Raw genomic sequence first — 51,240 nt, forward strand, 5'->3', positions numbered from 1 at the left:
TGCCCGCCGATGTCGGGCACGCGCGCGTGGGACACGCGAGGGGCACCCGCGTAGTCGAGGGCGGTGGTGGCGACGAGGGCGACGACCTTGTCCTCGTCGACGAGTTGGTGCACGCACTCGTTGTTGCCGACCCCGCTGCCCCCGTCGTCGCACAGCCGCACCTCGACCGGCCGCCCGCCGATGCCGCCGCGCGCGTTGAGCCGGTCGAAGTAGGCCTTCGCCCCGTCGCGCGGTCCGGTGAAGGCGGAGCCGCCGACGGGGCTGGTGGCGCTGGTGATGATGCCGACGCGGATCGGAGCGGCGCCTCCTTGCGGGGTGGGCGTGGACCGGTTCTCGAAGTCGCTCTCCGGGAGGCGGCTGCCGCAGGCCGCGCTCAGGAGGAGCAGCAGGCCCGCGGCGAGCGCCTCAGCAGCCCGGACCCGGCGACGCATTGCCGCTCAGTTGCACCAGCGCGCAGAGCGTCTTCACGGACACCTTCCAGGTGCCGTCCTGCTCGACCGCCGTTCCGGAGGCGCCCGGCAGCGCGGTCGCGCCCTCAAGGGTCAGCGAGTACGTCACGTTCGCATCGGTCGGCGAGGTGAACTCGACCTTCTCGACGACGGCCTCCACCTGCTGGCCGCGCTGATCGCCGCTGAAGCCCTCCAGGACCTCGGTCATCTGGTCGCCGTTCTCCAGAACGGCCGTCTTGTCCTTCTGGGCGACGGCCGGGTCGAAGAACTTCTCCCAGTTCTCCTCGACCTCCTGTTCGGCCGCCGCGGCATCGGACGGAGCCGTGGCGCTGGGCTCCGCGCTGGTGGGCTGAGTGGACTGCTCCACGGAGGGGGTGGGCGGGTTGGAGTCACCGCCGCCGCTCTCGTCGCTGCACGCCGTGAGGGCCGCGGCGAGGAACAGAACCGCCGCTGCCGCCACCCCCCGGCCGTTCCCCCGCCTGAGGTCGCTCCCGAGAACCATCTGGCTCACCACCGGGTGTCGGACCGGACCAGGTGCGCCCGGTGCTTTCAGGGTCAGCTTGCAGAAGGCATAGTGCAAGCCATCGGCTGACATGGACAGTCAACGGACCAAAACACACGACGTGTTGGAGCCCCGGATGCGGACAGCTCGACTGCGGACTGTGCACCCCGTCCTGTGGGCGGGGTGGGCCGCGCTCGCCGCGGGAGCGGTGTTGTGCGTGATCGGCTGGTACGGCATCTCGGGCGAGCGGTACGCGGAGCGGCAACTACCGTTTCTGGCGTCGTGCACGGTGCCCGGGGCCGCGCTGATCATCGCGGGCGCGGTGCTCCTCACCCATGGCAGGAACGCGTTGGCGGCAGCGCGCGTCGAGGAGCTGTACGGCCTCCTGGTCGCGGCGGAGCCCGCCGACGTGGACGAGCCCGGGCAGCCGGCCGTCGTGCCCGTCGCCACCAGCGGTGAGCTCCTGACGGTGCCGGGCGGCACGCTGTGGCACCGCGCCGACTGCCCGCTGGTCGCCGGGAAGGCAGAGGCCGTACCGGTGGACTCGCTGCTTCTGGCGAGCGGAGAACTGGGGCCGTGCCCAATCTGCGAACCGTCCGCCGCCGATCCGGACGACTGATGTCGTCGCTGACGTACGACCTCACCCTCGCCGGTCTCTCGGTCGGCAGCGCCGCCGCCCTGACCGGGATCGGGCTGATCGTCACGCACCGGGCGACCGGTGTCCTCAACTTCGCGCACGGCGCGATCGCGATGGTGTGCGCGTATCTGCTGCGCCAGTTCACGGTCGAATGGGGCTGGCCGCTTGGGCTCGCCTGGGCGGTGACGCTGCTGGTGGTGGCCCCGGCGATCGGCGTGGCCCTGGAACGTTTCGTGTTCCGCCCGCTGTCCGTCCTCGGCGGCGACCCGGCGCAGACGCTGGTCGCGTCCATCGGCGTCTTCGTGCTGCTCGTCGGTGGGGCGGCCCTGGTGTGGGGCACGGGGGCGCGCGCGGACGCGCCGACGCTGGTGTCGGCGGATCCGTGGGGGCAGTTGGCGGTGGCGGTCGCGCTGGCCGTGGGCGTCGGGGCCGTCACGCGCTGGACGCGTATCGGCACGGAGCTGCGCGCCGTCGTCGACGACCGCTCCCTCGCCGTGCTCGGCGGCATCGACGCGGACCGGGTGGCCGCGGCGGGCTGGGCGTTCGGCTCGTTCACGGCCGGCCTGACCGGCGTACTCCTCGCCCCGTACGTGCGCCTCGACCCGTACGGCATGCCCCTGCTCGTCATGGAGGTGCTCGCGGTCGCCGTGGTCGCCCGGATGCGCAGCCTTCCGGTGGCGGTCGTGGTGGCGCTGGGCATCGGCGTCGCGCAGAGCCAGCTGACCCGCCTGCACCCGTCCGGCTGGGGAGAACCCCTGCTCCAGGCGGTAGGCGCGAACCTGTTCGTGGTCGCGCTGCTGATAGCGGCCCTCGTCCTCCCGGGCATCGGCACCCGTGACGCGCTCCCGCGGACGGCGTCGGCCCGCGTGGCGACGCCGCCGGGGGCGTGGATAGTGGCGGTCGTCCTCTTCCTCCTGCCCCTGGGCTTCGCGGGTTCGGACCTCCATACGTCGGTACAGGTCCCCGCGCTGGGCGTGGTGCTGCTTTCCCTGGTCGTGGTGACGGGCCGGGGCGGCCAGATCTCGCTCGGGCAGGCGGCGTACGCGGGTCTCGGCGCCCTCTTCACGGCCCTGCTCGCGGCGGGCCGCTTCCCCGGCCTGCCCCAACTGCCGGAACTGGCCGCGCTGGCCGTCGCGGTGATCCTGGTCGCCCCCCTCGGCCTCCTCACCGGCTGGCCCGCCATCAGCCGCCACGGCCTGGCCCTCGCCCTGGCCACCTTCGCGGTGGGCGTCGGCGTCAGCCGCTTCGTGTTCAGCCAGCCGTACGCCACCTCGGGCCTGTCCCTCGACCGCCCGGCGGGCTTCGACGGCGACCGCGCCTACTACCTGCTCGAACTGGCCCTGCTGGGCTGCGCGTTGGCGGCGGCCGGCGCGCTGCGCCGCGGCCGCACAGGCCGGGCCCTGGCCGCGATGCGCGACCACGAGTCGGGCGCGTCGGCGGCGGGAGTCCGCGTCCCGGCCCTGAAACTCACCGCCTTCGTGGCGGGCGCCGCCCTGGCGGCCCTCGGCGGCGGCATGCTCGGAATGGGCCTGCGCGCCTTCGACGCGACGGCGTACGACCCCGTCCGCGGCCTGCTCTGGTTCGCGGCGGTCGTCGTCCTCGGCGCCGACAGCGTGCTCGGCGCCCTCGCCGCCGCGGCCCTGCTCGTCGGACTCGACGCGGGGGCGCGCGGCGGGGTGGCGGCGGCCCTGATCGGCGTACTGGCCGTCCTCGTCGGCCGCTTCCCCGGCGGCCCGTACGAGGCCCTGCACACCACCGCTTCCCGGCTGCACCTGCGCCGCCGGGCGACACTCACGCCGTTGGGAGCCCACGTACGACGGCAACTGCGGCCGGTGCGACCGAGGATGACCAGGGAGCCGGTACCGGCCGGGGCCACCGCGATGGCGGCCACGGGGCGGACTGCGCCGGACCGGCCCGGCCGACGGCTCCCGGCAGTACCCGAGGTGGACGAGCGCGGCAGCGACCCGGCCGACTCCGGCCGCCCCCTCGCCACCGGACCCGGACACACAGAGCAGCGACTCCCGGAAACCCCCGAACAACACGACAGGCGAAGGGCCCTACCGGAGCGCGGCCACCCGCCCGACACAACGCCGGTGCCCGCCACACCCCCTACGGGAACTACACCGCCCAGCACCACCGGACGATGTGGCACCGACGCGAAAGCACCAGACACCGACCACACGGGAGGCACGCCTCAGCCGCACCACCACGGCCCGCCCGACACAACGCCGAGGCATACCGCCACACCCCCTGCGCCGCCCGGCACCGCCGGACCGTCCTGCGTCAGCGCTACGACGCCGGACGACGAGCAGCCCGGGAGCACGGCCCACCCGCAGGGCGCCGCTTCTGCCTCCGAGCCGGGCGAACGCATGAGACGGGCGGCCTACGGCACACCATCGCGTGGACATGCCTCCGTCCAGGATCCAGGCAGGCCCACGAGCCGACCGGGCGACGCCGCGCAGACGGGAGGGGACGCCGCAACGCGGGCCGCCTCGGCGGGGAGGGCTCCGGAATCGCGGGGCGCAGCCCGCGACGCAGACCGAGCCGCGCCCCGCCGTTCGCGCCTCCCGCTGGAGCCCACGGCCCCCCAAGCCCTCCGCGCCCGCCGACTGCACGTCACATTCGGGGGCTTCACCGCCCTCGACGGAGTCGACCTCGATGTCCGGCCCGGCCGGGTCACCGCTGTCGTGGGACCCAACGGCGCGGGGAAGAGCACCCTCTTCCACTGTCTGGCCGGGACGCTGCGCCCCGCGGGCGGGCAGGTGCTGCTCGGGGAGCGTGACATCACCCGACGGGCCGCGCACGCCCGCACCCGGCTCGGGATCGCGCGGACCTTTCAACAGCTTTCGGTTTTCCCCTCGTTGACCGTGGCCGAAAACGTCCGGGTGGGCGCCGAACAGGGGCGGACCGTCGATCCGGGGTCCGTGGAGCGGGCGTTGCGGCTGTTCGGGCTCGACGGGCCGGTGCGGACGCTGCCCGCGGCGGGGCTGCCGACCGGCACCCTCAGGCGCGTCGAACTGGCGCGGGCGCTCGCGGGGAGCCCACGAGTGCTGCTCCTCGACGAGCCCGCCGCGGGGCTCGACAGCGGCGAAGTGGCCGCCCTCGCGCGCGTGTTGCGGGCCCTCGCAGCGGACGGCATGGCCCTGCTCGTCGTGGAGCACGACCTCGATCTGGTCGCCGACCTGGCTCATACGGTCCATGTCATGGCGGCGGGGCGGATCGTCACCTCCGGGCCTGCCGACCGGGTACTCGGAACGGGGACCGGCGGATGAGCATCGCCCTGCGCCACGCGCGCGTGCGCTACGGCCCCCTGGAGGCCCTGCACGGCCTGACCCTCGTCGCCCCCGCCCCCGGCCTCACCGTGCTGCTCGGCCGCAACGGATCCGGCCGCACGACCGCGCTGCGCGCCCTCGCGGGGGCCGTACCCCTGTCGGGCGGCACAGTCGTCTGGGACGGCGCGGACGTCACCCGGCTGCCCGCCTACGAACGCGCCCGCCGCGGGCTGTGCTTCGTCCCCGAGCGCCGGGCCGTCTTCGGCTCGCTCACCGTCCGCGAGAACCTCGAACTGGCCGCCCCCAAGGACGGTTTCGCCCCAGCCCTCGACGCCTACCCCCAACTCCTCCCTCTCCTCCCCCGCCGCGCCGGCACCCTCTCCGGCGGCGAACAGCGCATGCTCGCCCTCTCCCGCGCCCTGCTGGCACGCGCGCGCGTGGTGCTCGTCGACGAGCCCGCGCAGGGCATGTCACCGACGGTCGCGGCACGCACGTACGAACTCCTGGGCGGCCTCGACGCGTGCGTGGTGGTCGCGGAACAGCGGTTGCCGCCCGGCCTGCGCGACAGGCCCGGCCGGACGACGTACGTCCATGAACTGCGCCGTGGCGCGGTCGTGTTCAGCGGAGAGGCGGCCGAGGTGGGACGGGGGCCAGGGGGCCGAGCGGGGACAGGGGCGCCAGGGGCGGGCCGAACAGGGCTCGGTCCGAGGTCCGCGTCCGGGCGCCGCCGCCCGAACCCTTCGGGATGACGAGCAGCGTGCCTACGTTCAGCCGGTCCGGATAGAGACCGATCATCTGCTTGTTGGCCTTGTAGAGCGCCTGCCAGCCGCCCTTGACCTGATACTTGCGGGCGATCGACGAGAGCGTGTCGCCGCGCTTCACCACATGCATACGGCCCTGGAGTTCGTACCTCTTGGAACAGACGGGCCAGGCCTCCCACCCCTGGGCGGCCAACACCCCCTCGGCGACCTTGATCTGCTCCTCGCGTGTGGCCAGATCGGCGCGCGCGGCGTATTTCAGACCGCCGAACTCCTCCCAGGTCGGGTGCCAGAACTGCAGCCCTCCGTAGAAGCCGTTCCCGGTGTTCGCGTCCCAGCGGCCGCTGCTCTCGCACTCGGCGAGACAGCCCCAGGGCCACTGGTCCTCGGCGCAGTCGTAGGGCACCTGTGCCGCCTGAGGGCCGGGAAGCGGGGGCGGTGGCGCGGCGATCGCCCTGGAAGGGGCCAGTACGGCCAGCGCGGCGGCGATCACGACCGCGTAGCGAACGCACTTGCTCGGCATGGTCGATGAGAGCCACATGGGGTGCATCGGGCCACGCTAAGCAGCCCGGCACACCCGCCCGTCCAGCCGCGCCCGACCGGGTCGGGGCCCCACCCGGTCGGAGGACCGACCGGACAGGACCCCGCGCTCAAGAGCCGGCGCTCAGGACCCCACTCTCACTGGCTCGCGCTCAAGACCCCGCGCTCAGGAGAGAGCGTCGGGAGGGGGCTCAGAGGTCGAGCCGCTGCCCGGGCACGATCAGATCGGGATCGCCGCCGATGACGGCCTTGTTGGCGGCATAGATCTCCCGCCAGGTGGTCCCGTGCGACGCCGCGATGACGCTCAGCGTGTCGCCGCTGCGGACCGTGTAGTCGCCGCGGGACGAACTCCGGTTCGTGTGATCGCCCGACGGACGCTCAGGCGTCTTCGACGGGGCGGCCTTGGGTGCGGCCTTGGGTGCCGACTTCGTCGTGGCCGACCCTCCGGACGACCCGGCGCCCGAGGACGAGGGCGCGCTGCCGGACGCTCCGGCCCGCGCCGAACAGGTGGGCCACGCGCCCCACCCCTGTGCACGCTGGACCTTGGTCGCGACGGCTATCTGGGCGCTCTTGGACGCCTGGTCGGCGGTCGACGCGTAGGCGCCGCCGCCGTACGCGCTCCACGTACTGGCGGAGAACTGCAGCCCTCCGTAGTAGCCGTTGCCGGTGTTGATGTGCCAGTTTCCGCCGCTCTCGCACTGGGCGATGCGGTCCCACACTCCGCTGTCGGCCGCCGCGGCGTTGCCGCTCGTGGCGAGCAGTCCGAGCGGGGCGAGCAGGGCCGCCCCGGCGAGGACCGCCGTCGTACGCGTCGTACGAACCTTATGAGTGTTGTTCTCGGCACATGCGGACATCTATATCCCTCTCCACTGACCCGGGCTCCCCCAGAACAGGGCGCGGTTCCCGGCGCGTATGAGGCCGGTTGTCGCGCTCCGCCCCGTCCGCCGGAGGCTGTGCTGTGCAGCTGGCTGGTTCGGCCGGCGGACGTACCCGAGCGGTGCTCGTTGCACACGGCGGAGGAATCTATGGAGCCGGCCGACCGATATCAACCAACTCCTTGTCATTCGAGGCCAGTTCACCGTTACCAGGGGTAGCGGCGAGTTCCGGCCACCCACTTCATAGGGTGATTTCCTGATATATCGACCAGTCACCCTGGCCATCTGTGACCCAGTTCACCGGCTCAACTTCCCTAGTACCTCCAGAAGTTGGCTCGGAGTGACGGATTCCGCAGCCGACCTCACGCTGCGCTTCGGATGGTTCGATTCCGTTCGCTCCCGGGCGTGACTCCGGCCACAGATCGCCCGTTGTCATCTTCATGAGCCGGGGACCCCCGGATTCAGGTGCCGGGGGCCACCCGGCATCGCCACGCACCGCACCCGAGGAGCCAGCGTGCCGCGCATGCTCGACGTCAGCGACGACGTACGCGCCGAGATCGGCGACGAAGAAGCCGACCGGCTGCTCGCCGGAGAGAACGCCCCGGGCAGTTACGACTGCACGTCGTGCCGCACCCAGGGCGATTCGGACCAGGAGCGCACCAGCACCGTCCTGTTCATCGGCGACGAAACCGCCGTCCTGGCCTTCGCCCACGCGACCTGCCTGCCCTCGCAGGTCGTCCAGGTCACCGAGGAACAACTCCAGGGCGCCGTCCGCTCGATCACCGCCGAGGGCGGGCCCGTGGGCGCCGGGCCCGAGCAGGCCGTGCTCGGTGTCACCAGCGGACTCCTCCTGATCAACGGCGACTTGCACCCGGCGCTGGTCGTCGAACCGACCGGGCCCATCGTTCGCCCCGGCTCGACCGAGATCGGCGACGACTTCCTGCCCCTGCTCATCGAGCAGGGCTTCATGCCGGTGACCGAGCTGACCTCGGTGCCGCCCGTGCTGCACGGCTGGTCCGTGCTGCTCGCCGCCGGCCAGTTGCACGCCGTGCTCCAGCCAGGCACCGGCGGGGGCTCGCCCGTCGCCTGGTGGCAGGCGCACCAGGCGCTCCAGGTCGCCGACAGCTGGCGCGCGGCCGCCAACAAGCACCAGCAGGTGCTCCTGTTCGCGGCGCCGGTCGGCTCGATCGGCCGCCAGCCCCGCGAGGACCTGTTGCGCGACGCCCTGGACAAGGCCGCCGCCAACGGCAAGCTCGTCGCAAGCGCGCTGCCGCTCGCCGGTACCTGAGCGTTCACGCTCCGCCGACTCGGGCGGGGGACCGCGGTGCGCTGTTGACCGCGGTCCCCCGTGGCTTGTCGCGCCCGCGCGGCGGAGCCGCACGGGTCACGGCCTCGCGCCCCCCACAGTGCGTGCACGACTCGGTGACCTGCGAAAGCGACGCGTTGGCCGCATCCGTAGCGGGGCCGGGGTCGTTGGCACGTACGTGCACACCTACGACGTCCCCCTCCGCCAGCCCTTCCAGCCGGTCCCCGCCGCGCGACCGGCCCAGGACCCGCCGGGCAACCCATCGGCCACGCCGATCTACGACGCGCTCTACGCCGAGTGGGTCAGATCCTTCAGGGCCCTGCCCGGCGACCGCCACGGCGAGGAGGAGCTGGGCTTCGCGGCTTTCGGGAGCCTCCCGCAGAGCACGAACTCGTTCAGCTCGTTCAGTTCGTACGGCTCGTACAGCCCGCACAACTCCTACAGCTCGTACAGCGCGGGTGCGTACTCCGCGCGGCAGTACACGAACGGACGGCAGCAGCACAGCACCGGAATGCACCACGTACCTGCCGCACTGCCGCCCGCGCCGCGCAGAGGGCTCTGAGGACGGAACAACGGTGAAGGGGCGGCTCCTTGAGGAGCCGCCCCTTCACCGTTGTTCGTCTGTGACTACTTCTTCTTGGCGCCGCGCTTCTCGCGCACCCGCACCGAGATGTGGATCGGCGTCCCCTCGAAGCTGAACTCCTCGCGCAGCCGACGCTCGATGAAGCGACGGTAGCCGTGCTCGATGAAGCCCGAGGCGAAGAGCACGAACCGCGGGGGCTTGGTGCCCGCCTGCGTGCCGAAGAGGATGCGCGGCTGCTTGCCGCCGCGGACCGGGTGCGGGTGGGCGGCGACCAGCTCGCCGAGGAAGGCGTTCAGCCGGCCGGTCGGGACGCGGGTCTCCCAGCCGTCCAGGGCCGCCTCGATCGCCGGGACGAGCTTCTCCATGTGCCGCCCGGTGCGCGCCGAGACGTTCACCCGCGGCGCCCACGCGACCTGGGCGAGCTCGGTATCGATCTCGCGCTCCAGGTAGTAGCGGCGCTCCTCGTCGAGGGTGTCCCACTTGTTGAAGGCGAGGACGATCGCGCGCCCGGCCTCGACGGCCATCGTGACGATGCGCTGGTCCTGGATGGAGATGGTCTCTGACGCGTCGATCAGGATGACGGCGACTTCGGCCTTCTCCACCGCCGCGGCGGTTCGCAGTGAGGCGTAGTAGTCGGCGCCCTGCTGGAGGTGGACACGCTTGCGGATGCCCGCCGTGTCGACGAACTTCCAGGTGATGCCGCCGAGTTCGATGAGCTCGTCGACCGGGTCACGGGTGGTGCCCGCGACCTCGTTGACGACCACACGATCCTCGTTCGCCACCTTGTTCAGCAGCGAGGACTTGCCTACGTTCGGGCGGCCGATGAGAGCGATCCGGCGCGGGCCGCCGACCGCGATGCCGAAGGTCTGCGGCGGGGCTTCCGGCAGCGCCTCCAGGACGGCGTCCAGCATGTCGCCGGTGCCACGGCCGTGCAGGGCGGAGACGGGGTGCGGCTCGCCGAGGCCCAGCGCCCAGAGGTACGAGGCGTCGGCCTCGCCGCTCAGTCCGTCGACCTTGTTGGCGCACAGGACCACAGGCTTGCCGGCCTTGCGCAGGAGTCGTACGACCGCTTCGTCGGTGTCCGTGGCGCCGACCTTGGCGTCGACGACGAAGACGACCGCGTCGGCCGCGTCGATCGCGTACTCGGCCTGCGCGGCCACGGAGGCGTCGATGCCGAGGACGTCCTGCTCCCAGCCGCCGGTGTCGACGAGCTTGAAGCGGCGGCCCGCCCACTCGGCCTCGTAGGTGACGCGGTCGCGGGTGACGCCGGGCTTGTCCTCGACGACCGCCTCGCGGCGGCCGATGATCCGGTTCACCAGGGTCGACTTGCCGACATTGGGACGGCCGACGACGGCGAGCACGGGCAGCGGACCGTGGCCCGCCTCCCCGAGCGCGCCCTCGACGTCCTCGACGTCGAAGCCCTCTTCCGCGGCGAGCTCCATGAACTCCGCGTACTCGGCATCGCCAAGCGCCCCGTGCTCGTGCTCGGCAGAACCTGCCGAGCCGTCGGGCTGGATGTGGTCGTTCATGAAGTCCGTACCTCGTAGTTCATCGTGGTGATCGGTGGCCCCCCGCATATCGGGAGATCCACTACTCAAGTGTCGCCTAGTGCCCGATGGGGCGCCCGGCGTTTTCCCTGCGCCCGGTGAGGCGCCTGGCGTTCTCCAGGTGCGCGGTCAGCTGCTTCTGGATGCGCAGGGTCGCCTCGTCGAGGGCCTTGCGCGTACGCCGTCCGCTGCCGTCGCCCGCTTCGAAGGGGTCGCCGAAGACGACGTCGACCCGGCTCCGCAGCGGGGGCAGCCCCTTTGTCAACCGGCTGCTCTTCTCGGAACTTCCCAGTACCGCCACCGGGACGATGGGCGCCCCACCGCGTACGGCGAAGTACGCGAGCCCGGCCCGCAGCGAGGCGAAGTCGCCCTCGCCCCTGCTGCCCTCCGGGAAGATGCCGAGGACGCCGCCGTTGTCCAGGACACCGAGTGCCCTGGTGATCGCCGTGCGGTCGGCGACCGAGCGGTCCACCTTCAGCTGGCCGATGGCGAGCAGGAAGGGGTCGAGCGGCCCGATGAACGCTTCCTTCTTGATCAGGAAGTGCGTGGGCCGGGGCGCCACGCCCATGACCATCGGTCCGTCGATGTTGTGCGCGTGGTTCACGGCCAGGATCACCGGGCCGCTCGCGGGAACCTTCCAGGCGCCGAGAACCCGCGGCTTCCACAGGCCGTACATCAGTCCGACGCCGATACGGCGCCCGACCTCGGCACCCCGTACCGATGGTGCTTCGGTCACTTCGCGGCCCGCTTCTCCTCGACGAGGGTGACGACGCACTCGATGACCTGCTGGAGTGTGAGGTCGGAGGTGTCCACCTCGACCGCGTCGTCGGCCTTGGCGAGCGGGGACGTCTTACGGCTGGAGTCGGCCGCGTCCCGCTTGACCAGGGCCTCCCGGGTGGCGTTGATGTCGGCGCCCTTCAGCTCACCGCTGCGCCGGGCGGCACGCGCCTCCGGGGACGCGGTGAGGAAGATCTTCAGGTCGGCGTCGGGCAGCACGGTCGTCCCGATGTCACGCCCCTCGACGACGATCCCGGCCTCCGCGTCGGCGGCGATCGAACGCTGCAGCTCGGTGATCCGCGCGCGCACCTCGGGCACCGCGCTGACCGCGCTCACCTTGGAGGTGACCTCGTCCGTGCGGATCGGGCCCGCGACATCGGTCCCGTCGACGGTGATGGCCGGAGCGGCCGGGTCGGTACCGGAGATGATCTCCGGCTTGCCCGCGGCGGCGGCGATCGCGCTCGGGTCGGTGACGTCGATCCCGTTGCTCACCATCCACCAGGTGATCGCCCGGTACTGGGCGCCCGTGTCCAGGTAGCTCAGCCCGAGCTGCCCGGCCACCGCCTTCGAGGTGCTCGACTTGCCCGTGCCGGAGGGGCCGTCAATCGCGACAATCACAGCCGGTACGGTCCGGGCGGCGCCGTTTTCCACGGTGGGAACACCTTCCTGGTGCGGGGCGGAGGCTTGTGCGGGACGCGATCGCGCCCCGCACAAGGTTACTGGCTCCACGGACCCCGTATTACTGGCCCTTTTGCTGGCCCTTCCCGGGCCGTCGCAAGAGAGCCCGCGCACAGAGCGTCACGCAAAGCCCTCACAGCGAGCCCTACTGCCGCAGCGCCCAGCCCCGCTCCCGCAGCGCGGCACTCAGCACCGGCGCCGCCTTCGGCTCCACCATCAGCTGCACCAGACCGGCCTGCTGCCCGGTCGCGTGCTCGATGCGTACGTCCTCGATGTTGACCCCCACCATCCCGGCATCGGCGAAGATGCGGGCGAGCTGGCCGGGCTGGTCGTCGATGAGGACGGCCACGACCTCGTACGCGCGCGGCGCGGAGCCGTGCTTGCCGGGCACCCGGACCTGGCCGGCGTTCCCGCGCCGCAGGACGTCCTCGATCCCGCCGGCGCCCTCGCGCCGCTTCGCCTCGTCGGAGGACTGGAGGGCGCGCAGGGCCTGGACCGTCTCGTCGAGGTCGGCCGAGACGTCCGCGAGGAGGTCGGCGACCGGGCCCGGGTTCGCGGACAGGATGTCGATCCACATCCGGGGGTCGGAGGCGGCGATCCGGGTCACATCACGGATGCCCTGGCCACAGAGGCGTACGGCCGCCTCCTCGGCGTGCTCCAGGCGCGCGGCGACCATGCTGGAGACCAGATGCGGCATGTGCGAGACGAGCGCGACGGCCCGGTCGTGCGCGTCCGCGTCCATGACGACGGGTACGGCACGGCAGTACGAGACGAGTTCGAGGGCGAGGTTGAGCACCTCGGTGTCCGTGTCCCGGGTGGGTGTCAGGACCCACGGGCGCCCTTCGAAGAGGTCTCCGGTGGCGGCCAGCGGCCCCGACTTCTCCCGGCCCGACATGGGGTGCGAGCCGATGTACGACGACAGATCGAGGCCGAGCGCCTCCAGCTCCCGGCGCGGGCCCCCCTTGACGCTCGCCACGTCGAGGTAGGCGCGCGCGACCCCGCGTCGCATGGCGTCCGCGAGTGTCGCGGCAACGTGCGCGGGCGGCGCGGCCACGATAGCGAGGTCGACGCGTCCGTCCGGCGTCTCGTCCGTGCCGGCGCCGAGCGCGGCCGCCGTACGGGCCTGCTCCGGGTCGTGGTCGGCGAGGTGGACGACGACGCCGCGGGCCACGAGGGCCAGGGCTGCCGACGTACCGATCAGCCCGGTGCCGATGACGAGGGCGGTTCTCACTGGGCGATGTCCTTGCGGAGGGCGCCCGCGGCGCCGAGGTAGACGTGCGCGATGTCGGCGCGGGGCTTGTCGGACTCGATGTGCGCGAGGACCCGTACGACTCGGGGCATCGCGCCCTCGATCTCCAGCTCCTGCGCGCAGATCAGCGGCACGTCGACGATGCCGAGCTTGCGAGCGGCGGCCGCCGGGAAGTCGCTGTGCAGATCGGGCGTCGCGGTGAACCAGATGCTGATCAGGTCGTCGGTGGTGAGGCCGTTCCGCTCCAGGACGGCGGTGAGCAGCTCGCTGACCTGCTCGTCCATGTGGCCGGCCTCGTCCCGCTCCAGTTGGACGGCGCCCCGGACCGCTCGTACCGCCACGGTGATGCTCCTTGCTGATGTACGTACACGTCTTGTCACACCAGCGTAGTCAGCCCGCAACGCGCGGGTGCACGGCGCCCGACTGACGAGACGGGGACCGCGCACGCACCGCGAGGCCTCAGACCTGCTGCGCCTTGATGATGTCCTCCAGCGAGGCGGACGGCAGCGCGCCGTTCGGGGTCAGTTTGTTGTCATGCGAATTGCCCTGTTCCGCCACTTGTAGTGAGAACGCACCTGTGCGCCTCTGGACGCCGGGGCGTGGATCCGCTCTCATGGCCGGGAGACTCGCCTCGGGGGAGGCCCGTATGGCCCGTATGAAGCATCCAGGACCCGTTGTCACCCTTCTCGCGGGACTGGTGCTCGGCCTGTTCCTGCTGTCGCTCAACGCGACGACGGGGACGAAGAGCGCGTCGTCCTACCAGGAGGAGTCGCCCGCCGCGTCCACCTCGCCCAGCCCGAAGCCGAGCGCGACACCGAGCAGCCCGGCGCCCACGGAGTCCACCACGTCGCCGACTCCGTCGAAGAGCGCGCAGCCCAACGCCGACTACGCGGGCCGTACCGACGACGACTCCTCGGCGATCGCGGTCTCCCTGCGCGACGGCAAGGCGATCGCGTACTTCTGCGACGGCCACGACAAGGAGTCGTGGCTGAAGGGCGACGTCAAGGACGACGGCACCATGAAGCTGACCGGCAAACAGGGCGCCGAGCTGAACGGCACCCTCCAGGACGGCAAGCGGATCCGCGGCACCGTCGACCTGGGCGGGCAGCGCTACGGCTTCACCGCCGACAAGGCGGTCAAGCCGTCCGGGCTCTACCGGGCGACGGCCACCGTGCGCGGCGCCAAGGTCGACGGCGGCTGGATCGTGCTTCCCGGCGGCAATCAGGTCGGCATCCTCAACCGCGACGACAAGCCCTCTCCGGCGCCAGAGATCGACCCGGAGACCGGCGTCGTGACGATCGACGGCGAGCAACTCACCGCCCTGCCCGTCACCCCCTGAACCCCCTTTTCGTACACCTTCTCGCCCCCATCATCCGACCCCCGCTGTCGCAGGGAGCCGTTCATGACCGTGGATCCGAACGCCGCCACCCGGGGCTTCCCGACTCCCCCGCACGCCCGCAGCCGTCCGCACCCGGCCCGCTATCTCCTCCCGGCCCTGGTCGCCGCGGCGGTAGCGGTCGGCCTCGGGGCGTACGGCAAGGTCCACGACCCTGCGGGGACCGCCTTCAACCTCGCCGGCTTCAGCAGCACGGGCGCCGTGAAGTCCTGGCTGGCGACGGTGGCGTTCGCCTTCGCGCTCGTCCAGGTCGTCTCGGCGTTCATGGTGTACGGGAAGCTGCCGGGGCCGAGTTGGTCGGCGGCGCTGCACCGCTGGTCGGGGCGGATCGCGTTCCTGGTGGCGGTGCCGGTCGCGGTGCACTGCCTGTACGCGCTCGGCTACCAGACGTACGAATCACGCGTTTTGTGGCACTCTCTCCTGGGTTGCTTCTTCTTCGGTGCCTTCAGTGCCAAGATGCTGCTGCTCCGTTCGGAGCGACTGCCCGGCTGGCTGCTGCCGATCATCGGCGGATTGGTGTTCACCGTCCTCACCGTCATCTGGCTGACGTCCGCCCTCTGGTTCTTCCGCACCTTCGGAGTGACGACATGACCCAACGCCCGACGCGGCGCACGATTCTTCTCGCGAGCGGCGCGGCGGCTCTCGTCGCGGGCTGCAGCGAGTACGGCGGCAGCAACGACAGCAGCGACCCGTCGTCCGCCGGCGCCTCCGCGGGAACGGAACTGGCCAAGACGACCGACATCCCGGTCGGCGGAGGCAAGATCTTCAAGGACGAGCAGATCGTGGTGACCCAGCCAGAGAAGGACCAGTTCAAGGCCTTCACCAACATCTGCACCCATCAGCAGTGCCCGGTGGCCAGCGTCTCGGACGGCACCATCAACTGCAACTGCCACGGCAGCAAGTTCAGCATCAAGGACGGCTCGGTGGCCAACCCCCCGGCGACACAGCCGCTCGCCGAGAAGCAGATCAAGGTCGAGGGAAATTCGATCAGCCTGGCGTGAGATCGCACGTACGCTCCGGACATGCATTCCGAGGCCCTGGTGCGCGACCACACGATCTACTCCTGCGTGATGGGTTCGCGCGCCTTCGGCCTGGCCACGGACACGAGCGACACGGACCGCCGGGGCGTGTTCCTCGCCCCGACCCCGCTCTTCTGGCGCTTCGAGAAGCCCCCGACCCACATCGAGGGCCCGGCGGAGGAGCAGTTCAGCTGGGAGCTGGAGCGCTTCTGCGAGCTGGCCCTGCGCGCCAACCCGAACATCCTGGAGTGCCTGCACTCCCCTGTCGTGGAGTACGTCGACGACACGGGCCGCGAACTCCTCGCCCTGCGCGAGGCGTTCCTGTCCCGGCGGGCCCACGAGACGTTCACCCGCTACGCGCTCGGCCAGCGCAAGAAGCTGGAGGCCGACGTACGTCAGCACGGCGCCCCGCGCTGGAAGCACGCCATGCACCTCCTCCGCCTGCTGCTGAGCTCCCGTGACCTGCTGCGCACCGGCGAACTGACGATCGACGTCGGCGACCAGCGCGAGCCGCTGCTCGCGGTGAAGCGGGGCGAGGTCACCTGGCCGCGGTTCGAGACCTGGATGATCCGGTTGGCGACGGAGGCGGACGAGGCGGCCGACCGCAGCCCGCTCCCCGCCGAGCCGGACCAGCCACGCGTCGAGGACTTCCTCGTCCGCACCCGCCGCGCCTCAGCCTTCCCCGCGCCCCCGAATGCCCTCCAGCCGGACCCGCACGACGAACGCGTGCAGGGCGTCGTACACGGACGGAGCGTCCGGCAGCGCTGATACGCCCTGCGCCTCGTCCAGCAGGCCGTGCAGCCGCTCGACATCCCCCTCCACGCGCGCGCGTGGCGTACGTCCGCGGTCCCGTGCTCCTGCTCCGCCTTCGCGGCTATCAGGTCCGGCAGATAGGCAGGCGCCTCGGTCTCCCTCTCCCCGATGAGCGTGCGCAGATCGGCCTGTACCTCACCACTGCGCATCAGATGGATACCGGTGAGCAGCACCCGGAACGTGTAGAGCAGCGGCTTGAGTTCGCCGGTCTTCTCGAAGAGCCGCCACTGTGTGGTCGCACGTTGACATCAGCCGCTCCGCGGCGGGCCCGGTAGTGGTGGGCGTGATGGCTGGTGAGGACGCCGGGGGCGAGAGCGACGAGTTCCCGGTGGGCGTCGGTGGTGTGCACGACCAGCGGCGAGAGCAGCTGCTCCAGCACATAGCCGTTGCGGCGCAGCATCAGTCGTACGAACTTGCGGAGGTCATGGGTGACCAGGTCCATTTCGACCCCGTCCTGCTCCCACATACGGGACCGGGTCTCCTCCGGCTCGCGCAGCCCCACGAGTTCGGCCGTCGGCAGGAGGTGGACGCCCCGCAGATCGACGTCCGAGTCACGCGACGGGAAGCCGTAGAGGTGCGCTCCGGAGACGGTGGCGAACAGCACTGGATCGGGCTGTTCGGACACCACTGCCTTGAGGTCGATGTCGAGAGGATCGGTCATCCCTCAAGCGTCCCAGAGCGCTCCCAGCGACATGAGGTCACCCTGGTACTCGATGCGGTCGGCCCACGACGTCGGCCACGCGTCCGAGCCGTGGTAGGCCCCCGCGAAGGCGCCGGTCAGGCAGGCGATGGAGTCGGAGTCGCCGGAGGTGCAGGCGGCCCGGCGCAGGGCGGTGAGGGGTTCGTCGACGAACATCAGGAAGCACAACAGACCGGTGGCGAGCGCCTCTTCGGCGACCCAGCCCCCGCCGGTGGCGAGGCACGGGTCGGCCTCGGGCGAGACCGTGCGGACGGCGTGCCGGAGGTGGTCCAGGATCTCCAGGCACTCGTCCCAGCCGCGCCCGATGAAGTGCTCCGGCGTGGGGTCCTGGCCGCGGGTCCACAGGTCTCCGAGCCAGCGGGAGTGGTACTGGTGACGGTTCTCGTACGCGTACGACCGCAGCCGGCCGACCAGGCCCATCGGCTCGGTCCCCTTCGCGAGGAGCCAGATCGCGTGTGCGGTGAGGTCGGCGGCGGCGAGCGCCGTGGGGTGACCGTGGGTGAGCGCGGCCTGCAACTGTGCGGCGCCCGCGCGCTGTTCGTCGCTGAGTCCGCGTATGAGCCCTACAGGCGCCACGCGCATGTTGGCGCCGCAGCCCTTGGAGCCGATCTGGCTGGCCTCCTGCCAGGGACGCTTCTCGTTCCGCAGGAGGTCGCAGGCGACGAGGCAGGTGCGGCCGGGTGCGCGGTTGTTGTCGGGCGACCGGTACCAGTCCACGAACTCCTGGCGTACCGGCCGCTCCATCCGGAGCGGGTCGAGCAGGCCGCGGTCCATCGCCGTCCGCAGACCGCGCGCCAGTGCCAGCGTCATCTGGGTGTCGTCCGTGACGATCGCGGGCCTGGGCAGGTCCATCTCGCGCCAGGGACCGCACTTGGCGAGAATCGCCGGCACGGAGTTGAACTCGGTCGGGAACCCCATCGCGTCGCCGAGGGCGAGACCGAGCAGGGATCCGGTGGCGGCACGTTTCGCGAGCGTCGTGGTGGTCATGTGGGTCGTCCTTCCTGGGTGGGACGCAACAGGGGCGGGTGCAGGGTGGTGGCGCCGCCCGCGCGGTAGAGCGCGGCGGGTTTGCCGCGGCCTCCGGTGAGGCGCGCGGCACCCGGGACCTGGTCGACGAAGCCCGGCGTGGCAAGGACCTTGCGCCGGAAGTTGGGCCGGTCGAGCGCGGTTCCCCACACGGTCTCGTACACCTGCTGCAGCTCTCCGAGGGTGAACTCGGGCGGGCAGAAGGACGTGGCGAGACAGCTGTACTCGAGCTTGGAACCGACACGTTCGTGGGCGTCGGCGAGGATCCGGTCGTGATCGAAGGCGAGCGGATCGAGCGCGTTGTACCGCAGCCACTGAGCCTGCGCCGCGTCACCGCCGCCGTGCGGCTCGGGAGGGTCCGCGAGCAGCGCGGCGAAGGCGACGGAGACGACGCGCATCCTGGGGTCGCGGCGGGGTTCGCTGTACGTCCGCAGCTGTTCGAGGTGGAGCCCGGAGATGTCGGACAGGCCGGTCTCCTCGGCGAGTTCGCGCCGGGCCGCCGTCTCCGCGGACTCGTGCGGCAGCACGAAACCGCCGGGCAGCGCCCAGCGGCCCAGGTACGGCTCCTGCCCGCGCTCGACGAGCAGCACCTGGAGCACGCCCGCACGGACGGTCAGAACGGCCAGGTCGACGGTGACGGCGAAGGGCTCGAACGCGTACTTGTCGTAGCCCTCGGGTGCGTTGCCGCCAGGCGCTCGACCTTCCCGTGCGAGCACGTCCACCCACCCCCGATTAATAGTCAGGACGACTAATAGTCATCACGACTATAAGTGAGGTGAGCGAGCTCACACAACCCTCCAAGTGGGCTGATTCGAGCGTTTGTTGGCGGGTCGGGGCAGCGGGAACGCCGCCACCGCCGCTCCCGCCGCAACGCCCCCTGCCGGCACCCGGGGCACAGGCCCGCGCCCCGGCTTTCGCAAGATCACGAGATGCAGACGAGGCCCGGTCCGGAAAGAAATCGCGGCGGCCGCGGACGCCGCCCCAGGAAGGCCAGCAGCCGGTCCTCCGGCCGGGACCAGACCGCCGGCACACCCACCGGTTCGGCGAAGCGCACACCCCGGTCCGCGTCCGCCACGAAGCACCGCGCCACGGGCAGCAGTTCGGCGGCGAGCGCCGGCGGAATCGGCCGCGACCGCCCGCACGCCTGAGCCACGTCCCATCCGTGTACGGCGATCTCGACGGCGCCGACGGACGCCAGGAGCCCGAGATCCAGCGACTGGTCCCCCACGGCCACCGAAGGCTCGGCCGACGGCACCTCGCCCGACATCACCGCCCAGGCGCCGAGCAGCGCGCACGCCCGCTCCCGGAAGGCACACACGGGATCGGCGGCCCCCGGCGAGGGACACAGGCCGACGCGCCCTCCGGCGACTCCTTCGTAGAGCGCGTCCACCGAGTCGTCGAGGTGCCCCAGCAACTCCCCGAGATCCCACCGGGCACACGGCGTCGACCGCCCCAGGCTCCCCGGCGCCACGACGGCGACACTGCCCAGCGCGTACGCGAGCGAACGTTCCAGCAACTCCCCGGGGTTCACCTCAGCACATCCGTCACCGGGGCCCTCAGAGGCTCCTCAGGCGCGCTTCCCGGCCCACCGGGCCCAGAGGGCGGCGGACGGCGCACACGGCCCTCCAGAGCCGTCAGGCGCGTACTCGTGACCCTCGGGTGCAACCGGGCCCGCCCGGCGTACCCCTCGTACGACCGCCAGGCCCGCGGACATGGCTCCCTCGTCGCGCCCATCGCGCGCCCCCTTCCCTCACCGGTACAGACCGCCGGGAAGCGGAAAACGCATCGGCCGGCCCCGGGGCAATCCCGGAACCGGCCGAAACGACGGGCACTCCCAGAAGGCGACCTCTAGCCGACCAGAAGCCGACTAAAAGGTCGGCTAGAGGTCGACCTCCTGCATGAGCATCCCGACCTCGGTGTTCGACAGGCGGCGCAGCCAGCCCGACTTCTGGTCGCCGAGGGTGATCGGGCCGAAGGAGACGCGCACCAGCTTGTCGACCGGGAAGCCGGCCTCCGCGAGCATGCGGCGCACGATGTGCTTACGGCCCTCGTGCAGGGTCACCTCGACCATGTAGTTCTTGCCGGTCTGCTCGACGACACGGAAGTGGTCCGCCTTCGCGTACCCGTCCTCCAGCTGGATGCCGTCCTTGAGCTGCTTGCCCAGGTCGCGCGGGATCGGACCCACGATGTGCGCGAGGTAGACCTTCTTCACGCCGTACTTGGGGTGGGTCAGGCGGTGCGCCAGTTCACCGTGGTTGGTGAGCAGGATGACGCCCTCGGTCTCGGTGTCGAGCCGTCCGACGTGGAAAAGCCGCGTCTCTCGGTTCGTCACGTAGTCACCGAGGCACTGACGGCCCTCGGTGTCCTCCATGGTCGAGACGACACCGGAGGGCTTGTTCAGGGAGAAGAACTGGTACGACTGCGTGGCCACGGTCAGCCCGTCGACCTTGATCTCGTCCTTCTCCGGGTCGACGCGCATGCCCTGCTCAACGACGATCTCGCCGTTGACCTCGACACGGGACTGCTCGACCAGCTCCTCGCAGGAACGCCGCGAGCCGTAGCCCGCGCGCGCGAGCACCTTCTGCAGGCGCTCGCCCTCCTCCTCGGCCCCGGGGTGGGTCCTGGGCGTCTTGATCTCCGGCTTGCCCGCGTACCGGTCCCGGTTACGCTCCTCGGTCCGCGTCTCGAGCTCGCGGGAACGCGCGGGCTCCGTACGGCCGCCGCGCTGCTGACCCTGCCTCGGACCACCCTTGGCGCCACCACGGGCCGCGTTGCCGCGCCCGGACTTCGGGCCCTCGTGGGAGGCCGCGGGGCCTACGTCGTAGCGGCGCTCCTCGGGACGGGGCTTGCCCGCGCGCTTCGGCTGCTCGTCGCGCCCTCCCGCGCTCCTCGGCTGGGAGCCGCCCCCACCGGTCCCCCGGGGGCTGCCGCCCCCACTGGCGCCGCGAGAGTTACCCCCGCCGGCCCCGCGGGGGTTACCGCCCCCACCGGTCCCACGAGAGCTGCCACCCCCACTGGCCCCGCGGGAGCTGCCACCCCCACCGGTCCCGCGGGAGCTGCCACCCCCACCGGTCCCGCGGGAGCTGCCGCCGCCACCGGACCCGCGGGGGTTACTGCCCCCACCGGTCCCGCGGGGGTTGCCGCGCCCGCTGTTCCTGCCACTACCGCTGCCACTGCTTCGCATCAAAGTTCCGTCGTCGTCGTGTCGTCTGCATCTGCATCCGGTGCGTCCGGATCGAACGACGGGACCCCTTCCAGCGTCTCTGCTTCGATCGCGTCCGCCTCAGGGAGGAAGGGCGCGAGCTCCGGGAGCTCGTCCAGGCCGCGCAGGCCCATTCGCTCCAGGAAGTAGTTCGTCGTCCTGTACAGGATCGCACCTGTTTCGGGTTCCGCGCCCGCCTCCTCGACCAGACCGCGCTGCAGGAGGGTGCGCATCACGCCGTCGCAGTTCACTCCGCGGACCGCCGAGACCCTGGATCGGCTGACCGGCTGGCGGTACGCGACGACCGCGAGGGTCTCCAGAGCCGCCTGGGTGAGCCGGGCCTGCTGCCCGTCCAGGACGAAGCGTTCGACGGCCGTCGCGTACTCGGGCCGGGAGTAGAACCGCCATCCCCCGGCGATGAGCCGCAGCTCGAAGCCTCGCCCTTGGATGGTGTACTCGTCGGCCAGCTCGCGCAGAGCGGCCGCGATCCGCCGCTTCGACCGCTCCAGGATCTTCGACAGGTGTTCCACGGTCGCGGGTTCGTCCACGACCATCAGGACGGCCTCAAGGGCGGGCTTGAGATCGAGGTCGGCGACGGTACGCGGCCCGGCCGGAATCTGGGTGGTGTCCTCGCTCACGCCTTCTTCTCCTCCTTGGGCACCTCGGGCGGCCGGTCGAACTCGTCCGTCACCTTCGGCTGCTCGTCGCTGTCCCCACCGGTCCAGCGCACGACCAGCTCCCCGAGGGCCTCTTCCTGGTCCAGCACCACGACCTTCTCGCGGTACAGCTCCAGCAGGGCGAGGAAGCGGGCCACGACGGTCAGGGTGTCGTCGGTGTCGTCGACCAGGTCGCGGAAGCTGGCCGCCCCGAGCTCCTTCAGCCGCGCCACTATGATCCCCGCCTGCTCCTGCACGCTGACCAGCGGCGCGTGGATGTGGTCGATGTACACCTGCGGCTTGGGCCTGGGCTGCATCGCCTTCACGGCGAGCTTCGCGAACCCCTCGGCCCCGATGCTGATGACCACCTCGGGCAGCAGTTCGGCGTGGTGGTCCTCCAGCCCGACGGTACGGGGGTAGCGGCGGGCCTCTTCCTCCAGGCGGGCCTGGAAGATGTCCGCGATGTGCTTGTACGCGCGGTACTGGAGGAGCCGTGCGAAGAGCAGGTCCCTGGCTTCCAGGAGCGCCAGATCCGCCTCGTCCTCGACCTCGGCCGACGGCAGCAGCCGCGCCGCCTTGAGATCGAGCAAGGTGGCCGCGACGACGAGGAACTCGGTCATCTCGTCGAGGTCCCAGTCCGGCCCCATCGCCCTGATGTGCGCCATGAACTCGTCGGTGACACGCGACAACGCCACTTCCGTGACGTCCATCTTGTGCTTCGAGATCAGCTGAAGCAGCAGGTCGAAGGGCCCCTCGAAGTTCGCGAGCCGCACCTTGAAAACACCGTCATCGGGCTCCGCGTCCGCCGCGGGCTCGGATTCGACTTCAACGAGGGCCCCAAGATCGGCGGGAGCCGCGGCCTCGGGCTCAAGCTCGGGCTCGACAGAGGCCTCAGCCTCGATAGGGGCCTCAGCCTCGATGGGGGCCTCAGGCTCGGCGGGGGCTACGGCCTCTGCGGGAGCCTCAGGTACGGCGGCCTCTGCGGCGGGAGCCTCGGGCTCGACCTCCGCCGGTGGCACCACCGGCTCCTCGACCGGGGCCGAGGGCGTCCCAGGCCCCCGCCCCAGAACACGCCGACGGCCGGCGCCGGGGCCGGAGGCGGGGACGGAAGCGTCATACGAGGGCATAGCGCTCGCAGGCTACCTCCTAGCGCCCACGAAGCCGTCGTACGAGAATGCTCGCGTCCCCACGGGATTCGAGATCGGCGAGCACGACGGCGACCGCCTCGCGGACGATCCGCCCGCGGTCGACCGCGAGACCGTGCTCACCACGGAGCACAAGGCGGGCGTGCTCAAGATCGATGAGCTCCTCGGCCGACACGTACACGGTGATCTTCTCGTCGTGCCGCTCCCGCCCGGTGGGCCGGCGCCCCTGCCCCTGGCCCCGTCGCTTGCGCGACTGCCCGGCGGCAGAACCTTCCTGCGCCGCCTGACCTGGCCCGGAGCGCTCCGGAGCCACACCCCGGCTGCGGGAACCCCCCGCGCCGGAATCGGCCGCGACATGTTCGTCGCCCTCGCCGTCGCCGCCCTGGACGGGCACCGACTGTGGCGCGTCCTCCCCGGCGGCCGCCGAGTCGCTCTCGCCCGCGGGAGCCGGTACCCGGGCCTCGCCGTTGGTCCGGCGTGAGGGCGTGGACGACTGGAGCGCCATTCCCCCGGTGGTACGGAACAGTTCGTCGGCCCCCGGCAGACTCACTCGGCGTGACACCGGGCGAGCACCTCCCTGGCGAGCTGACGATAAGCGGCGGCACCGACGGAGTTGGAGGCGTACGTGGTGATCGGCTCACCGGCGACGGTGGTCTCCGGGAAGCGCACCGTGCGCCCGATGACCGTGTGGTAGACGTGATCGTCGAACGCCTCGACCACTCGCGCGAGCACCTCACGGCTGTGCACCGTGCGGGAGTCGTACATCGTGGCGAGGATGCCGTCGAGCTCCAGCTCGGGGTTGAGCCGCTCCTGGACCTTCTCGATGGTCTCGGTGAGCAGCGCGACACCGCGCAGCGCGAAGAACTCGCACTCCAGGGGCACGATCACCTTGTGGGCCGCCGTCAGGGCGTTGACAGTGAGCAGTCCGAGCGAGGGCTGACAGTCGATCAAGATGTAGTCGTAGTCGGCCATCAGCGGCTTCAGTGCGCGCTGGAGCGAGGACTCGCGCGCGACCTCGCTCACCAGCTGCACCTCGGCGGCGGACAGGTCGATGTTGCTCGGCAGCAGGTCCATGTTCGGGACCGCCGTCTTCAGGAGCACGTCGTCGGCCGCCATGCCCCGCTCCATGAGCAGGTTGTAGACGGTGAGGTCGAGCTCCATCGGGTTGACGCCGAGACCGACCGAGAGCGCGCCCTGCGGGTCGAAGTCGACGAGTAGGACCCGGCGTCCGTACTCCGCGAGCGCGGCGCCCAGGTTGATGGTCGACGTGGTCTTGCCGACGCCGCCCTTCTGGTTGCACATCGCGACGATGGTCGCGGGGCCGTGATCGGTCAGCGGGCCCGGGATCGGGAAGTACGGCAGCGGACGTCCGGTCGGACCCACGCGCTCACGGCGCTGACGGGCCGCGTCGGGCGCGAGCGTGGCCGCGTACTCGGGATCGGGCTCGTACTCGGCGTCGGGGTCGTAGAAGTGCCCCTCGGGCAGTTCGTCGTAGTCGGCGAAGTGGGTGCGGTTCTCGCCACTTCCGTTGCCGGCCATGGCGTTCACGTGATGGCCATCCATGCTCGGGTGTGCTGTCTGAGTCATCCGGGGACTCTTCTGGGCTGCGAAGGTGCGGACAGCGACGGAGCCGACAGCCTCGAGCCCCGTGGGGCCCTGGCCCCGCGTCGGCATTCCTGGTTGACCACCCCCGGGAGTAAATGTCGACTCATTCACAAGTCGTCTTACCTCCTTGGTGACCAGGAAACTTCTCGATAGGTCAGCGTGGCACCATGCCGACGGTTGGCGACTCTATGGCGTGTCACCGGTCCGCAGCAACACAATCCGCCGGACCCGACCCGATGTGTCGGCAACCGAACACCCCTCTGTCAAGGGCGTAAGGCCGTCGCACAGCAGGTTTCACCGGTGTACGAATCGGCTAAAGAGTTACGTTCGTGGCGAGTTGAACGAGTGTCACAAAGTGACCCGACACACACCCGGCCGGACCTTGTCGGGCAAGGTCCGGCCGGATGTGCGGTGTTGACGACCCGTGTTGACGTATCGCCTTTTTACCCGTTGATGACTTAGCCGAGCAAGGACTCCAGCTCGACGTGCTCACGGCCGTGCGCCTCCGCGACCTCGCGGTAAACCACCTTGCCGTCATGGGTGTTGAGACCCTTGGCGAGCGCCGCGTCACGGCGCAGCGCCTCGACCCAGCCGCGGTTCGCGAGCTCCACGATGTACGGAAGCGTGGCATTGGTGAGCGCGTACGTGGACGTGTTGGGCACGGCGCCGGGCATGTTGGCGACGCAGTAGAAGACCGAGTTGTGGACCGGGAAGGTCGGCTCGGCGTGGGTGGTCGGACGCGAGTCCTCGAAGCAGCCACCCTGGTCGATCGCGATGTCGACAAGAACACTTCCCGGCTTCATTCGCGAAACAAGTTCGTTGGTGACGAGCTTCGGCGCCTTGGCGCCCGGGATGAGCACCGCGCCGATGACGAGGTCGGCGTCCAGGACGGCCTTCTCCAGCTCGAACGAGTTGGACATGATCGCCCGGACCTTGGTGCCGAAGACCTTGTCCGCCTCGCGCAGCTTGTTGATGTCGCGGTCGAGCAGCGTGACATGGAAGCCCATGCCGACGGCGATCTGCGTGGCGTTCCAGCCGGAGACACCGCCGCCGATGACGACGGCCCGCGCGGGCTGGGTGCCGGGGACGCCACCGGGGAGCACACCGCGACCGCCGACCGAGCGCATCAGGTGGTAGGCGCCGACCTGCGGGGCCAGCCGGCCCGCGACCTCCGACATCGGTGCGAGCAGCGGCAGGGCGCGACCGGGCAGTTCGACGGTCTCGTACGCGATCGCCGTGGTACCGGACTCGACGAGCGCGTCCGTGCACTCCTTGGAAGCGGCCAGGTGCAGGTAGGTGAAGAGCGTCTGGTCCTTGCGGAGGCGGTGGTACTCCTCCGCGATCGGCTCCTTGACCTTGAGCAGCAGGTCGGCGTTGGCCCAGACCTCGTCGGCGGTGGCGAGGATCCGCGCACCGGCGGCGACGAACTCGTCGTCCGTGATCGAGGAGCCGAGACCGGCGTTCTGCTCGATGAGGACCTGGTGGCCGTGGCGCACCAGCTCGTGCACTCCTGCGGGGGTGATGGCCACCCGGAACTCGTTGTTCTTGACCTCGCGGGGGATGCCGACCAACACGTCGATCACGGTCCTTGGCTCAGAGGGTTCTGGGGCTGTGCATGCCGAGGCGACGCGAGCCGGGGCATTGCATGTCATACCCGGCGTACGAGAGCACACCGGGAGACACCACGAAAGAACGCGGCGGAGCCAGTCTAATGAAGGGATTCCCTCTGTCTAGCCTTTCAATGCATCAATCTTCTTCGGATGTACTACGGATTTCGCAGGCGTTAGCGTCTTGTTCCCTGGTTGATGCGCTCTCCGGGAGCTCATCACCCAGCATTCGCTCGGCCGCACCCCGGTGCAGCCGGGCCGCCGCCGGGTCGCCGAGCCGGTCCAGTGTGTCGGCCAGCCTGAGCTGCAGCGCCGCCTGCAGTCGTACGTCGTCCGCGCGGCGCGCCCACTCCGCCGCCTCCTGGCAGGTGCGCAGCGACTCCTCGGGCCGCCCGGCGTACTCCTGGACACGTGCCAGCTCGCTCAACGCCCTTGCCTGGGCGGCCACATCGGCGTTCTTGCGGTGTCCGGTGACGGCTGCCCGCCAGTTGCGCAACGCCTCGCCGTAGCGGCCCGCGTAGGTGTGCGCGGTGGCGATACGGCCGTACAGCCGGGCGGCGTCAACGCGCTCGTCGCGCGCGAGCCGCTCGGCGAGCGCCCGCCCGTACCAGTCGGCGGCCCGGTCGTAGTCCCCGAGCTCCTGATGGGCGCCGCCTACGGATTCCATCGCGCGGCCGGTCGCATACGGGTCGTTCGCCTCGCGTCCGGCGTCGAGCGCGGCCCGGTAGCGGGTCAGCGCCTCTGGCGTACGGCCGGTCTGCGCGTCCAGATCCGCGAGGTTCAGCAGGGCCGCGGCCTTCTCGCGGGGCAGATTCCGGCGCTCGGCGACACCCAGGACGAGGCGGTGGATGCCGTACAGCTCGGGCGCCGCCGCCTGCGTACCGACGTGCGCGACCATCGCCCGTACCAGCGCGGCCATGAGGCGGCGGGCGAGGGTGTCCAGCTCGCCGTCGGCGACCGCGAGCCGGGCCGAGGCGAGCAGCGCGGGCTCCCGGATGCGCAGCCAGTCGGCGGCCGCCCGGGGGTTGGGGAAGCGCAGGGCGCGGGGCATCCCGGCGAGCTTCTCGCGGGCGGGCGAGCTGTCGGTCTCGGTGATGGCGCGGCAGGACACCAGGAGCCGTACGGTCCGCTCCAGCATCCGGGCGCGAGCCAGCTGGAGCTCGGCGGGACGGTCGTGGGTCTCGGTGAGAGCGCTCAGCAGCGGTTGCAGGCAGCCGGGCACCTCGTACTGCGGCAGCGGCGACCGGACGGACCGCAGGAGGCCGAGGCGGGTGAAGTCGTCCAGGGTGGTGCGGGCGGCGTTCACCGAGCAGCCGGCGAGCGCGGACGCGGTGTGCGGGTCGACCAGACCGGCCGGGGCGAGCGAGAGCAGTCGCAGTATCCGCGCGGCGGCGCTGGGCAGCGAGGCGTAGGTGAGGCGGAACATGCGGGACAGCGGCGAGCCCTCGTCACCCTCGGTGCGCAGGTGCTTGGCGAGGTCGGCGACGGCCGACTGGGGGCGGGAGGCGAGCCAGCCGCCGGCGAGCACCAGGGCGGCGGGCTGCCCGGCGCACAGTTCGACCAGGCTCTCCGCGGAGAACGGGTCGACGGTGATGCGCACCGCGCCGGTGAAGCGGCCGAGCAGTTCGAGTGCGGACTTGGTGTCCAGGCCGCCCAGGGTGCAGGGGCGGACGTCCGCGATGCCGGTCAGCGGTCCGCCGGACACGGCGACGACCAGGCAGTCCGGCGTGTCGGGCAGCAGGGCGTCGACCTGTTCGGCGTCGGCCGCGTCGTCGAGCACGAGCAGGACCCGGCGGACGGCGAGTGCCTCGCGCAGCGCCTCGCCGAGGTCGTCGGCGTCCGCGCCGGGCGGCGTGGGCCGCTCCAGGGCGGTGAGCAGCTCCCGTGCGGTGCGCTCGGTGGGCACCGGGGTGCCGTCGGGTTCGGTGAGCTTGGCGCGCAGCACGCCGTCGGGGTAACTCTCGGCGACCTGCTCCGCGAGCTCCTCGGCGAGCGCGGTGCGGCCCGAGCCGGGCTTGCCGGCGATGAGCAGCACGCGCGCGCGTGGCGTCTTGCGGCCCGAGAGGGTGTCGAGGCCCGCACGCTCGATGTCGGCCCGGAGTTCCTTCAACTCTCTTGTGCGACCCAGGAACTGACTCTCCGTAGGAGCGGACTCGGCAGCCGGGCGCTGCCCCTCTGCCGACACTTTCGTGCCGTCGTTGTCCACCGCCTGATCCGTCACGGGCCACACTCCCGTCCCACTGCACGCGCAAGCCCGCCGGGACTCCGGTTCGGGCGTTTCCAGAGCCTAGTTCACGCTCTGCGACGATCCGTGCGGAGCGCGGCGGGTACATCCCCCAATCGGATCAGGCGATCGTAGGACTGCCTGCGTCAGACGGGTGTCAGGCGGCGTCAGCACCCCGAGGAGGAGGGCGTCAGACCTCGAAGGGCCGTGCCGGCCACGGCGCCTCCGCCGGGCGCAGCGCGTCGAGGCCGTCGCCGTGCTGCGCGGCGACCAGCGAAAGCACGCCGACGGCGAGGCAGTTGTTGTGCAGGTCTCCGGCGAGCACACCCCGTACGAGCTCCTGGACGGGGATCCGGGCCAGCTCCATGTCGGCCTCTTCGTCCTCGACCTCGAAGCGGTCTCCCTCGGCCTCGGAGAGGTCGCGGGCCAGGAAGATGCGGACGGCCTCGTCGCAGCCACCGGGCGTGGGGTAGACGTCGGTGAGGACACGCCAGTTCTCGGCCTTGATGTGCGCCTCTTCGTAGAGCTCGCGCTGGGCCGCGTCCAGGGGGTTCTCGCCGGGGATGTCGAGGAGTCCGGCCGGGATCTCCCAGAGCTTGTGGCGCACGGGGTGGCGGTACTGGCGCAGCACCAGGACGCGGCCCTGGTCGTCGAGGGCGAGGATCGCCACGGAGCCGGGATGGACCTGGTAGTCGCGGTGGGCGACCGATCCGTCGGGCATGACCACGTCGTCCGTACGGACCGAGGTCTTGTTGCCGACGAAGGGAGTCTCGCTCCCCCTGATCTCCCACTCCTCGGCGGTGTCCTTGATGGTCATGCCCTGTCCTCCCACACGTGCAAAAAGAAGCCGGCCCCGCACAAGAATCCGTTACCGGAAGCCGGGACGGAAAACGGGGTGCACCCCTCGAAAGGCACACACCCCGACCACCGTACAACCCTTGTGTTACTTGCCTGTCTTGCCTGTCTTACGTCCCACCGCGGCCTTGATCAGACCCGCGAAGAGCGGGTGCGGGCGGGTCGGGCGGGAGCGCAGCTCGGGGTGCGCCTGGGTCGCGACCAGGTACGGGTGGATGTCACGCGGGTACTCGACGTACTCGACGAGCTTGCCGTCCGGCGAGGTTCCGGAGAACTGCAGACCGGCCTTCTTCTCCAGTTCGGCGCGGTAGGCGTTGTTCACCTCGTAACGGTGACGGTGGCGCTCCTCGACGTACTCCTTGCCGTCGTACACCTCGCGCGCGATGGAGCCCTCGGCGAGCTTGGCCGGGTACATGCCCAGCCGCATCGTGCCGCCCATGTCGCCCTCGCCCGCCACGATGTCGAGCTGCTCGGCCATGGTCGAGATGACGGGGTGAGCGGTGCCGGAGTCGAACTCGGTGGAGTTGGCGTCGGCGATGTCGGCCAGGTTGCGCGCGGCCTCGATCACGATGCACTGCAGGCCGAGACAGAGGCCGAGCAGCGGGATCTTGTTCTCACGGGCGTACTGAATGGCGCCGACCTTGCCGGACACACCGCGGTCGCCGAAGCCACCGGGGATACAGATCGCGTCGACGTCGCCGAGCTGCTTGGCCGCGCCTGCCGGGGTCTTGCAGTCGTCCGAGGTGACCCACTTGATCGTCACGCGGGCCTTGTTCGCGAAACCGCCGGCGCGCAGCGCCTCGGTGACCGAGAGGTAGGCGTCGGGGAGGTCGATGTACTTGCCGACCAGCCCGAGCTTGATCTCGTGGAGCGGGCTGTGGACGCGGTCGAGCAGGTCGTCCCAGGCCGTCCAGTCCACGTCGCGGAAGGCCAGGTCCAACTTGCGGACGACGTACGCGTCCAGGCCCTCGGTGTGCAGAACCTTCGGGATGTCGTAGATCGACTTGGCGTCGATGCACGCGACCACGGCCGCCTCGTCGACGTCGCACATCAGCGAGATCTTGCGCTTGATGGCCGTGGGAACCTCGCGGTCCGCGCGCAGCACGATCGCGTCCGGCTGGATACCGATGTTGCGAAGCGCCGCAACCGAGTGCTGGGTCGGCTTCGTCTTCAGCTCCCCGGAGGGGCCGATGTACGGGAGGAGCGAGATGTGGACGACGAACACATTGTCGCGGCCGACCTCGTGACGGACCTGACGGACCGTCTCCAGGAAGGGCAGCGACTCGATGTCGCCGACCGTGCCGCCGACCTCCGTGATGACCACGTCGACGTCGTCGGTGGCCATCCGGCGGATGCGGTGCTTGATCTCGTTGGTGATGTGCGGGATGACCTGCACGGTGTCGCCCAGGTACTCGCCGCGCCGTTCCTTGGCGATGACCGTCGAGTACACCTGGCCGGTGGTGACGTTCGCCGAGCCGTCCAGGTCCACGTCGAGGAAACGCTCGTAGTGGCCGATGTCCAGGTCGGTCTCGGCGCCGTCGTTGGTGACGAACACCTCACCGTGCTGGAACGGGTTCATGGTGCCGGGGTCGACGTTCAGGTACGGGTCGAGCTTCTGCATCGTGACCCGCAGCCCCCGCGCCTTGAGCAACATACCCAGACTCGAGGCCGTGAGGCCCTTGCCGAGGGAGGAGGCGACACCCCCGGTGACGAAGATGTGCTTGGTCGTCGTGGCTGTGCTGTTTCGAAAAGCAGCGGGCGTCATGGCCAAGAGGGGGCTCCCGTGGTCGCGGTCTGGGGTGCGTACCGGCGTGGTGTCCGGGGATCTCCGGAGGTGCCGTCGCTGCGGTTCGGGGGTTTTTCTCCCACCGGTCCACGGGCTACCAGGGTATCAGCGACGCGGAGAGGCCGCTTCCGGCCACGCTCCGCACACACGTCGCCACGCACCCCACACGTCACTCACTCGATCGGCCCAGCCGGGTTACCGGGAGCGGCACGCGGATCTCCCACGTGCGTCGTATCCTGCTCGGACACTCGCTGCCGAGCCCGGCCGACACACGGCACCATCCCCGTCCGTATCCCGGAACACGTGAGCTCGTCAGTTCGTTTCGCAACGACAATCGCACCGACTAATTGACGTTTCGTAGCGACGCATTACCAACGTTCCCTTGACCGCAAGAGCGACCGCCCCGCAGGGGGCGAGGTAGCCGTTCGACTGGAGTTGCACGTGGCCGGGCGCATCGAGGACTACGCACTCATCGGAGACATGCAGACAGCCGCGCTGGTCTGCCGGGACGGCACAGTCGACTGGCTGTGCCTGCCCCGCTTCGACTCCCACGCCGTCTTCGCAGGACTGCTCGGCACGGAGGAACACGGATTCTGGCGGCTCGGCCCGGCGCACGCGGCCGATGCCAAACCGCCGATGGCGGCGCGCCGCACCTACCGCGGCGACTCGCTGATCCTGGAATCCGAGTGGGATACGCCACGCGGCACGGTCCGCGTGACCGATTTCATGCCCCCGCGCGACGGCGCGCCGCAGCTGATCCGGATCGTGGAGGGCGTCTCGGGCCGGGTCCCGATGCGCTCAGCGCTGCGAATGCGTTTCAGTTACGGCCGCGTCGTGCCCTGGGTGCACAAGCACGAGGGGCGGACGGTCGCCGTCGCCGGTCCCGACTCTGTGTGGTTCGACACAACCTGCGAGACCTACGGCAAGGCGCTGACCACGTACGCCGACTTCACCGTGGCGCCGGGCGACCGGATCGCGTTCACCATCTCGTGGGAGCCCTCGCACAAGGCGCCCCCCGCGCTGCCCGAGCCGGAGCAGTCGCTGGAGGCCACCGAGGAGTTCTGGCGCGACTGGGTCGACCAGTGCACGTACCACGGTCCCTACCGCGAGGCCGTCGTCCGCTCCCTGATCACCCTCAAGGCCCTGACGTACGCGCCCACGGGCGGCATCGTCGCCGCGCCCACGACCTCGCTCCCGGAGGAGATCGGCGGCGTACGCAACTGGGACTACCGCTACACCTGGCTGCGTGACGCCGCCATCACCCTGTCCTCGCTGCTGCGCACCGGCTACCGCGAAGAGGCCCGCGCCTGGCGCGAGTGGCTGCTGCGCGCGGTCGCCGGTGACCCCGAGAACCTGCAGATCATGTACGGCATCGCGGGCGAAAGGGAGTTGGGCGAGGCGGAGCTCCACTGGCTTCCCGGATACGAGAATTCGGGGCCCGTACGCGTCGGCAACGGAGCCGCGGGTCAGCTCCAGCTCGACGTGTACGGCGAGGTCACCGAAGCCCTGCACCTCGCCCACATGACGGGCCTGTCCCGCAACGACTACGCCTCGCTCCTCCAGCTCAAGCTGATCCGCTACCTGGAGGACCACTGGGACCAGCCGGACGAGGGCATCTGGGAAGTCCGCGGTCCGCGCCGCCACTTCGTGCACTCCAAGGTGATGGCCTGGGTCGCGGTCGACCGCACGATCAAGCTCATCGAGTCCGGTGACGCGGACGGTCCGCTGGAGAAGTGGCGCGAGCTGCGCGACGACATCCACCGGGACGTGTGCGAGAAGGGCTACGACAAGGAGCGCAACACGTTCACGCAGTCGTACGGCTCCAAGGAGCTGGACGCCTCGCTGCTCCTCATCCCGCAGATGGGCTTCCTGCCGCCGGACGACAAGCGTGTGATCGGCACCATCGAGGCCATCCAGCGCGAGCTGTCGACCTCGGACGGCTTCATCCTGCGCTACCCGACCAGCGGCGAGCACGCGGGCGTGGACGGCCTGGAGGGCGACGAAGGTGCCTTCCTGGCCTGCTCGTTCTGGATGGCGGACGACCTCGCGATGATCGGGCGGGTCGACGAGGCCCGCAAGCTCTTCGAGAGGCTGCTCGCGCTCCGCAACGACCTGGGCCTGCTCGCCGAGGAGTGGGACCCCCGGCTCAAGCGCCAGGTCGGGAACTTCCCGCAGGCGTTCAGTCACGTTCCGCTGATCGACACGGCGCTCAGGCTGACCGCTTCTGGCGCGTATGGCGGCTGAACGCGATCAACGCTCCTGAAGCTTCTCCAGAACGCTTCTGAACGCGCCCGATCCGCCGCACCCGCCTAGGCTGAGAGGCAGTCCTGTCCCCTTCTGAAAGGGGCGGCTGCCATGGCTCCCCTCTCCAAGGCGGGCGCGGCTCTCGCCGCGTTCCGCGCGGATCTGGCCGGCGACATGTTCACCGCGAGCGACCCGGGTTACGACGAGGCCCGGTCGGTCCACAACGGGATGATCGACCGGCGACCGGCGGTGATCGCGCAGTGCGCGAACGAGACCGATGTGGTCCGTTCGGTGCGGTTCGGGCGCGAACTCGACCTGCCGATCGCGGTGCGCGGCGGCGGCCACAGCGTGGCCGGCATGGCCCTGAACGACGGTGGTCTGGTCGTCGATCTGCGCCGGATGCACGACGTGACGGTCCATCCCGGTTCCCAGTCGGTACGGATCCAGGGCGGCGCCCTCATGAGCCATCTCGACCGTGCCACCCAGCCGTACGGCCTGGCGACCACCGGCGGCCGGGTCTCGACGACCGGTGTCGGCGGCTTCGTGCTGGGCGGTGGCAGTGGCTGGCTGGACCGGCGGTTCGGCCTGGCGATCGACAATCTGCTCGGCGTCGAGCTGGTCACAGCGGACGGCACGAAGGTCCGGGCCACCGCCGAGGAGAACCCCGAGCTGTTCTGGGCCCTGCACGGCGGCGGCGGGAACTTCGGTGTCGCCACCGCGCTGACCCTGAGGCTGCACGAGCTGCCCGAGTTCTCCGTCGCCCTGCTGATGTATCTGCCGGAGAGCGGCCCCGAGGTGGTCCACCTCTACCGCGAGATCATCGCGACGGGACCGCCCGAGGCGAGCGGCGGCATCATCTATCTGACCGGCCCGCCCGAGGAGTTCATCCCCGAGCATCTGGTCGGCCAACGGCTGTGTGCCGCGCTCCTGACGTACGCGGGCGGCGAGGAAGGCCTGCGCAAACTCGCCCAGCCGCTCCTCGCTCTGCCGCACGAGGCCGAGATCGTCAGCGCCCTCCCCTACGCCGACTTCCAGTGCATGCTCGACGACCCGCCCGGCATGCGGAACTACTGGTCCGCCGAGTACCTGACGGGCCTGCCCGACGAACTCGTGGACATCTTCTGCGCCCTCGGAGACACCATGCCCGTGCCCACAGGTACCCAGCACGTCCTGTTCCCGCAGGGCGGCGCGATCACCACGGGCCCCGCCGAGTTCCCGGTGCCCTACCGGAACGCCCCATGGGCCGTGCACCCCTTCGGCGTCTGGGAGGACCCCGCCGACGACGAAGCCTGCGTCCGCTGGGTCAAGGGCGTCCGCGCCGAGGTCCAGCCGTGGAGCACCGGCGCGGTCTACCTCAACTTCATCGGCGACGAGGGCGAGGACCGGGTGGTGGCCGGCCTCGGCACCGAGAACACCCGGCGCCTGGCCGCGGTGAAAGCGGAGTACGACCCCGACAACGTCTTCCGCTTCAACCACAACATCGCCCCCGTGCCCGGCTGAGCGCGGCGATCATCCCTGCTCGCGCAACGGGCCGGAGATGTTCCGGAACGTGCCGGCGGGTAGCGTCCGGGACCATGGACAGCCGTTACGACACCCAGGGCGCCGGAATCACCGTGCAGCGGGCGCTGGAGCTGCCGGGACTGCGCAGTGGGCTCCCGGAGATCCTCGCGGGGGCCGACCGGCTGCAGCGGACCGTGCGCTGGGTGCACGCGGGTGAGGTCCCGAACATCGCCTCGCTCCTCAAGGGCGGCGAACTGCTCCTGACCACGGGGTACGGCCTCGGCACCCGCCCCGCCGACCAGCGCGCCTTCGTCCGCACACTGGCCGAGCGCGGCATCGCGGCCCTGGTGGTGGAGCTCGGCCCGCGTTTCACCCGGCTGCCCGCGGCTCTCGTGGAGACGGCCAGGTCCACCGGTCTCCCCCTCGTCCAGCTGCACCGCGAGGTGCCCTTCGTGGCCGTCACGGAGGAGATCCACACCGAGATCGTCAACGGCCACTACGCCCTGCTCCAGCAGGCCGAGGAGGTGCACCGACGATGTACCGAGGCCCTCCTCGGCGGGGGCGGCGTACCCCAGGTCCTCGGCATTCTCGCGGACTTCAGCGGCAACCCGGTGTTCCTGGAGACGGCCGAGGGACAGCTCCTGTACGCCGCCGGGTCCGGGTCGGGCGGCGCGGGCACCGATCCGCTCCAGGTGTGGGAGGGGATGCGCGGCCAGCACAAGGAGGAACCGCCCGCCGGAACGACCCTCGTGGACGTGCCCGGGGGCGGCCCCGGCACCAACTCGGTACGGGCCCGGCTGGTCGTGCTGCCCGTAAGCGCCCCCGTCGCCCCGGTGCACCGGCTCGCGACGGAGCGGGCAGCCGGCATCCTGGCCGTCGTCCTGATGCAGGCCCGCCAGGAGGAGGAGCTCGCGGCGCGCGGACGCGGCGACTTCCTCACCGACCTCGCCGAGGGCCGTATCGAGGCGGAGGACGCGCCGGCGCAGGCCCGGGTGCTCGGCTTCAAGCCCGGCAACAGCCCGCTCCTGCCGGTCGTGATGCGGCTCACCGACGGCCTCTCCCCCGGCGGCGGCTGGGCGGTGCTGGCCCGCGCGGTCGCGGAGGAGCTGGCCTCGGTCGGGGTGCCCGTCCTGCTCGGCGTACGACCTGTCGAGGGCCGTGTCCCGCTTCTGCTGGGCCTGCGCTCGGAGTCCGAGCGTTCGGCCGTCGCGGACCGGGTCGCGGCGGCACTGCGGGCGGGTGTGGAGCGCGCGGGCATGCAGCGGCCCGGCGCGCAGCCGCCGGTGGTGGTCGTCGGCGTGGCGGGCGGCTGGGCGGCGGCCTCAGCGGGTCTGCGGCACGCGGCGGAGACGGCGACAGCCGCGCAGGGCCTCATCGACCGCCCCTGGTACGACGCCCGCCGCCTGGACATCGACCTGCTCCTGTGGCGGTTGCGCGACCACCCGGACCTGGCGGCCTTCGTGGACCGCGCCATCGGCCCGCTCCGCGACCACGACAACCGCTCCAAGCCGCCGCTTCTCCCGACCCTGGAGACGTACCTGACCCACGCGGGCCGCAAGGCGGAGACGGCCCGCGAGCTGCATCTCAACCGCCAGACGCTCTACAACCGCCTAGCCCGGATCGGGGAGTTGCTGGGCACGGACCTGGACGACCCGCAGACGGTACTGGCGTTGAGCCTGGCACTGCGGGCGCGGAGGCATGTGTCCTGACCGGGCAGGCGCCTCAGCCAAGAGGTCGCGGCTGGGTCAACTCGTCGTAGACGCTGAGCACTTGGGCGACCGTCTCGTCCTCGGTCGGCCAGGTCGCCGCCTGCAGGACACCCTTCTCCTTCAGGAACTCCCGACGGACGGGATCCTGAAGAAGGCGTACGACGGCTTCGGCGAGCGCCTGCGCATCCCCGTACGGGACGAGTTCGGCCGCGTCGCCGACCAGATCGGGGATACCGCCGACAGCGGTCGTGACGAGCGGCACACGCGCGTGGAGGGCCTCCTGCGCCAGCACGGACCGGGATTCCCAACTGCTCGGCAGCAGTGCGAGATCGGCCGCCGTGAGTAGCTCGGTGATGTCGTCGCGCCGCCCGACCAGGCGGACGGGCAGGCCTTCGTCCTCGATACGGCGCTGCAGCACCGTCCGGAGCGGCCCCTCCCCCGCGATCACGAGCAGCGGCAGGGGATCGAGGTCGCGCCACGCGCGGGCGGCGTCCAGCAGGACGTCGTACCCGCGGTGCCGGTCGAGGGAGCCGACGGCCATCAGCAACGGGCGCTCGATGGCGCCGAGTTCGGCCCGCGCCTTGTGCCGCAGCCGGTCGGGATCCCCGCTCTCGACGGCACCACGCGGCACCGGCGACGCGACGGCGGCCAGCCGCGCGTCGCGGGCGCCCCTGCTGCGGGCCCGGTCCACCAGGTCGGAGGACGTGCCGAGAACGACAGCGGCCGCCTTGGCGACCCGCCGCTCCAGCATGCGCAGCAGATGCGCCCGCGCACCCTCGGCGTGCGGACGCGTATGCCAGGTGACGACGAGCGGGATACGCCGCCCACTCAGCGCCAACGCGGCCCTCAGCGCGGCGTGCAGCCCGTGCGCGTGCACCAGGTCGGCGTCCGCGCAGGCCGTCCGCAGCGCGGCCATGGAGACGGGGTCGTTGCTGCGCGGCACCGGAACATGCTGCGCACCCGCGCCCGTGAACCCGTAGGCACGATCGGCATCGGCGGGGGCGCACACGGTGACCCGCACGCCCCGGGCGACGAGACCCGAGGTCAGCGACCGCACATGCGCGCAGCTGCGCGCGCTCCCACCGCCGAGCACCTGCACGGTGCGCAGCGGCGACTGGCCGTGCGGTGAGTGGCTGCTCACGTGGCTCACGTGGCCGGGGCTCCTGGTTCGGCGTCGGAACGGTCACGAAGAAACGTACAGAAGGGGTGTACCGCACGTCGCGCTCCGCATACAACGCCAAGGATGCCAGGCCGCCCAGGCGTTCCGACACCACCACCGGAACCAGATCACGACGCCCCGGCCAACTCGAGGGCCTGAGTCACTCACACGAGTGAGGGCCGCGGAGCGGCCCGGATCCGGGGACCGCGGAGCGGTCGAAACAGGCGGGTGGGCGGGAAAACGCCGCGGAGCGGCGGAGATCGAACCGCGGAGCGGGTCAAAGCAAGGCCGCGGAGCGGGTCAAGGCACAGCCGCGGAGCGGGTCAAGGGCGCGCGGCGGAGCGGCGGAGAGACACCCCGCCCGCCGGCGGCTACCCGTCCGCTCGGGCCGTCGCCAGAAGCTCCTCCGCGTGTGCTCGGGCCGTCTCCGAGTGTTCCTGTCCGGCCAGCATGCGGGACAGCTCACGGATTCGGTCCTCGCCTTCCAGGACCTTGACCCCGGACCGGGTCACGGACCCGTCGTTGGTCTTCTCGACGAGCAGCTGCCGGTCGGCGAACGCGGCGACCTGCGGGAGATGCGTGACGACCACGACCTGCGCGGTCTTCGCGAGTCGGGCGAGCCGCCGCCCGATCTCGACCGCGGCCTTGCCGCCGACACCCGCGTCGACCTCGTCGAACAGATACGTCGGCACCGGATCCGTACCCGCGAAGACGACCTCCACCGCGAGCATCACGCGCGAGAGCTCACCGCCGGAGGCACCCTTGGCGATGGGCCGGGGCGGTGCGCCCGGGTGCGGTGCCAGCAGCAGCTCGACCTCGTCGACGCCCGCGGGCCCGTACGCGACCGTACGGCCGTCGAGTTCCACGCCCTCCGGGTCGTCGGTCTGCCGGATCTCGAACGACACGCGCGCGTGCGGCATGGCGAGCGAGGCCAGCTCGGCGGTCACCGCGGCGGCGAACCGCTCGGCGGCCTCCGTACGGGCCTCCGTCAGCCCCTGGGCAAGTCCGCCCAGTTCGGCGCGGAGCGCGTCCCGCTCGGCGGTCAGCTCGTCGATCCGCTCGTCGTCGCCGTCGAGTTCGAGGAGCCGCGCGGCGCCCTGCTCGGCCCAGGAGAGCACGGCGTTGATGTCTTCGCCGTACTTCCGGGTGAGCTGGGTGAGTGCGGCCCGGCGCTCCTCGACCGCCGCGAGCCGCAGCGGATCGGCGTCTAGATCGTCGGCGTACCCGGCCAGCTCCCCGGCCACATCCCGCAGCAGGATGTTGACCTCCCCGATCCGCCCGGACAGCGCGCCGAGCGAGGAGTCGTGCGAACGTACGGCCTCAAGCGCCCGGTGCGCGCCCGCGACGAGCGTCGCCGCGTCGATGCCCTCGGGGTCCTCGGGATTGCCCGCGAGCGCCGCGTGCGCGACCGTGGCGGCCGACGCCAGCGCCTCCGCGTGGCCGAGCCGCTCGGCCTCCGCGGCCAGCTCCACGTCCTCGCCCTCCCGCGGTTCGACCCCCGCGATCTCGTCGAGTCCGAAGCGCAGCAGGTCGGCTTCCTGGGCCCGCTCACGCGCGCGCGTGGTGATCTCGTCCAGCTCGGCCGAGATCGCGCGCAGCCGGCGGTAGGCACCCGCGTACTTGGCGAGCGGCACGGCGACCGCGTCCCCCGCGTACCGGTCGAGCGCCTGCCGCTGCCGGGACAGCTTGAGCAGCCCCTGCTGGTCGGTCTGGCCGTGCACGGCGACGAGCTCGTCGGCAAGCTCGGCGAGCACCCCCACAGGCACGGAACGCCCGCCCAGGTGAGCCCGCGAGCGCCCCTCAGCTGAAACGGTACGGCTGATCAGCAGCGCCCCGTCGTCGAGTTCGGCTCCGGCCTCCTCGGCCCGCAGGACCGCGGTCCCGCCCGGGGGCACGGTGATCCGCCCCTCCACGACCGCGTTCTTGGCGCCGATCCGCACCAGGGCCGGGTCGGCACGCCCACCCAGCAGCAGCCCGAGGCTGGTGACCACCATCGTCTTGCCCGCACCGGTCTCACCGGTCACGGCGGTGAAGCCTGGCGACAGCTCGACCACCGCGTCGTCGATGACTCCGAGCGACCGTATCCGCATCTCCTCCAACACGCCCCCGACCTTACGAGGTCAGGGACCGGATGTGCGACGGCCCCCACCCCCCGGGTGCGAAGGCGCAGGTGACAAGGACCCACAAAGGGGCCGTTGTCACCCGCGGGAGTGGGCCACCGTACAAACGCCGTACACATCAATCCGTACAAACAGTCGTACGACTAGTGCGGCGCCCCGCGCCATCCGGAAACCGGCAGCGCGAACTTCGCGACCAGCCGGTCCGTGAACGACGCGTGATGCAGCCGAGCCAGCCGCACCGGCACAGCCCCCCGCCGGACCTCCACCCGAGCCCCCGGCGGCAACTCCAGCTTCCGCCGCCCGTCACACCACAGCACCCCCGGCGGAATGTGCGGCAGCACCTCCACCGCGAGCACCGAGTCCGGCGAGGTCACCAGCGGCTTCGCGAACAGCGCGTGCGCACTGATCGGCACCATCAGCAGCGCCTCGACCTCCGGCCACACCACGGGCCCGCCCGCGGAGAACGCGTACGCCGTGGAGCCGGTCGGCGTGGCGCAGACGATCCCGTCGCAGCCGAAGCCCGTCACCGGCCGCCCGTCGATCTCCAGCACGACCTCAAGGAGCTTCTCGGCGGAGACCTTCTGCACGGCCGCCTCGTTCAGCGCCCAGTCGGTGTGCACGATGTCGCCGTTCTGGTGCACGACGACGTCGACGGTCATCCGCTCCTCGACCTCGTACGCCTTGGTCACCACCCGGTCGACGACCTTGTCGAGGTCGTCCCGCTCGGCCTCCGCGAGGAAGCCGACGCGACCGAGGTTGACGCCGAGCATCGGCACCCCGGACGCACGGGCGAACTCGGCGCCGCGCAGCAGCGTCCCGTCACCGCCGAGCACGATCAGCAGTTCGCACCCGTCGAGGCACTGCGGTGTGGCCTCCTTCACGAGCTCCACGGTCGGTGGCAGCGGCAGGTCGGCCGCCTCTGCCTCCAGCACCCGTACGCCGATCCCGGAGCGCAACAGCCCCTGGACGACGAGTTCGGCGCTGCGGATCGCAGCGGGCCGCCCGGTGTGGGCAAGCAGGAAAACAGTACGAGCTCGGGTCTGTGTCAACGCGGCCCCTCCGCCACTGCACGGTCAACGTCGGCCGGGTCGAGTTCGGGTGCCCCGGCACGCAGCCACAGAAAGTACTCGACATTGCCCGAGGGTCCGGGCAACGGACTGGCCGTGACCCCCTGCACCCCGAGCCCCAGCCCCCAGGCACGCGCGGCCACACCGCGCACGGCCTCGGCCCTCAGTTCCGGGCTGCGCACGACACCGCCGCTGCCCAGCCGTTCCTTCCCCACTTCGAACTGTGGTTTGACCATCATCACCAGATCGGCGTCGGGCGCCGCGCACCGCGCGAGGGCGGGCAGCACCAGGCCGAGCGGGATGAAGGACAGATCCCCGACAACAAGATCCACGGGCTCCCCATCGATCGCCTCCAACGTCAACTCGCGTACGTTCGTACGGTCCTTGACGGTGACGCGTTCATCGCTCTGCAGAGACCAAGCAAGTTGACCGTAGCCGACATCGACGGCGACCACATGGGCGGCTCCCGCGCGCAGCAGTACGTCGGTGAAGCCGCCGGTGGACGCTCCGGCGTCCAGCGCCCGCCGTCCCTCGACCTTGAGCCCCTGCGGTACGAAGGCTTCCAGCGCGCCGGCGAGCTTGTGTCCGCCGCGCGAGACGTAGTCGGGGTCGCTGTCGTCCTGGGTCACCACGATCGCGGCCGCGGTCTCCACCTGGGTGGCGGGCTTGACCGCGAGGGTCTTGCCGACGGTGACCCTTCCCGCGGCGATCAGCTGTCCGGCGTGCTCGCGCGAGCGCGCGAGCTTCCGGCGGACCAGCTCGGCATCCAGGCGGCGGCGTGCCACTCCTGCCACGTTCGGTTCAGCTCCTGCGGTCGTTGGAATCAGAAGGTGTGGCCCGAAGGGCCTCGTTGAGGGGTGGTGGTCGGGTGACGGGTGGGCGGGGGCGCCGGAGGTTCCGGGCGGGCGTCGAGCGCGGTGAGCGCGTCGCGCAGCCCCCGGTGTACATCCTCGTACACCTCGACGTGTCCGTCGGTGGCGAGGTGGTCGGCGTCGGCCAGCCGGTCGAGCTGAGCGTCGATGTCCGCGTTGCCGGTGGGGGTGCGGGGGACGTTCAGCGGGGCCGGGGCGGCAAGGTCGTACGCGGGGACGGCATCGACCGGAACCTCCGGCTCCGGGACCTCGCCCTGCGGAGACGGGGTCTGGGGCACTGAGTCGCTCATGCCCCGACGCTACCCCGAAGCGCTGCGGTACCGTCCATCACGATGGCGACGATCGAGGAGTGCCGCAGCGCGCTCGAGAAGCTTGCGGACAACATGGCGGGCGCCGACGGGGACGTACGCGAGGCGGCGGCCCTGGACCGCTCGCTGAGCTGCCGTATCACCGACCTGGACATCACCTTCGTCGGTCGTCTCAGGGGCGGCCGGATCGAGGTGCTCGACACACTCCAGGGCGCGCCCTCCGAGAAGGCCCAGATCCGGCTCACGATGGACGGCGACGACCTGGTCGCGATGGTGAACGGCGAGCTGAACTTCGCGAAGGCCTGGGGCTCGGGCCGGGTGAAGCTGGAGGCGGGCCTGCGCGACCTGTTCCGGCTCAGGACCCTTCTTTAGCCGACACCGACGCCGATGCCGATGCCTTGACCGACGCCGATGCCTTGGCGGACGCCGATGCCTTGACCGACGTCGACGCCGACGCGGCCGCACGTGCCTTGCGCGCCGCCGGCACCACCAGCGGCGTCCCCGTCTCCGGGTCCTCGATGACCTGGCAGCGCAGCCCGAAGACCTCCTCGACCAGGTCGGCCGTGACGATGTCGCCGGGCGCCCCCTCGGCGATGATTTCGCCCTCGCGCAGGGCGATGAGGTGGGTGGCGTACCGGGCCGCGTGGTTGAGGTCGTGGAGTACGGCGACCAGGGTGCGGCCCTGTTCCTCGTGCAGTTCGGCGCACAGGTCGAGGACGTCGATCTGGTGCTGGATGTCGAGGTACGTCGTGGGCTCGTCGAGGAGCAGCAGCGGTGTCTGCTGAGCGAGGGCCATCGCGATCCACACGCGCTGCCGCTGGCCGCCCGACAGCTCATCGACATAGCGATCGGCGAGCTCGGCGACGCCGGTCGAGGCCATCGACTCCTGGACGACCCGCTCGTCCTCCGCGGACCACTGACGCAGCAGCCCCTGGTGCGGGTAACGGCCCCGGCCGACCAGGTCGCCGACCGTGATTCCGTCCGGCGCGATCGAGGACTGCGGCAGCAGCCCGAGCGTCCTGGCCACCTTCTTCGCGGGCATGGACTGGATGACCTGCCCGTCGAGCAGTACGCGTCCCTGGGAGGGCTTGAGCATCCGGGAAAGGGCGCGCAGCAGGGTCGACTTGCCGCAGGCGTTCGGGCCGACGATCACCGTGAAGGAGTTGTCGGGTATCTCCACCGACAGCTTCTCCGTGATGACGCGCTGGTCGTAGGCAAGGGTGACGTTCTCGGCGGACAGGCGGTTCACGGTGCTGGTGCTCCTCTTGATGTTCTCGTTCGCTGCGGCGTCCATTTCCGGCCGACCCGCCTTCCGCTCGGCGGTGTCGAATTCAGGCCGACCCGTCCTCCTCTCGGCGCTCATATCCGGCCCGCCTTCCGCTCGGTGACCAGGAGCCACAGCAGATAGACGCCGCCTAGGACTCCGGTCACCACACCCACGGGCAGCTGATCGGCGCCGAAGGCCCGCTGCGAGGCCCAGTCCGCGACGATCAGCAGGGTCGCGCCCATACACATGGAGGGCACCAGGTTCGGACCCGGCGAGCGGGTCAGCCGCCGGGCGAGCTGCGGCGAGGTGAGCGCCACGAAACCGACCGGTCCCGCGGCGGCGGTGGCGCCCGCGGTGAGCAGTACGGCGGCCAGCATCAGCAGCAGCCGCGTCCGCTCGACCCGCACACCGAGCGCGTACGAGACGTCGTCGCCCATCTCGATCATGCGCAGCCCGCGCGCGTTGCCGAGGACCAGGGGCACGAGGACGGCGCACATGATGAGCAGCGGCCATACCTGGGTCCAGTCACGGCCGTTGAGTGAGCCGGTCATCCAGACCACGGCGCGGGCCGCGTCGACGATGTCGGCCTTGGTGAGCAGATAGCCGTTGACCGCCGTGACGATCGCGGAGACACCGATACCGACCAGAACCAGTCGATAACCGTGCACACCTCGTTTCCATGCGAGCAGATAGATGGCGAGCCCGGTCACGAGTCCGCCCACAAGCGCCCCGAGAGCGACCTGGTTCGCGGTCCCGGAGAACAGCACGATCATGATGAGCGCGCCGGCCGTGGCGCCCTGCCCGAGGCCGAGCACGTCCGGACTGCCCAGCGGGTTGCGGGAGATGGACTGGAAGATCGCCCCGCCGAGCCCGAGCGAGGCCCCCACCAGCAGACCGACGATGACCCGCGGCAGCCGCAGGTCGTTGACGATGTACTCCTGGATGGTGGTCCCGTCGCCGAACAGCGTCTTGAGGACGTCCGGGGCCGAGATCGGGAAGTCGCCGGTGCCGATCAGCACGACGCTCGCGGTGAACGCGGCGGCCAGCAGCAGGACGACGACGGTGAACGCCCGGGCGTCGAGCCGGACAGACAGCCCGCGACCCGTCCGAACGGATCGGGTGCCCCGGATGCGGAGGGCCGGGGGGCGCTCAGCCGGATCGTGCGTTGCAGGATCGTGGGCGGCCGGACCGTGGGCGGCCGGACCGTGGGCGGCCGGATCGCCTGTGGCGGGATTGCGTGTGGTCGTCACAGCTGCGCCGTCCTCCGCCGTCGTACGAGATAGATGAAGACCGGGCCGCCGAGGACCGCGGTGACGATGCCGACCTGCAACTCCGCGGGCCGCGCGATCATCCGGCCGATGACATCGGCGCCCAGCAGCAGCACGGGCGACAGCACCGTCGCGTACGGCAGGATCCAGCGCAGGTCGGGCCCGGTGAAGGAGCGGACGACGTGCGGGACCATCAGACCGACGAACACGATCGGCCCGCAGGCGGCGGTCGCGGCGCCGCACAGCACGGTCGCGGCGGCCATGGACAACGCGCGGGTGCGGTTCAGGTTGGCGCCGAGCGCGCGGGCGGTGTCGTCGCCCATGGTCACGGCGTTCAGCGGTCGGGCGAGGGCCAGCGCGAGGATCATCCCGACCGCCAGGAACGGCAGCACCTGCTTGATGGTGGTGTCGGTGGCCGCGGCCAGCGAGCCGACCGTCCAGAAGCGCATCTTGCCGAGCGCGGCGTTGTCCGTGATCATCACGGCTTGCAGATAGCCGTAGAGCGCGGCGCTGATGGCCGTACCGGCGAGGGCGAGCCGCACCGGAGTCGCCCCCCGGCTGCCGCCGAGGAACCAGACCAGCGCGCCCACCGCGGCCGCCCCGAAGAAGGCGAACCAGACGTAGCCGTTCAGACTCGTGACGCCGAAAAACGTGATGGCGGTGACAACCGCGGCGGACGCGCCCGCGTTGATCCCGAGCAGTCCGGGGTCGGCCAGCGGATTACGGGTGAGCGCCTGGAGGACGGCCCCCGCCAGTCCCAACGCGGCACCGACCAGCAGTCCGAGGACGGTCCGGGAGAGCCGGTCACGGACCACGACATCCGCGTACGTCCCCGAGTCGTGGAAAAGGCCGTGCCAGACCTGATCCAGCGGCAGCGCTTTCGCACCGATGGCGATACTCGCCAGCGCGACGAGTACCAGCAGCCCCACGGACGCGAGGAGCCCAAAGGTACGTATCGCCCGTCGGGTTGGGGGCGCGGGGGCGGTCTCCGCGCGCTCTTCGGGAGGACTGTCAACCAACACCCAGTTAGGTTAGCCTACCCTCCCATCCCGGCTCGATCCCGTGTCACCGCAGATGAGCCCGGGTGCCCGTGCCCCACCTTCCGTGCCCCGCGCCTCGTACTCCGCGCTCTATGTCTGGCGCCTCGTGTCCCGCGCTCCACACTCCGTGCCTGTGCCAGGCGCCTCGTACCCCGTGGCCTCCGCCCCGCGCCCTCCGCGCTCAAAGCCCCAGCCGCGCCAGTGCCTTTCCGCCGTCCAGCTCGCACGTCCCGTCCCCGGCCGCCGTCCACGCCGCCGCGCACAGCGCCCGCAGCCCGTCCAGGGCCTCGCCGTCACCTTCCAGTTCCAGCCGTTCGTTCCCAGCCGTGGCCGTCCAGCCACCGCACCGGAAGCCGCCGTCCGCCTCGGTGACCTCCGGCTGCCCGGTGAGCAGCCCGCGCAGATCGGCATCGACATACGTCGGCCGGTGCTGCGGCGGTGCGGCGAGCAGCTGCGTGCCGTCCGTGACGCCGGTCAGTACGAGCAGCGAGTCCACCTCGCCGTTGAACGCGCCCTCGATGTCCGTGTCCAGCCGGTCACCGACGACCAGTGGCCTCTTGGCCCCGGTCCGCAGAATCGTCTCCCGGTGCATCGGAGGCAGCGGCTTGCCCGCCACCTGCGGCTCGGCGCCTGTGGCGATGCGTACGACCTCCACCGCCGCGCCGTTCCCCGGGGCGATCCCGCGTGCGCTGGGGATCGTCAGGTCGGTGTTGGACGCGAACCACGGCACCCCACGCGCGATGGCGTAGGACGCCTCCGCGAAGCGCCCCCAGGGCAGATCAGGACCGCCGAACCCCTGTACGACCGCCGCCGGGTCGTCGTCCGCCGACTCGACCGGTTCGAGCCCGCGCTCACGCAGCGCGACCCGCAGTCCCTCCCCGCCGATGACCAGCACACGCGCGCCGGCGGGCACCTGCTCGCTGATCAGCCGGGCCGCGGCCTGCGCCGAGGTGATGACGTCGGAGGCACCTGTCGGTATCCCCAGCTCCGTGAGGTGCTCGGCCACCGCGTCCGGCGTACGCAACGCGTTGTTCGTGACGTACGCGAGACGCATCCCGCCTGAGCGGGCCGTACCGAGGGACTCAATGGCGTGCGCGATGGCGTTCCCACCCGCGTACACCACCCCGTCCAGATCGAGCAGAGCCGTGTCGTACGCCTCACTCAGGGCCTGCGCACTGCCCTCGGGCCGCGTCCTGACGGTCTGGCTCATTCCGCATCGCTCCTCATTCGATCCCTTTGCCCTGATCATCGCGCATGCCACTGACACACTTACGATGCCTGAATGAACTATGCAGGTCCCACGCACGTACCCGCACGCATGGGCCTTGATCTGAACCCCTTCCGGGGTCTGCGCTACGACCCCGACCGGGTCGGCAGTCTGGCCGCCGTGACCTCACCGCCGTACGACGTCGTCGTACGGCCGGACGGTCTGCTCCACCTGGAATCCGCTGACCCGCACAACATCGTCCGGCTGATCCTCCCGCAGGACACCACCCCCACCGCACGCAACGAGCAGGCGGCCGAGACCCTGCACCGCTGGCTCTCCGAGGGTGTCCTCACCACCGATACCGAGCCGGGCCTGTACGTCTACGAACAGCGCGACGGCGACATGCTGCAACGCGGCATCATCGGCGCCCTGCGCCTGTCGGAGCCCTCGGACGGCGTCGTCCTCCCCCACGAGGACGTGATGCCGCATGTCGTCGCGGACCGCGCGGCCCTGATGCGTGCCACTTCCGCCAACCTGGAACCCCTGCTGCTGACATATCGCGGCAATGGTTCCCGGGTAGGCACCGCCGCCGTCATCGAACGCACCACCCAGCACCCGCCGCTCCTCTCCACCACTACGGAGGACGGCTTCAGCCACCGTCTGTGGGCGGTCACCGACCCCGCCGACCTCACCGAGATCCAGACAGACCTCGGTCACCACCAGGCCCTCATCGCCGACGGCCACCATCGCTGGGCAACGTATCTGCGTCTACGCGCGGAGCACCCCTCCCCCAGCCCCTGGGACTACGGCCTGGTCCTGCTGGTCGACACCAAGCGCTACCCGCTCCGCGTCCGGGCGATCCACCGCCTCCTGCACCGCCTGCCGGTCGCCGAAGCACTGGCCGCCCTCACGGACTCCTTCCGCGTACGCCGCCTCGACGTCCCCCTCTCCGAGGCCATGGAAGCCCTGGCCACAGCGGCCTCGGACGGAAACGCCTTCCTCCTTGCCGGCGACGGCGCCTTCCACCTCGTCGACCGTCCGTCCCCGGACCTCCTCGCCCGTACGATCCCGGGTGATCACCCCGAGGCCTGGCGCACCCTGGACGCGACGGTCCTGCACGCCACGCTCCTCGAACACGTCTGGGGCATTCCGGAGGACTCGCCCGAGCACATCGCGTACATCCACGACACGGCGGCCACCGTCGCCAAGGCGGAGCGTGACAACGGCACGGCCGTCCTGATGCATCCGGTCCGCGAGGAGGTCGTACGCGACCTGGCCCGCCAGGGCGTCACGATGCCCCGCAAGTCGACATCGTTCGGCCCGAAGCCGGCGTCGGGCCTGGTATTGCGGGCACTCGCGCGCTGACAGACACAGACGGGCGGAACCCCTTCCGGAGTCCCGCCCGTCCGCTTCTACGTCGCTTGTCTACGCCGCTTGTTCTACGTTTCCTGCGCGGCGTCAGCCTTGAGGCGCGTCCTTGGAGCCGTCCTCGTCCACGTCGTCGTCCTCGTCAGGCGTCTGCTCGCCCTCGGGAGCGTCGACTTCGTCCTCGTCCTCGTCCTCGATCTCGTCCTCGGGCTCAAGCACGGTCTCGATATCGGTCTCAGCCGACGTCTGCACCTCCGCCGCAGCCGTCGTCGCCGTCTCTGTCTCCGTTTCCGCCTCGTCCTCATCCTCGACGAGCGCGTCGAGGAACTCGACGCCGTCCAGCTCGGCGAGCCGGTCGGAGGCGTCCGTGCTGCCGTCCTTGTCGGACTCGATGGCCTTCGCGAACCACTCGCGCGCCTCACCATCCCGACCGGCGGCAAGCAGCGCGTCGGCGTAGGCGTAACGCAGTCGCGCGGTCCAGGACTGCACGGAGTTCGAGGCGAGCTCGGGGCCCTGAAGGGTCACGATGGCGGCGTCGATCTGCCCGATGTCCCGTCGCGCACCGGCAGCCACGAGGCGCATCTCGACCTGCCCGGCCTTGTCCAGCTTCTGGACCTCGGGCGCACCGGCCATGTCCAGCGCCTTCTCGGGCCGGCCGAGACCGCGCTCGCAGTCCGCCATGACCGGCCAAAGGTCTACGCCACCGGTCATACGACGCGCGGCCCGGAACTCGGCAAGCGCCTCGCTGTACTTCTGGCTCGCGTACGCGGCAAACCCGGCCGCCTCCCGCACGGCGGCGACACGCGATGCCAGGCGCAGGGCGACCTTCGAGTAGCCGTACGCCCCCTCGGGGTCCTCGTCGATGAGCCGGGCGACCATCACCAGGTTCTTGGCGACATCATCGGCAAGCCCCTTCGGGAGGCTCATCAGTTCCTGCCGTACGTCCTTGTCGATCTCGTCGCCAGTGACGTCCTCGGGGATCGGCAGCCGCTTGATCGGCTCACGGTCCCGGTCACGGTCGTCGCGGAAACTTCCGCCACCGCGGCGGTCGTCGCCACGCCGGTCGTCACGACCTCGGAAGCCACCGGAGCCACTGGGACGACCGCCCCGGTCGTCCCGGCGCGGGCCGGCTCCCCGGTCATCGCGCCCACGGAATCCACCGCCTCGGTTGTCGTCACGCTTGTCATCGCGGCGGAACGCCGGACGGTCGTCGCGACGGGCACCACCACGGTCGTCATCGCGGCGCGGCGCACTGCTGGGACGCTCATCACGGCGCGGACCACTGGTGGCGGGCCGCTCGTCACGACGGAAGCTGCTGCTACCACGGTTGTCATCACGACGATTGTCATCGCGACGGAAGCCACCACGGTCACCGCTGTCACGCCGATCGTCCCGACGGAAACCGCTGCCACCACGGTCGTCATCACGGCGAGGCGCACTGCTGGGGCGCTCATCACGGCGCGGACCACTGGCGGCGGGACGCTCATCCCGACGAAAGCCGCCGCTACCACGGTTGTCATCACGACGAGGCCCACTGCTGGGACGCTCATCACGCCGGAACGACGGACGATCCCCCTCGCGACCGCCACCACTTCCACTTCCACGGTCATCACGACGCGGGCCACTCGGGCGGTCATCTCGCCGGAACGGCGGGCGATCCCCCTCGCGACGGAATCCACCGCCTCGGTTGTCGTCACGCTTGTCGTCGCGGCGGAACGCCGGACGGTCGTCCCGGCGGTCGTCGCGACGGGCACCACCACGGTCGTCATCGCGGCGCGGCGCACTGCTGGGACGCTCATCACGCCGGAACCCGCCGCCGCGATTGTCATCACGACGGAAGCCACCACGGTCACCGCTGTCACGCCGATCGTCCCGACGGAAACCGCTGCTACCACGGTCGTCATCACGACGCGGCGCACTGCTGGGACGCTCATCACGGCGCGGACCACTGGCGGCGGGACGCTCATCACGACGGAAGCCGCCGCTACCACGGTTGTCATCACGACGATTGTCATCACGACGGAAACCGCTGCTACCACGGTTGTCATCACGACGAGGCCCGCTGCTGGGACGCTCATCACGCCGGAACGACGGACGATCCCCTTCGCGACCGCCACCACTTCCACTTCCACGGTCATCACGACGCGGGCCACTGGGACGCTCGTCACGCCGGAAGGGCGGGCGACCACCGCGGTCACCCTCGCGTCGGTCGTCGCGGCCACGGACGCCGCCGCCGCGGTTGTCATCACTGCGCGGGGCGCTGGGACGATCATCCCGCCGGAAACCGCCACGGTCCCCGGCACTCCTGTCGTCGCGCCGGCCCTGACTCCCGCCACGGTCGCCGTCACGGCGATCGTTGTCGCGGGGCGGGCCCCCGCGGTAGCCGCCGCGGTCACCACTGTCCCGGCGTCGCTGGTCGCGATCCGGTCGCTCATCGGGAGAGTTGGTGGACATGGTGACTCCTGTCTTCGGTACCGCAAGTCATTCTCGCGCAGCCAGGTACCCGGCGCGCTTCGGAAAAACAAAAAAGGACCTCTGGTCCCAGCGAGTCGCTGGGACCAGAGGTCCTCAAGATTTGTTCGGCGGCGTCCTACTCTCCCACAGGGTCCCCCCTGCAGTACCATCGGCGCTATAAGGCTTAGCTTCCGGGTTCGGAATGTAACCGGGCGTTTCCCTTATGCTATGACCACCGAAACCCTTTCAGACACCCCACGATAAAGCGGAGTCTTGAACGGGCAGCGAACAAGCACACTATTCAATTGATTAGTGAAACTGTTCAGCCAGCACAACCGTTCGTTGTCTGGGAACTACACAGTGGACGCGAGCAACTGAGGACAAGCCCTCGGCCTATTAGTACCAGTCAGCTTCGCCCATTACTGGGCTTCCACATCTGGCCTATCAACC

Annotated in this window: 44 protein-coding genes, 2 rRNA genes and 3 pseudogenes (1 of these 49 only partly in view); 14 read left to right on the plus strand and 35 right to left on the minus strand. The window is 70.9% G+C overall.

Features of this window, described 5'->3' with window-relative positions:
• Together AB0N66_RS17710 and AB0N66_RS17715 are read right to left on the minus strand one after the other, a co-directional pair.
• Positions 1-431 carry the 5' portion of an ABC transporter substrate-binding protein gene (locus AB0N66_RS17710; RefSeq protein ID WP_365435144.1) on the minus strand. Its footprint begins 856 nt before the window's first position, so 431 of the gene's 1,287 nt are visible here — the first part of the coding sequence; its start codon is at positions 429-431; its stop codon lies beyond the left edge, outside the window.
• Positions 406-951 (minus strand): hypothetical protein, encoded by a 546-nt coding sequence (locus AB0N66_RS17715; RefSeq protein ID WP_365435146.1) that lies wholly within the window; start codon positions 949-951, stop codon positions 406-408. Before AB0N66_RS17715 ends, AB0N66_RS17710 begins: the two co-directional genes overlap by 26 nt.
• Before the next feature lie 136 nt (positions 952-1,087).
• Between AB0N66_RS17715 and AB0N66_RS17720 the strand changes: the two genes are divergently transcribed.
• From AB0N66_RS17720 to AB0N66_RS17730, 3 genes are read left to right on the plus strand one after another with little or no spacing between them, the layout of a single operon-like run.
• A complete protein-coding gene (locus AB0N66_RS17720; RefSeq protein ID WP_365435149.1) occupies positions 1,088-1,570 on the plus strand; it encodes a hypothetical protein in 483 nt (160 codons plus the stop codon).
• Complete coding sequence (locus AB0N66_RS17725) at positions 1,570-4,860, plus strand: ATP-binding cassette domain-containing protein (protein WP_365435290.1); 3,291 nt, start codon at positions 1,570-1,572, stop codon at positions 4,858-4,860. The genes AB0N66_RS17720 and AB0N66_RS17725 overlap by 1 nt, the downstream gene beginning before the upstream one ends.
• Positions 4,857-5,609: an ATP-binding cassette domain-containing protein gene (locus AB0N66_RS17730; protein WP_365435152.1), complete on the plus strand. Its 753-nt coding sequence runs from the start codon at positions 4,857-4,859 to the stop codon at positions 5,607-5,609. Before AB0N66_RS17725 ends, AB0N66_RS17730 begins: the two co-directional genes overlap by 4 nt.
• Positions 5,610-5,661: 52 nt before the next feature.
• On the opposite strand, the pseudogene AB0N66_RS17735 reads toward AB0N66_RS17730, so the two are convergent.
• Together AB0N66_RS17735 and AB0N66_RS17740 are read right to left on the minus strand one after the other, a co-directional pair.
• Positions 5,662-6,168, minus strand: a pseudogene (locus AB0N66_RS17735) (transglycosylase family protein); the annotation flags it as partial.
• A gap of 181 nt (positions 6,169-6,349) precedes the next feature.
• Complete coding sequence (locus tag AB0N66_RS17740) at positions 6,350-7,012, minus strand: transglycosylase family protein (RefSeq protein WP_365435155.1); 663 nt, start codon at positions 7,010-7,012, stop codon at positions 6,350-6,352.
• A gap of 535 nt (positions 7,013-7,547) precedes the next feature.
• Between AB0N66_RS17740 and AB0N66_RS17745 the strand changes: the two genes are divergently transcribed.
• Complete coding sequence (locus tag AB0N66_RS17745; protein ID WP_365435158.1) at positions 7,548-8,321, plus strand: hypothetical protein; 774 nt, start codon at positions 7,548-7,550, stop codon at positions 8,319-8,321.
• A gap of 196 nt (positions 8,322-8,517) precedes the next feature.
• Positions 8,518-8,901 carry a hypothetical protein gene (locus AB0N66_RS17750; RefSeq protein WP_365435161.1) on the plus strand — a complete coding sequence of 128 codons (384 nt, stop codon included), beginning with the start codon at positions 8,518-8,520 and terminating at the stop codon, positions 8,899-8,901.
• Positions 8,902-8,966: 65 nt separating this feature from the next.
• Here AB0N66_RS17750 and der read toward each other — a convergent pair whose 3' ends face one another.
• The 5 genes from der to aroH form a co-directional block, all read right to left on the minus strand.
• Positions 8,967-10,451, minus strand: coding sequence for a ribosome biogenesis GTPase Der (gene der / locus AB0N66_RS17755; RefSeq protein WP_365435164.1), 1,485 nt, complete (start codon positions 10,449-10,451; stop codon positions 8,967-8,969).
• 76 nt (positions 10,452-10,527) lie between these two features.
• Complete coding sequence (locus tag AB0N66_RS17760) at positions 10,528-11,205, minus strand: lysophospholipid acyltransferase family protein (protein WP_365435167.1); 678 nt, start codon at positions 11,203-11,205, stop codon at positions 10,528-10,530.
• Positions 11,202-11,897, minus strand: coding sequence for a (d)CMP kinase (gene cmk, locus AB0N66_RS17765; RefSeq protein WP_365435170.1), 696 nt, complete (start codon positions 11,895-11,897; stop codon positions 11,202-11,204). Before cmk ends, AB0N66_RS17760 begins: the two co-directional genes overlap by 4 nt.
• Positions 11,898-12,069: 172 nt before the next feature.
• Positions 12,070-13,155, minus strand: a complete 1,086-nt coding sequence (locus AB0N66_RS17770; protein ID WP_365435172.1) for a prephenate dehydrogenase — start codon at positions 13,153-13,155, stop codon at positions 12,070-12,072.
• Entirely contained in the window at positions 13,152-13,514 is a 363-nt protein-coding gene (aroH, locus tag AB0N66_RS17775; protein WP_365435175.1) for a chorismate mutase, read from the minus strand. The genes AB0N66_RS17770 and aroH overlap by 4 nt, the downstream gene beginning before the upstream one ends.
• Before the next feature lie 314 nt (positions 13,515-13,828).
• On the opposite strand from aroH, the gene AB0N66_RS17780 reads away from it, so the two are divergent.
• The 4 genes from AB0N66_RS17780 to AB0N66_RS17795 all read left to right on the plus strand — a co-directional run bounded on the left by AB0N66_RS17780 (position 13,829) and on the right by AB0N66_RS17795 (position 16,356).
• Positions 13,829-14,512 (plus strand): hypothetical protein, encoded by a 684-nt coding sequence (locus tag AB0N66_RS17780; protein WP_365435293.1) that lies wholly within the window; start codon positions 13,829-13,831, stop codon positions 14,510-14,512.
• Between the two features lie 63 nt (positions 14,513-14,575).
• Positions 14,576-15,160, plus strand: a complete 585-nt coding sequence (locus tag AB0N66_RS17785; RefSeq protein ID WP_365435178.1) for a DUF6529 family protein — start codon at positions 14,576-14,578, stop codon at positions 15,158-15,160.
• A complete protein-coding gene (locus tag AB0N66_RS17790; protein ID WP_365435181.1) occupies positions 15,157-15,570 on the plus strand; it encodes a Rieske (2Fe-2S) protein in 414 nt (137 codons plus the stop codon). The genes AB0N66_RS17785 and AB0N66_RS17790 overlap by 4 nt, the downstream gene beginning before the upstream one ends.
• 21 nt (positions 15,571-15,591) lie before the next feature.
• A complete protein-coding gene (locus AB0N66_RS17795) occupies positions 15,592-16,356 on the plus strand; it encodes a nucleotidyltransferase domain-containing protein (RefSeq protein ID WP_365435184.1) in 765 nt (254 codons plus the stop codon).
• Here AB0N66_RS17795 and AB0N66_RS17800 read toward each other — a convergent pair.
• The 13 genes and pseudogenes from AB0N66_RS17800 to AB0N66_RS17860 all read right to left on the minus strand — a co-directional run bounded on the left by AB0N66_RS17800 (position 16,261) and on the right by AB0N66_RS17860 (position 31,186).
• Positions 16,261-17,062: pseudogene (locus tag AB0N66_RS17800) on the minus strand (nucleotidyltransferase domain-containing protein). The gene AB0N66_RS17795 and the pseudogene AB0N66_RS17800 sit on opposite strands and share 96 nt — an antisense overlap.
• A gap of 3 nt (positions 17,063-17,065) precedes the next feature.
• The gene (locus AB0N66_RS17805; protein ID WP_365435187.1) at positions 17,066-18,088 is read right to left on the minus strand and encodes an ADP-ribosylglycohydrolase family protein; all 1,023 of its coding nucleotides are present in this window, start codon (positions 18,086-18,088) and stop codon (positions 17,066-17,068) included.
• Entirely contained in the window at positions 18,085-18,843 is a 759-nt protein-coding gene (locus AB0N66_RS17810) for an NUDIX domain-containing protein (RefSeq protein ID WP_365435190.1), read from the minus strand. The genes AB0N66_RS17805 and AB0N66_RS17810 overlap by 4 nt, the downstream gene beginning before the upstream one ends.
• A gap of 206 nt (positions 18,844-19,049) precedes the next feature.
• Positions 19,050-19,658: a TIGR03086 family metal-binding protein gene (locus AB0N66_RS17815; protein WP_365435194.1), complete on the minus strand. Its 609-nt coding sequence runs from the start codon at positions 19,656-19,658 to the stop codon at positions 19,050-19,052.
• A gap of 348 nt (positions 19,659-20,006) precedes the next feature.
• Entirely contained in the window at positions 20,007-21,311 is a 1,305-nt protein-coding gene (locus tag AB0N66_RS17820) for a pseudouridine synthase (protein ID WP_365435197.1), read from the minus strand.
• Entirely contained in the window at positions 21,311-21,967 is a 657-nt protein-coding gene (gene scpB, locus AB0N66_RS17825) for an SMC-Scp complex subunit ScpB (RefSeq protein WP_365435200.1), read from the minus strand. The genes AB0N66_RS17820 and scpB overlap by 1 nt, the downstream gene beginning before the upstream one ends.
• Complete coding sequence (locus AB0N66_RS17830) at positions 21,964-23,112, minus strand: segregation/condensation protein A (protein WP_365435203.1); 1,149 nt, start codon at positions 23,110-23,112, stop codon at positions 21,964-21,966. Before AB0N66_RS17830 ends, scpB begins: the two co-directional genes overlap by 4 nt.
• 19 nt (positions 23,113-23,131) lie before the next feature.
• Positions 23,132-23,692 (minus strand): hypothetical protein, encoded by a 561-nt coding sequence (locus tag AB0N66_RS17835; protein ID WP_365435206.1) that lies wholly within the window; start codon positions 23,690-23,692, stop codon positions 23,132-23,134.
• Positions 23,677-24,804: a ParA family protein gene (locus tag AB0N66_RS17840; RefSeq protein ID WP_365435209.1), complete on the minus strand. Its 1,128-nt coding sequence runs from the start codon at positions 24,802-24,804 to the stop codon at positions 23,677-23,679. The genes AB0N66_RS17835 and AB0N66_RS17840 overlap by 16 nt, the downstream gene beginning before the upstream one ends.
• 389 nt (positions 24,805-25,193) lie before the next feature.
• On the minus strand, positions 25,194-26,309 hold the full coding sequence (ald, locus tag AB0N66_RS17845) for an alanine dehydrogenase (RefSeq protein WP_365435296.1): 1,116 nt from the start codon (positions 26,307-26,309) through the stop codon (positions 25,194-25,196).
• 172 nt (positions 26,310-26,481) lie between these two features.
• Complete coding sequence (locus tag AB0N66_RS17850) at positions 26,482-28,563, minus strand: tetratricopeptide repeat protein (protein ID WP_365435212.1); 2,082 nt, start codon at positions 28,561-28,563, stop codon at positions 26,482-26,484.
• Between the two features lie 193 nt (positions 28,564-28,756).
• Positions 28,757-29,383 (minus strand): NUDIX hydrolase, encoded by a 627-nt coding sequence (locus tag AB0N66_RS17855; RefSeq protein ID WP_365435215.1) that lies wholly within the window; start codon positions 29,381-29,383, stop codon positions 28,757-28,759.
• A gap of 126 nt (positions 29,384-29,509) precedes the next feature.
• Positions 29,510-31,186, minus strand: a complete 1,677-nt coding sequence (locus tag AB0N66_RS17860) for a CTP synthase (RefSeq protein WP_365435299.1) — start codon at positions 31,184-31,186, stop codon at positions 29,510-29,512.
• Positions 31,187-31,648: 462 nt separating this feature from the next.
• Here AB0N66_RS17860 and AB0N66_RS17865 point away from each other — a divergent pair, with 462 nt between their 5' ends.
• The 3 genes from AB0N66_RS17865 to AB0N66_RS17875 all read left to right on the plus strand — a co-directional run bounded on the left by AB0N66_RS17865 (position 31,649) and on the right by AB0N66_RS17875 (position 36,660).
• Positions 31,649-33,451 carry a glycoside hydrolase family 15 protein gene (locus AB0N66_RS17865; protein WP_365435218.1) on the plus strand — a complete coding sequence of 601 codons (1,803 nt, stop codon included), beginning with the start codon at positions 31,649-31,651 and terminating at the stop codon, positions 33,449-33,451.
• A 111-nt stretch (positions 33,452-33,562) separates the two neighbouring features.
• A complete protein-coding gene (locus tag AB0N66_RS17870) occupies positions 33,563-34,951 on the plus strand; it encodes an FAD-binding oxidoreductase (protein WP_365435221.1) in 1,389 nt (462 codons plus the stop codon).
• A 74-nt stretch (positions 34,952-35,025) separates the two neighbouring features.
• Complete coding sequence (locus AB0N66_RS17875) at positions 35,026-36,660, plus strand: PucR family transcriptional regulator (RefSeq protein ID WP_365435224.1); 1,635 nt, start codon at positions 35,026-35,028, stop codon at positions 36,658-36,660.
• A gap of 13 nt (positions 36,661-36,673) precedes the next feature.
• Here the strand turns inward: AB0N66_RS17875 and AB0N66_RS17880 are convergent, their stop codons facing one another.
• From AB0N66_RS17880 to AB0N66_RS17900, 5 genes are all read right to left on the minus strand, one after another.
• Positions 36,674-37,810 carry a glycosyltransferase family 4 protein gene (locus AB0N66_RS17880; protein WP_365435227.1) on the minus strand — a complete coding sequence of 379 codons (1,137 nt, stop codon included), beginning with the start codon at positions 37,808-37,810 and terminating at the stop codon, positions 36,674-36,676.
• Positions 37,811-38,190: 380 nt separating this feature from the next.
• Positions 38,191-39,921, minus strand: coding sequence for a DNA repair protein RecN (gene recN / locus AB0N66_RS17885; RefSeq protein WP_365435230.1), 1,731 nt, complete (start codon positions 39,919-39,921; stop codon positions 38,191-38,193).
• 161 nt (positions 39,922-40,082) lie between these two features.
• Entirely contained in the window at positions 40,083-40,988 is a 906-nt protein-coding gene (locus AB0N66_RS17890) for an NAD kinase (RefSeq protein WP_365435233.1), read from the minus strand.
• The gene (locus AB0N66_RS17895; protein ID WP_365435236.1) at positions 40,985-41,800 is read right to left on the minus strand and encodes a TlyA family RNA methyltransferase; all 816 of its coding nucleotides are present in this window, start codon (positions 41,798-41,800) and stop codon (positions 40,985-40,987) included. The genes AB0N66_RS17890 and AB0N66_RS17895 overlap by 4 nt, the downstream gene beginning before the upstream one ends.
• Positions 41,801-41,829: 29 nt before the next feature.
• Complete coding sequence (locus AB0N66_RS17900) at positions 41,830-42,168, minus strand: hypothetical protein (protein ID WP_365435239.1); 339 nt, start codon at positions 42,166-42,168, stop codon at positions 41,830-41,832.
• 42 nt (positions 42,169-42,210) lie between these two features.
• On the opposite strand from AB0N66_RS17900, the gene AB0N66_RS17905 reads away from it, so the two are divergent.
• Complete coding sequence (locus AB0N66_RS17905) at positions 42,211-42,558, plus strand: SCP2 sterol-binding domain-containing protein (protein ID WP_365435242.1); 348 nt, start codon at positions 42,211-42,213, stop codon at positions 42,556-42,558.
• Here the strand turns inward: AB0N66_RS17905 and AB0N66_RS17910 are convergent.
• The 4 genes from AB0N66_RS17910 to AB0N66_RS17925 form a co-directional block, all read right to left on the minus strand.
• Entirely contained in the window at positions 42,542-43,480 is a 939-nt protein-coding gene (locus AB0N66_RS17910; RefSeq protein WP_365435245.1) for an ABC transporter ATP-binding protein, read from the minus strand. The genes AB0N66_RS17905 and AB0N66_RS17910 overlap by 17 nt on opposite strands.
• A gap of 65 nt (positions 43,481-43,545) precedes the next feature.
• On the minus strand, positions 43,546-44,583 hold the full coding sequence (locus AB0N66_RS17915; protein WP_365435302.1) for an iron chelate uptake ABC transporter family permease subunit: 1,038 nt from the start codon (positions 44,581-44,583) through the stop codon (positions 43,546-43,548).
• Between the two features lie 116 nt (positions 44,584-44,699).
• Positions 44,700-45,743 carry an iron chelate uptake ABC transporter family permease subunit gene (locus AB0N66_RS17920; protein ID WP_365435248.1) on the minus strand — a complete coding sequence of 348 codons (1,044 nt, stop codon included), beginning with the start codon at positions 45,741-45,743 and terminating at the stop codon, positions 44,700-44,702.
• A 199-nt stretch (positions 45,744-45,942) separates the two neighbouring features.
• The gene (locus tag AB0N66_RS17925; RefSeq protein WP_365435251.1) at positions 45,943-46,971 is read right to left on the minus strand and encodes an HAD hydrolase-like protein; all 1,029 of its coding nucleotides are present in this window, start codon (positions 46,969-46,971) and stop codon (positions 45,943-45,945) included.
• Positions 46,972-47,043: 72 nt separating this feature from the next.
• Here AB0N66_RS17925 and AB0N66_RS17930 point away from each other — a divergent pair, with 72 nt between their 5' ends.
• Positions 47,044-48,333, plus strand: coding sequence for a DUF1015 domain-containing protein (locus tag AB0N66_RS17930; protein ID WP_365435254.1), 1,290 nt, complete (start codon positions 47,044-47,046; stop codon positions 48,331-48,333).
• Between the two features lie 93 nt (positions 48,334-48,426).
• Here AB0N66_RS17930 and AB0N66_RS17935 read toward each other — a convergent pair whose 3' ends face one another.
• From AB0N66_RS17935 to AB0N66_RS17950, 4 genes and pseudogenes are all read right to left on the minus strand, one after another.
• Entirely contained in the window at positions 48,427-49,263 is an 837-nt protein-coding gene (locus tag AB0N66_RS17935) for a hypothetical protein (RefSeq protein WP_365435305.1), read from the minus strand.
• 156 nt (positions 49,264-49,419) lie between these two features.
• Positions 49,420-50,790: pseudogene (locus AB0N66_RS17940) on the minus strand (hypothetical protein); the annotation flags it as partial.
• A 123-nt stretch (positions 50,791-50,913) separates the two neighbouring features.
• A 5S ribosomal RNA gene (rrf, locus tag AB0N66_RS17945) occupies positions 50,914-51,030 on the minus strand.
• Between the two features lie 136 nt (positions 51,031-51,166).
• Positions 51,167-51,240, minus strand: a 23S ribosomal RNA gene (locus AB0N66_RS17950); the annotation flags it as partial.

Source organism: Streptomyces sp. NPDC093544, from assembly GCF_040683495.1.
Classification (GTDB): domain Bacteria; phylum Actinomycetota; class Actinomycetes; order Streptomycetales; family Streptomycetaceae; genus Streptomyces.

Excerpts from the sequence above, each read along its gene's own strand:
- AB0N66_RS17830 (WP_365435203.1), bottom strand. The coding sequence starts at position 23,112 with ATGCCCTCGTATGACGCTTCCGTCCCCGCCTCCGGCCCCGGCGCCGGC.
- AB0N66_RS17875 (WP_365435224.1), top strand. The coding sequence starts at position 35,026 with ATGGACAGCCGTTACGACACCCAGGGCGCCGGAATCACCGTGCAGCGG.
- AB0N66_RS17930 (WP_365435254.1), top strand. The coding sequence starts at position 47,044 with ATGAACTATGCAGGTCCCACGCACGTACCCGCACGCATGGGCCTTGAT.
- AB0N66_RS17900 (WP_365435239.1), bottom strand. The coding sequence starts at position 42,168 with ATGAGCGACTCAGTGCCCCAGACCCCGTCTCCGCAGGGCGAGGTCCCG.
- AB0N66_RS17905 (WP_365435242.1), top strand. The coding sequence starts at position 42,211 with ATGGCGACGATCGAGGAGTGCCGCAGCGCGCTCGAGAAGCTTGCGGAC.
- AB0N66_RS17805 (WP_365435187.1), bottom strand. The coding sequence starts at position 18,088 with ATGACCACCACGACGCTCGCGAAACGTGCCGCCACCGGATCCCTGCTC.
- AB0N66_RS17840 (WP_365435209.1), bottom strand. The coding sequence starts at position 24,804 with ATGCCGACGCGGGGCCAGGGCCCCACGGGGCTCGAGGCTGTCGGCTCC.
- AB0N66_RS17820 (WP_365435197.1), bottom strand. The coding sequence starts at position 21,311 with ATGCGAAGCAGTGGCAGCGGTAGTGGCAGGAACAGCGGGCGCGGCAAC.
- AB0N66_RS17870 (WP_365435221.1), top strand. The coding sequence starts at position 33,563 with ATGGCTCCCCTCTCCAAGGCGGGCGCGGCTCTCGCCGCGTTCCGCGCG.
- AB0N66_RS17860 (WP_365435299.1), bottom strand. The coding sequence starts at position 31,186 with ATGACGCCCGCTGCTTTTCGAAACAGCACAGCCACGACGACCAAGCAC.
- AB0N66_RS17795 (WP_365435184.1), top strand. The coding sequence starts at position 15,592 with ATGCATTCCGAGGCCCTGGTGCGCGACCACACGATCTACTCCTGCGTG.
- AB0N66_RS17720 (WP_365435149.1), top strand. The coding sequence starts at position 1,088 with ATGCGGACAGCTCGACTGCGGACTGTGCACCCCGTCCTGTGGGCGGGG.
- AB0N66_RS17790 (WP_365435181.1), top strand. The coding sequence starts at position 15,157 with ATGACCCAACGCCCGACGCGGCGCACGATTCTTCTCGCGAGCGGCGCG.
- AB0N66_RS17715 (WP_365435146.1), bottom strand. The coding sequence starts at position 951 with ATGGTTCTCGGGAGCGACCTCAGGCGGGGGAACGGCCGGGGGGTGGCG.
- AB0N66_RS17935 (WP_365435305.1), bottom strand. The coding sequence starts at position 49,263 with ATGAGCCTCCCGAAGGGGCTTGCCGATGATGTCGCCAAGAACCTGGTG.
- AB0N66_RS17855 (WP_365435215.1), bottom strand. The coding sequence starts at position 29,383 with ATGACCATCAAGGACACCGCCGAGGAGTGGGAGATCAGGGGGAGCGAG.
- AB0N66_RS17910 (WP_365435245.1), bottom strand. The coding sequence starts at position 43,480 with ATGGACGCCGCAGCGAACGAGAACATCAAGAGGAGCACCAGCACCGTG.
- AB0N66_RS17730 (WP_365435152.1), top strand. The coding sequence starts at position 4,857 with ATGAGCATCGCCCTGCGCCACGCGCGCGTGCGCTACGGCCCCCTGGAG.
- der (WP_365435164.1), bottom strand. The coding sequence starts at position 10,451 with ATGAACGACCACATCCAGCCCGACGGCTCGGCAGGTTCTGCCGAGCAC.
- AB0N66_RS17785 (WP_365435178.1), top strand. The coding sequence starts at position 14,576 with ATGACCGTGGATCCGAACGCCGCCACCCGGGGCTTCCCGACTCCCCCG.
- AB0N66_RS17740 (WP_365435155.1), bottom strand. The coding sequence starts at position 7,012 with ATGTCCGCATGTGCCGAGAACAACACTCATAAGGTTCGTACGACGCGT.
- AB0N66_RS17925 (WP_365435251.1), bottom strand. The coding sequence starts at position 46,971 with ATGAGCCAGACCGTCAGGACGCGGCCCGAGGGCAGTGCGCAGGCCCTG.
- AB0N66_RS17780 (WP_365435293.1), top strand. The coding sequence starts at position 13,829 with ATGAAGCATCCAGGACCCGTTGTCACCCTTCTCGCGGGACTGGTGCTC.
- AB0N66_RS17725 (WP_365435290.1), top strand. The coding sequence starts at position 1,570 with ATGTCGTCGCTGACGTACGACCTCACCCTCGCCGGTCTCTCGGTCGGC.